Annotated in this window: 54 protein-coding genes and 3 pseudogenes (2 of these 57 only partly in view); 17 read left to right on the top strand and 40 right to left on the bottom strand. The window is 73.8% G+C overall.

Features of this window, described 5'->3' with window-relative positions:
• The 3 genes from ACZ5FU_RS07845 to ACZ5FU_RS07835 form a co-directional block, all read right to left on the bottom strand.
• A protein-coding gene (locus ACZ5FU_RS07845; RefSeq protein WP_451527303.1) for an aminotransferase class I/II-fold pyridoxal phosphate-dependent enzyme crosses the window boundary here: on the bottom strand, positions 1–765 show its 5' portion. The gene continues 483 nt to the left of window position 1, outside the view; 765 of the gene's 1,248 nt are visible here — the first part of the coding sequence; its start codon is at positions 763–765; the stop codon falls past the left edge of the window.
• 206 nt (positions 766–971) lie between these two features.
• Positions 972–1,898: a hypothetical protein gene (locus ACZ5FU_RS07840; protein ID WP_469045068.1), complete on the bottom strand. Its 927-nt coding sequence runs from the start codon at positions 1,896–1,898 to the stop codon at positions 972–974.
• 166 nt (positions 1,899–2,064) lie between these two features.
• On the bottom strand, positions 2,065–2,874 hold the full coding sequence (locus ACZ5FU_RS07835; RefSeq protein ID WP_451776741.1) for an RNA polymerase sigma factor SigF: 810 nt from the start codon (positions 2,872–2,874) through the stop codon (positions 2,065–2,067).
• Between the two features lie 520 nt (positions 2,875–3,394).
• Between ACZ5FU_RS07835 and ACZ5FU_RS07830 the strand changes: the two genes are divergently transcribed.
• Together ACZ5FU_RS07830 and ACZ5FU_RS07825 are read left to right on the top strand one after the other, a co-directional pair.
• A complete protein-coding gene (locus tag ACZ5FU_RS07830; protein WP_451776743.1) occupies positions 3,395–3,775 on the top strand; it encodes a DUF2795 domain-containing protein in 381 nt (126 codons plus the stop codon).
• 40 nt (positions 3,776–3,815) lie between these two features.
• Complete coding sequence (locus ACZ5FU_RS07825; protein ID WP_451527299.1) at positions 3,816–4,358, top strand: type 1 glutamine amidotransferase domain-containing protein; 543 nt, start codon at positions 3,816–3,818, stop codon at positions 4,356–4,358.
• Between the two features lie 49 nt (positions 4,359–4,407).
• Here ACZ5FU_RS07825 and ACZ5FU_RS07820 read toward each other — a convergent pair whose 3' ends face one another.
• The 3 genes from ACZ5FU_RS07820 to ACZ5FU_RS07810 form a co-directional block, all read right to left on the bottom strand.
• Positions 4,408–4,740 carry a DUF6158 family protein gene (locus ACZ5FU_RS07820; protein WP_451527298.1) on the bottom strand — a complete coding sequence of 111 codons (333 nt, stop codon included), beginning with the start codon at positions 4,738–4,740 and terminating at the stop codon, positions 4,408–4,410.
• A gap of 272 nt (positions 4,741–5,012) precedes the next feature.
• Entirely contained in the window at positions 5,013–6,632 is a 1,620-nt protein-coding gene (locus ACZ5FU_RS07815) for an ABC-F family ATP-binding cassette domain-containing protein (RefSeq protein WP_451527297.1), read from the bottom strand.
• A gap of 82 nt (positions 6,633–6,714) precedes the next feature.
• Positions 6,715–7,371: a histidine phosphatase family protein gene (locus ACZ5FU_RS07810; protein WP_451527296.1), complete on the bottom strand. Its 657-nt coding sequence runs from the start codon at positions 7,369–7,371 to the stop codon at positions 6,715–6,717.
• Positions 7,372–7,637: 266 nt separating this feature from the next.
• On the opposite strand from ACZ5FU_RS07810, the gene ACZ5FU_RS07805 reads away from it, so the two are divergent.
• Entirely contained in the window at positions 7,638–8,459 is an 822-nt protein-coding gene (locus ACZ5FU_RS07805; RefSeq protein WP_451776746.1) for a methyltransferase domain-containing protein, read from the top strand.
• A gap of 104 nt (positions 8,460–8,563) precedes the next feature.
• On the opposite strand, the gene ACZ5FU_RS07800 is transcribed toward ACZ5FU_RS07805, so the two are convergent.
• From ACZ5FU_RS07800 to ACZ5FU_RS07740, 13 genes are all read right to left on the bottom strand, one after another.
• On the bottom strand, positions 8,564–8,851 hold the full coding sequence (locus tag ACZ5FU_RS07800; RefSeq protein ID WP_451527294.1) for a gas vesicle protein K: 288 nt from the start codon (positions 8,849–8,851) through the stop codon (positions 8,564–8,566).
• Positions 8,848–9,036 (bottom strand): gas vesicle protein, encoded by a 189-nt coding sequence (locus tag ACZ5FU_RS07795; RefSeq protein ID WP_451527293.1) that lies wholly within the window; start codon positions 9,034–9,036, stop codon positions 8,848–8,850. Before ACZ5FU_RS07795 ends, ACZ5FU_RS07800 begins: the two co-directional genes overlap by 4 nt.
• Positions 9,033–9,890, bottom strand: a complete 858-nt coding sequence (locus tag ACZ5FU_RS07790) for a GvpL/GvpF family gas vesicle protein (RefSeq protein ID WP_451527292.1) — start codon at positions 9,888–9,890, stop codon at positions 9,033–9,035. Before ACZ5FU_RS07790 ends, ACZ5FU_RS07795 begins: the two co-directional genes overlap by 4 nt.
• The gene (locus ACZ5FU_RS07785; protein WP_451527291.1) at positions 9,887–10,222 is read right to left on the bottom strand and encodes a gas vesicle protein; all 336 of its coding nucleotides are present in this window, start codon (positions 10,220–10,222) and stop codon (positions 9,887–9,889) included. The genes ACZ5FU_RS07790 and ACZ5FU_RS07785 overlap by 4 nt, the downstream gene beginning before the upstream one ends.
• The gene (locus tag ACZ5FU_RS07780) at positions 10,219–11,388 is read right to left on the bottom strand and encodes an SRPBCC family protein (protein WP_469045067.1); all 1,170 of its coding nucleotides are present in this window, start codon (positions 11,386–11,388) and stop codon (positions 10,219–10,221) included. Before ACZ5FU_RS07780 ends, ACZ5FU_RS07785 begins: the two co-directional genes overlap by 4 nt.
• Entirely contained in the window at positions 11,388–12,071 is a 684-nt protein-coding gene (locus ACZ5FU_RS07775; protein WP_451776749.1) for a DNA primase, read from the bottom strand. The genes ACZ5FU_RS07780 and ACZ5FU_RS07775 overlap by 1 nt, the downstream gene beginning before the upstream one ends.
• Positions 12,068–12,331: a gas vesicle protein GvpG gene (locus ACZ5FU_RS07770; protein ID WP_366058051.1), complete on the bottom strand. Its 264-nt coding sequence runs from the start codon at positions 12,329–12,331 to the stop codon at positions 12,068–12,070. The genes ACZ5FU_RS07775 and ACZ5FU_RS07770 overlap by 4 nt, the downstream gene beginning before the upstream one ends.
• A gap of 27 nt (positions 12,332–12,358) precedes the next feature.
• Entirely contained in the window at positions 12,359–13,111 is a 753-nt protein-coding gene (locus ACZ5FU_RS07765; protein ID WP_451776751.1) for a GvpL/GvpF family gas vesicle protein, read from the bottom strand.
• A complete protein-coding gene (locus ACZ5FU_RS07760) occupies positions 13,108–13,533 on the bottom strand; it encodes a gas vesicle structural protein GvpA (protein ID WP_382793553.1) in 426 nt (141 codons plus the stop codon). Before ACZ5FU_RS07760 ends, ACZ5FU_RS07765 begins: the two co-directional genes overlap by 4 nt.
• A 111-nt stretch (positions 13,534–13,644) precedes the next feature.
• The gene (locus tag ACZ5FU_RS07755) at positions 13,645–14,115 is read right to left on the bottom strand and encodes a gas vesicle protein GvpO (RefSeq protein ID WP_451527287.1); all 471 of its coding nucleotides are present in this window, start codon (positions 14,113–14,115) and stop codon (positions 13,645–13,647) included.
• Positions 14,116–14,220: 105 nt separating this feature from the next.
• Complete coding sequence (gene ligD, locus ACZ5FU_RS07750; protein WP_451776991.1) at positions 14,221–15,123, bottom strand: non-homologous end-joining DNA ligase; 903 nt, start codon at positions 15,121–15,123, stop codon at positions 14,221–14,223.
• A 101-nt stretch (positions 15,124–15,224) separates the two neighbouring features.
• A complete protein-coding gene (locus ACZ5FU_RS07745; RefSeq protein WP_468644436.1) occupies positions 15,225–17,081 on the bottom strand; it encodes a transketolase in 1,857 nt (618 codons plus the stop codon).
• A 4-nt stretch (positions 17,082–17,085) separates the two neighbouring features.
• Positions 17,086–18,807, bottom strand: a complete 1,722-nt coding sequence (locus ACZ5FU_RS07740; protein WP_468834426.1) for an NAD(P)/FAD-dependent oxidoreductase — start codon at positions 18,805–18,807, stop codon at positions 17,086–17,088.
• Positions 18,808–18,990: 183 nt separating this feature from the next.
• Between ACZ5FU_RS07740 and ACZ5FU_RS07735 the strand changes: the two genes are divergently transcribed.
• Positions 18,991–19,944, top strand: a complete 954-nt coding sequence (locus ACZ5FU_RS07735; RefSeq protein WP_451527284.1) for an LLM class F420-dependent oxidoreductase — start codon at positions 18,991–18,993, stop codon at positions 19,942–19,944.
• Between the two features lie 111 nt (positions 19,945–20,055).
• Here ACZ5FU_RS07735 and ACZ5FU_RS07730 read toward each other — a convergent pair whose 3' ends face one another.
• Together ACZ5FU_RS07730 and ACZ5FU_RS07725 are read right to left on the bottom strand one after the other, a co-directional pair.
• A complete protein-coding gene (locus ACZ5FU_RS07730) occupies positions 20,056–21,090 on the bottom strand; it encodes an SDR family oxidoreductase (protein ID WP_451527283.1) in 1,035 nt (344 codons plus the stop codon).
• A gap of 6 nt (positions 21,091–21,096) precedes the next feature.
• Positions 21,097–21,576 (bottom strand): phage holin family protein, encoded by a 480-nt coding sequence (locus tag ACZ5FU_RS07725; protein ID WP_451527350.1) that lies wholly within the window; start codon positions 21,574–21,576, stop codon positions 21,097–21,099.
• A gap of 153 nt (positions 21,577–21,729) precedes the next feature.
• Between ACZ5FU_RS07725 and ACZ5FU_RS07720 the strand changes: the two genes are divergently transcribed.
• Together ACZ5FU_RS07720 and ACZ5FU_RS07715 are read left to right on the top strand one after the other, a co-directional pair.
• On the top strand, positions 21,730–22,080 hold the full coding sequence (locus tag ACZ5FU_RS07720; RefSeq protein WP_469045066.1) for a VOC family protein: 351 nt from the start codon (positions 21,730–21,732) through the stop codon (positions 22,078–22,080).
• A gap of 155 nt (positions 22,081–22,235) precedes the next feature.
• Positions 22,236–22,640, top strand: a complete 405-nt coding sequence (locus tag ACZ5FU_RS07715; RefSeq protein WP_451527281.1) for a DUF6204 family protein — start codon at positions 22,236–22,238, stop codon at positions 22,638–22,640.
• On the opposite strand, the gene ACZ5FU_RS07710 is transcribed toward ACZ5FU_RS07715, so the two are convergent.
• The 12 genes and pseudogenes from ACZ5FU_RS07710 to ACZ5FU_RS07655 form a co-directional block, all read right to left on the bottom strand.
• Positions 22,567–23,163 (bottom strand): GNAT family N-acetyltransferase, encoded by a 597-nt coding sequence (locus tag ACZ5FU_RS07710; RefSeq protein ID WP_451527280.1) that lies wholly within the window; start codon positions 23,161–23,163, stop codon positions 22,567–22,569. The two genes, ACZ5FU_RS07715 and ACZ5FU_RS07710, sit on opposite strands and share 74 nt — an antisense overlap.
• Before the next feature lie 20 nt (positions 23,164–23,183).
• Complete coding sequence (locus ACZ5FU_RS07705; RefSeq protein WP_451527279.1) at positions 23,184–23,432, bottom strand: DUF1049 domain-containing protein; 249 nt, start codon at positions 23,430–23,432, stop codon at positions 23,184–23,186.
• Between the two features lie 121 nt (positions 23,433–23,553).
• Positions 23,554–24,477 (bottom strand): S66 peptidase family protein, encoded by a 924-nt coding sequence (locus tag ACZ5FU_RS07700; RefSeq protein WP_451527278.1) that lies wholly within the window; start codon positions 24,475–24,477, stop codon positions 23,554–23,556.
• Entirely contained in the window at positions 24,474–26,426 is a 1,953-nt protein-coding gene (locus tag ACZ5FU_RS07695) for a S9 family peptidase (RefSeq protein WP_468834432.1), read from the bottom strand. Before ACZ5FU_RS07695 ends, ACZ5FU_RS07700 begins: the two co-directional genes overlap by 4 nt.
• Before the next feature lie 198 nt (positions 26,427–26,624).
• Complete coding sequence (locus tag ACZ5FU_RS07690) at positions 26,625–27,929, bottom strand: M20/M25/M40 family metallo-hydrolase (protein ID WP_451527276.1); 1,305 nt, start codon at positions 27,927–27,929, stop codon at positions 26,625–26,627.
• A complete protein-coding gene (locus ACZ5FU_RS07685) occupies positions 27,922–28,755 on the bottom strand; it encodes a M55 family metallopeptidase (protein WP_451776767.1) in 834 nt (277 codons plus the stop codon). Before ACZ5FU_RS07685 ends, ACZ5FU_RS07690 begins: the two co-directional genes overlap by 8 nt.
• Before the next feature lie 385 nt (positions 28,756–29,140).
• Positions 29,141–30,103 carry a carbohydrate kinase family protein gene (locus tag ACZ5FU_RS07680; protein ID WP_451527274.1) on the bottom strand — a complete coding sequence of 321 codons (963 nt, stop codon included), beginning with the start codon at positions 30,101–30,103 and terminating at the stop codon, positions 29,141–29,143.
• Position 30,104: 1 nt separating this feature from the next.
• Positions 30,105–30,416 (bottom strand): annotated as a pseudogene (locus ACZ5FU_RS07675) (methionine adenosyltransferase domain-containing protein); the annotation flags it as partial.
• A 123-nt stretch (positions 30,417–30,539) separates the two neighbouring features.
• Positions 30,540–30,872: an antibiotic biosynthesis monooxygenase family protein gene (locus tag ACZ5FU_RS07670; RefSeq protein WP_401468430.1), complete on the bottom strand. Its 333-nt coding sequence runs from the start codon at positions 30,870–30,872 to the stop codon at positions 30,540–30,542.
• Between the two features lie 88 nt (positions 30,873–30,960).
• On the bottom strand, positions 30,961–32,217 hold the full coding sequence (locus ACZ5FU_RS07665) for a 3-deoxy-7-phosphoheptulonate synthase (RefSeq protein WP_451527273.1): 1,257 nt from the start codon (positions 32,215–32,217) through the stop codon (positions 30,961–30,963).
• Positions 32,218–32,278: 61 nt separating this feature from the next.
• Entirely contained in the window at positions 32,279–32,971 is a 693-nt protein-coding gene (locus ACZ5FU_RS07660) for an O-methyltransferase (protein WP_451527349.1), read from the bottom strand.
• A 75-nt stretch (positions 32,972–33,046) separates the two neighbouring features.
• The gene (locus ACZ5FU_RS07655) at positions 33,047–33,814 is read right to left on the bottom strand and encodes a hypothetical protein (protein WP_451527272.1); all 768 of its coding nucleotides are present in this window, start codon (positions 33,812–33,814) and stop codon (positions 33,047–33,049) included.
• A gap of 584 nt (positions 33,815–34,398) precedes the next feature.
• On the opposite strand from ACZ5FU_RS07655, the gene ACZ5FU_RS07650 reads away from it, so the two are divergent.
• Positions 34,399–36,078 carry a class I adenylate-forming enzyme family protein gene (locus ACZ5FU_RS07650; RefSeq protein ID WP_451527271.1) on the top strand — a complete coding sequence of 560 codons (1,680 nt, stop codon included), beginning with the start codon at positions 34,399–34,401 and terminating at the stop codon, positions 36,076–36,078.
• Positions 36,079–36,131: 53 nt separating this feature from the next.
• On the opposite strand, the gene ACZ5FU_RS07645 is transcribed toward ACZ5FU_RS07650, so the two are convergent.
• Positions 36,132–37,007: a LysR family transcriptional regulator gene (locus ACZ5FU_RS07645; protein ID WP_451527270.1), complete on the bottom strand. Its 876-nt coding sequence runs from the start codon at positions 37,005–37,007 to the stop codon at positions 36,132–36,134.
• 170 nt (positions 37,008–37,177) lie between these two features.
• Here ACZ5FU_RS07645 and ACZ5FU_RS07640 point away from each other — a divergent pair, with 170 nt between their 5' ends.
• The 4 genes from ACZ5FU_RS07640 (at position 37,178) to ACZ5FU_RS07625 (ending at position 40,755) form a co-directional block, all read left to right on the top strand.
• Complete coding sequence (locus ACZ5FU_RS07640) at positions 37,178–38,587, top strand: MFS transporter (RefSeq protein ID WP_451527269.1); 1,410 nt, start codon at positions 37,178–37,180, stop codon at positions 38,585–38,587.
• A 67-nt stretch (positions 38,588–38,654) separates the two neighbouring features.
• Positions 38,655–39,266: a VOC family protein gene (locus tag ACZ5FU_RS07635; RefSeq protein ID WP_451527268.1), complete on the top strand. Its 612-nt coding sequence runs from the start codon at positions 38,655–38,657 to the stop codon at positions 39,264–39,266.
• Positions 39,263–39,517, top strand: coding sequence for a VOC family protein (locus ACZ5FU_RS07630; protein ID WP_451527267.1), 255 nt, complete (start codon positions 39,263–39,265; stop codon positions 39,515–39,517). Before ACZ5FU_RS07635 ends, ACZ5FU_RS07630 begins: the two co-directional genes overlap by 4 nt.
• Complete coding sequence (locus ACZ5FU_RS07625; RefSeq protein WP_468644281.1) at positions 39,514–40,755, top strand: FAD-dependent monooxygenase; 1,242 nt, start codon at positions 39,514–39,516, stop codon at positions 40,753–40,755. Before ACZ5FU_RS07630 ends, ACZ5FU_RS07625 begins: the two co-directional genes overlap by 4 nt.
• Before the next feature lie 97 nt (positions 40,756–40,852).
• On the opposite strand, the gene ACZ5FU_RS07620 is transcribed toward ACZ5FU_RS07625, so the two are convergent.
• The 5 genes and pseudogenes from ACZ5FU_RS07620 to ACZ5FU_RS07600 form a co-directional block, all read right to left on the bottom strand.
• Complete coding sequence (locus tag ACZ5FU_RS07620; RefSeq protein WP_468644279.1) at positions 40,853–41,725, bottom strand: LysR family transcriptional regulator; 873 nt, start codon at positions 41,723–41,725, stop codon at positions 40,853–40,855.
• A 338-nt stretch (positions 41,726–42,063) separates the two neighbouring features.
• Positions 42,064–42,492 (bottom strand): annotated as a pseudogene (locus ACZ5FU_RS07615) (PP2C family protein-serine/threonine phosphatase); the annotation flags it as partial.
• A 210-nt stretch (positions 42,493–42,702) separates the two neighbouring features.
• Positions 42,703–44,211: pseudogene (locus tag ACZ5FU_RS07610) on the bottom strand (GAF domain-containing protein); the annotation flags it as partial.
• A 140-nt stretch (positions 44,212–44,351) separates the two neighbouring features.
• The gene (locus ACZ5FU_RS07605; RefSeq protein WP_451527264.1) at positions 44,352–46,766 is read right to left on the bottom strand and encodes an MFS transporter; all 2,415 of its coding nucleotides are present in this window, start codon (positions 46,764–46,766) and stop codon (positions 44,352–44,354) included.
• 217 nt (positions 46,767–46,983) lie between these two features.
• Positions 46,984–47,427: an SRPBCC family protein gene (locus tag ACZ5FU_RS07600; RefSeq protein ID WP_451527263.1), complete on the bottom strand. Its 444-nt coding sequence runs from the start codon at positions 47,425–47,427 to the stop codon at positions 46,984–46,986.
• A 375-nt stretch (positions 47,428–47,802) separates the two neighbouring features.
• Between ACZ5FU_RS07600 and ACZ5FU_RS07595 the strand changes: the two genes are divergently transcribed.
• Genes ACZ5FU_RS07595 through ACZ5FU_RS07585 form a run of 3 tightly spaced genes read left to right on the top strand, consistent with a single transcriptional unit; the run spans position 47,803 to position 50,359 of the window.
• Positions 47,803–49,380, top strand: coding sequence for an alpha/beta hydrolase (locus tag ACZ5FU_RS07595; protein ID WP_468834438.1), 1,578 nt, complete (start codon positions 47,803–47,805; stop codon positions 49,378–49,380).
• A gap of 59 nt (positions 49,381–49,439) precedes the next feature.
• Positions 49,440–49,838 (top strand): RidA family protein, encoded by a 399-nt coding sequence (locus ACZ5FU_RS07590; protein ID WP_468834440.1) that lies wholly within the window; start codon positions 49,440–49,442, stop codon positions 49,836–49,838.
• Entirely contained in the window at positions 49,835–50,359 is a 525-nt protein-coding gene (locus ACZ5FU_RS07585; protein WP_451527260.1) for a GNAT family N-acetyltransferase, read from the top strand. The genes ACZ5FU_RS07590 and ACZ5FU_RS07585 overlap by 4 nt, the downstream gene beginning before the upstream one ends.
• A gap of 260 nt (positions 50,360–50,619) precedes the next feature.
• Here ACZ5FU_RS07585 and ACZ5FU_RS07580 read toward each other — a convergent pair whose 3' ends face one another.
• Positions 50,620–51,195, bottom strand: a complete 576-nt coding sequence (locus ACZ5FU_RS07580) for an adenylosuccinate lyase (RefSeq protein WP_451527259.1) — start codon at positions 51,193–51,195, stop codon at positions 50,620–50,622.
• A 402-nt stretch (positions 51,196–51,597) separates the two neighbouring features.
• On the opposite strand from ACZ5FU_RS07580, the gene ACZ5FU_RS07575 reads away from it, so the two are divergent.
• From ACZ5FU_RS07575 to ccrA, 3 genes are all read left to right on the top strand, one after another.
• On the top strand, positions 51,598–53,403 hold the full coding sequence (locus ACZ5FU_RS07575; protein WP_451527258.1) for a 3-hydroxyacyl-CoA dehydrogenase family protein: 1,806 nt from the start codon (positions 51,598–51,600) through the stop codon (positions 53,401–53,403).
• Between the two features lie 136 nt (positions 53,404–53,539).
• A complete protein-coding gene (locus ACZ5FU_RS07570; protein ID WP_451527257.1) occupies positions 53,540–54,352 on the top strand; it encodes a TetR family transcriptional regulator in 813 nt (270 codons plus the stop codon).
• A 495-nt stretch (positions 54,353–54,847) separates the two neighbouring features.
• Positions 54,848–54,932 carry the 5' portion of a crotonyl-CoA carboxylase/reductase gene (ccrA, locus tag ACZ5FU_RS07565; protein ID WP_451527256.1) on the top strand. 1,259 nt of this gene lie beyond the right edge of the window, so only the first 85 of its 1,344 coding nucleotides appear in the window; its start codon is at positions 54,848–54,850; its stop codon lies beyond the right edge, outside the window.

Genomic DNA, 54,932 nt, shown 5'->3' with positions numbered 1-54,932 from the left:
GACGCGCGCGTCGAGCGCGGTGAGGACGTCGAGCACGCGCGCGTGGAGGTCGTCCCCGGTGGCCGTGCCGGGGAGACGGGCGACGGCGGCGGGCCAGCCGGTGGGCAGCAGGGCACCCGCGAGGTCGCTGACGACGGTGACCCGGTCGGGCAGCATCTCGGCGGGGCCGACCAGGACGGTGTCCCGCGGGGCGTGCAGGGTGTCGCGCCAGGTCTCGTCGCTGATCAGGTGCAGACCCTCGTCGGCGGCGGCCTCCACGGCCTCGTGCAGCACCTCGGGCGGGGCGACGGTGGCGGTGGGGTCGTCGGCGACGGACAGCACCAGCAACCGCGGGTCGCCGCCCTCGGCGCGGACCCGGCGCACGGTCTCCAGGAGGGCGTAGGGGTCGGGGACGCCGCCGCACTCGGCGGGGGTGGGCACGTGGAAGACGGGCCGCCCCAGCAGCCGGGCGTACGGCGCCCACCAGGCCGCGCAGGGCCTCGGCACCAGGACGTCGCCGCCGAGGGCGGCGGTCAGCGCGACCAGCAGGACGGGGGCCCCGGGCCCCGCCACGACCCGGTCCGGCCCGGTGGGGGTGCCGCGCCGTTCCCAGTAGCCGCAGGCGGCGTCGAGAAGGGCGCGGCCGCCGCCGACGGGTTCGCCCTCGGGGCGTCCGGCGGCCGCGGCGAGGACGGCGGCCAGGTCGGGCAGGACGGGCAGGCCGTCCGCGGGCAGTTCGGGCCCGAAGCGGACAGGGCCGTGTCCTTCCGGTTCCGTGCCCCGCATGCCGTCCTCCGCGCCGTCGGTGCCTGTGCCCTGTGCCGCCGCCGGCCGCCGGCCTCCTCGTACGGCGGTGGGACGCCGTCCGTGGTCCGGGAGGTCCGGGTGGTGCGGGACGGGGTGTCCGGGGCCGGGCGGGCCCTCGGGTGCCGAGTACCCCGTGTGGCGTCGCCCCATGGCGGCGGGCCGGTCGCCCCGCGGGCCGGGCGGGCTCAGCGGCCCGCTGTACGGTCCCGGCGGCACAGCCGGTGGCCGGCCGCGCCGAGCGCGCCGGCGATGAGCAGCCCGCCGGCGACCAGGGCGGGGACGGAGTCGGTGAAGGTGCCGCCGGTGCCGGCGCGCACGCCGTGCTGGACGGCGGCGCCGGGGCAGGCCGTGCCGTGCGAGGTGGTGTCGCGGGGGGCCGCTTCCCGGGAAGCGGTGCCGTGGGAAGCGGTGCCCCAGGGGGCGGGGCGGCCGGAGGCGCACGGCTGGGGCGGCGGTGGCGTGGCGCAGGCCGCGGGGTGCGCGGGCGCGCAGCTCGGGGCGCCCGGCCCCGTCCCTCCGCCGGTACCGCCCGTGCCACCACCGCCCGTACCGCCCACGCCACCACCCGTCTCACCGGCACCCGCGCCGCCCACGCCACCACCCGTGTCACCGGCGCCCGCGCCGCCGCCCGTGCCACCGCCGCCGCCCGTGCGGGGGACGCCGTAGGTGGCGCTCCAGGGGCCGCCCTGCCCGCCGGGCGGCGCCGGGCAGGTGCCGTCGACGGTCCAGGCGGAGTCCGTGCCCGCCGCGTCCGCCGGGTCGGCGGGGTCGGCGGGGTCGGCCGGGTCGGCGGGGTCCGTCGGCACGTCGAGGTCCTCGGCCGGGGCGATCCGGGCGGTGCCGCGGTAGGCGGGGCCGGTCAGCTCGTCGCCGCCGGGCTCCAGGGTGAGCTTGACGGTGCCTTCCTCGAAGGCGTCCGAGGCGGCGTCGATGCTCGGCGGCGCGGGCGCGCCGAGGGGGTCGCAGGTGACGGTGACGGTGACGCTGTCCCCCGGAGCGGCCGTGGCCGGGCTGATCTCCGCCCCCGGGTCCGCGGACGCGGCCGGGCCGGCGCCGGCCAGTACGGCACCGGCCAGGGCGGCCACGGACAGGACACGGGCGGTGGGGCGCATGGGACGGCTCCTTCGGCCGACGGCTGCGAGGCACACGTCCGTGCCTCCCGGCCATCACAGCCCGCCCGGTCCGCCGGCGCCCGTGGCCGCGGTCCATTGGCGGGACGGCCGCACCCGATCGGGTGACGGGTGCGGAGCGCCGATGACTCCCCGCCGCGGCCCGTCGTCAGGCCGCGTCGTGCAGCACCTGTTCGCGCAGCCGGTCGCAGCACCGGCTGATCAGCCGGGACACGTGCATCTGGGAGATGCCCAGCTCCTCCGCGATCCGGCTCTGCGTCATGTCCCGGAAGAACCGCATGTAGAGGATCGCCTGCTCGCGTTCCGGCAGTGCGGCGAGCCGCAGCCTGACGGACTCCCGGTCGACGACGGTGTCGAGCGCGGGGTCGGGCGCGCCGAGGGCGTCGTTCAGCGAGTAGCCGTCCTCACCGCCCGGCAGCTCCGCGTCGAGGGACAGCGCGGTGAAGCTCTCCAGCGCCCCCAGCCCCTCGCGCACCTCGTCCTCGCTCAGCTGCGCGCGTTCGGCGATCTCGGTGACGGTGGGCCGTCGCCCGGACACCGTCTGGGCCAGCTCCTGGGAGGCGAGGCGGACGCGGTTGCGCAGTTCCTGCACGCGCCGCGGCACGTGCAGGGTCCACATGTGGTCGCGGAAGTGCCGCTTGATCTCGCCGGTGACGGTGGGGACGGCGTAGCTCTCGAAGGCGTTGCCGAGTGCGGGGTCGTAGCGGTCGACGGCCTTGACCAGGCCGAGGGCCGCGACCTGGCGCAGGTCCTCGGCGTTCTCGCCGCGGTTGCGGAAGCGTCCGGCGATGCGGTCGGCCATCGGCAGCCAGGCCTCGACGATCCGCCGGCGGAGCGCGTCGCGGCGGGGGCCCGGAGGCAGTGCGGCGAGCGTGCGGAAGGCTTCGGCGGTGTCGGGGGCGTCGTCGTGCGGGTGGCGCCTCGTACTCGAGCGGTTTCGCATGGGCGTGGTGCTCATGGGCGTAGCAACTCCCTAGGGGTGCTCGGTGTCGGCCGGTCACCGTGGGAGCGCGGAGCGGTCCGGACGGGCCGCCCGGGTCGCGTCGAAGCGGCGTCCCACGGGCGTGCCTCCGGTCCGAAGCACTGTGCTCGCCTGCCCCCTGCCCGCCCCCTCAAACTTCCCCGGCGTTTTCCGACGGCGCGCGGGGGCACCCGGCCAGGTTTTCCGCTGCCGCGCGGGGGCAGCCGAGGAGATCCGGTGGTCCGTGCCGCTCCCGCCCGGACAGCGCCCTCCACGACCGCCGAGGTCCGCGGCGGCGTCCCGCGCCGGCCTCGACGGGCCGCCGGCCGCCCGGGGCCGGGTGGGGCCGGTGTCCGGGCGGGTTTGCCGGTGCGAAGGCGCGGGAGGCCCGCCGGGCGCGGGCACGGGTGAGCGCACCCCCGATTTCGGCGGCGCGGACCCCGTGTCGGTTCCGGCCCCCCGGGTACGCGGTGGGCCTGCACCCGAGGAACCTGCACCCGAGGAAGTGGAGGGAGACATGCAGCGAGGCAGCGACCGGCTGAGTGTCCACCGGGACGACGAGATGAAGCACGAGCTGCAGGGCCTGCTGAGGTCCGGGCACCCCACGCGGTCCGAGGAGTGGCACGACCCCGAGCCGTCCGCGGAGGACGATCCGCAGGTCTGGGGCGGGCCGGTGGTGCCGGGGAACGCGCGGGCGTCGCTGGCGACGGTACGGCTGGAACTGGCCCGCATCCTGGGCCGCGGCCCGTTCCCCGCCGGCCCCCAGGAACTGGCGGGGACCCTGCGCCGCAAGAACGCGCCGGACGCGCTCGTCGAGGCGGTACGGCGGCTGCCGCACAAGCAGCGCTACGCCACCGTGCAGGAACTGGCCGAGACCCTCACCAGGGACGGGGCCTGAGGACGACACCGGAGAACACCGGAAAGGACATGGAACGATCATGCGCATCGCGTTTCTGACGGCACCCGAGGGCGTCGAGCAGGTGGAGCTGACCGAGCCCTGGCGGGCGGCGGTGGACGCGGGACACGAGCCCGTGCTGGTGTCGACCGCGCCGGGCGAGGTCCAGGCGTTCGACCATCTCGACAAGGCGGACACCTTCCCCGTCGACGAGGTGGCCGGCGAGGCCGCGGCGGACTCCTTCGGCGGGCTGGTCCTGCCGGGCGGGGTCGCGAACCCCGACTTCCTGCGCACCGACGACAAGGCGGTGGCGTTCGTCAAGGCGTTCTTCGAGCAGGGCCGGCCGGTCGCCGCGATCTGCCACGCCCCGTGGACGCTGATCGAGGCGGACGTCGTGCGCGGCCGGGTGCTGACCTCCTGGCCCAGCCTGCGGACCGACATCCGCAACGCCGGCGGCGACTGGGTCGACGAGCAGGTCAAGGTCTGCGACCACGGCCCGAACAAGCTCGTGACCAGCCGCAAGCCGGACGATCTGAAGGCGTTCTGCGAGACCTTCCTGGAGGTGTTCGCCCGGGAGGCCGCCTGAGCGTCCCCCGCGCGCCGCGGGACCGGTGGACGAGCGGCCCCGGCGGGTCTCAGACCCGGCCGGGGCCGCTCGCCGCGCCGGGACCCCACTTGCCGACGGGCGCGCCGGGGCGCTCGGTGCCGTCGGCCCGGCCGGCCCGTTCCCGGGCGCCGTCGCGAGTGCGGGCGGGCGAGACGAAGCGGCGCGGGTTGCGGCGCAGGTACTCGCCCTCCAGCTTCGCCATCCGGTCGTTGTGGGCGCGCAGGGCGTCGTTCGAGCCGTACAGCAGGGTGTCGTGGCGGGTGCGGTGGATCGTCTCCAGCTCTTTCATGAGCTGCTGGTCGTCCAGCCGGTCGGGGTCGACTCCGGTCATGGTGGTACCCCAGTCGTCGTGTGCGTCCATGGGGTCCGGGTACCCGCCCGCACGGCACGGACGTCCGGCCGGCGTCAGGGAGGGGCCATGGATCTCGCGTCTCTGAGTCCACTGTACGAACAATCCGGCTCCCGGGCCTCCGGCTGCGCCGGCGCCTCGCGGCAGGGCGGGGACCCGCCCGCGGACCGCGTCCCACCGCGGGCCGCCGCAGGACCCCGGCGCGGCCGGCGCGCGGGCCGCCCCGGCCGCCCGGCCGCGGCCGCCCTCGGCGCCGCCACCGCCGCCGCCACCTGCCGCCGTCGCTACCGCGCGCGCTCCACGCGGCGCTCGTCCCACACGGGCTCCGGGGTCTCGCGGACCCGGCCGTCGCTGCCGAAGACCAGGTAGCGGTCGAAGGAGCGGGCGAACCAGCGGTCGTGGGTGACGGCCAGGACCGTGCCCTCGAAGGCCTCCAGCCCTTCCTGGAGCGCTTCGGCGGACTCCAGGTCCAGGTTGTCGGTCGGCTCGTCGAGGAGGAGGGCGGTGACGCCCTCCAGCTCCAGCAGCAGGATCTGGAAGCGGGCCTGCTGCCCGCCGGACAGCCGCTCGAAGGCCTGCTCGGCCTGCTGGGTCAGCTCGTAGCGGCGCAGCCGGGACATGGCGGCGCCGCGGTCCTGGGAGTGCTCCTGCCACAGGATGTCCAGGAGCGTGCGGCCCATCAGTTCCGGGTGGGCGTGGGTCTGCGCGAAGTGGCCGGGGACGACCCGCGCCCCCAGTTTCCACTTCCCCGTGTGCGCCACGGTGTCGCCGGCCAGCAGGCGCAGGAAGTGCGACTTGCCGGAGCCGTTGGAGCCGAGGACGGCGACCCGCTCGCCGTAGAAGACCTCCAGGTCGAAGGGTTTCATCAGTCCGGTCAGCTCGAGGCCCTCGCAGGTGACGGCCCGCACGCCGGTGCGGCCGCCCTTGAGTCGCATGGTGATGTCCTGTTCGCGCGGCGGCTCGGGCGGCGGGCCCGCCTCCTCGAACTTGCGCAGGCGGGTCTGCGCGGCCGCGTAGCGGGAGGCCATCTCGTGGCTGACGGAGGCCGCCTGCCGCAGGTTCAGCACCAGCTTCTTCAGCTGGGCGTGCTTCTCGTCCCAGCGGCGGCGCAACTCCTCGAAGCGGGCGAAGCGTTCGCGCCGGGCCTCGTGGTAGGTGGCGAAGCCGCCGCCGTGCACCCAGGCGTCGGCGCCGGCCGGTCCCGGTTCCACGGAGACGATCTTCTCGGCGGCCCGGGAGAGGAGTTCGCGGTCGTGGGAGACGAACAGGACCGTCTTACGGGTCTCCTTCAGCCGCTCCTCCAGCCACCGCTTGCCGGGGACGTCGAGGTAGTTGTCGGGCTCGTCGAGCAGCAGCACCTCGTCGGTGCCGCGCAGCAGCGCCTCCAGCACCAGCCGCTTCTGCTCGCCGCCGGACAGGGTGCGCACCTGGCGGAACTGGGCCTTGTCGTAGGGCACGCCGAGGGCGGCCGTGGTGCAGATGTCCCACAGCGTCTCGGCCTCGTAGCCCTGGGCCTCGGCCCAGTCGGACAGGGCCTGCGCGTAGTTCATCTGCGCGGCCTCGTCGTCCACCGTCATGATCGCGTGCTCCGCCTCGTCGACGGCCTTCGCGGCCTCCCGGATGCGCGGCGAGGACACCGACACCAGCAGGTCCCGTACGGTCGTCTCGTCCCGTACGGAGCCCACGAACTGGCGCATCACACCGAGCCCGCCGCCGACGGTGACGGTGCCGCCGTGCGGTTTCAGCTCGCCGGAGACCAGCCGCAGCAGGGTCGTCTTGCCGGCGCCGTTGGGTCCGACCAGGGCCACCACGGCCCCTTCGCCCACCCGGAAGGACACGTCGCCGAGCAACGTCCTCCCGTCGGGGAGGTGGTACTCGAGGTGCGCGGCTTCCAGATGTCCCATGGGGGTGCATTGTGCTGGCCGCCCGCGGGATGCGGCAAACCCATATCGGTTCCCCGTCGGCGCCGTCCCCGCGGACCGGAGATCATCCGGCCGCGTCGAACGGCTCGCCGGCCGGTCCGCCCTCGCCCGCGGGTACCACGGCCGCGCCCGCCCAGGTCAGGGCCTCGAACCCGGCGGAGGGGGTGCCGTCGAGGACGACCACACCGGTGTTGGCGAGTCGGCGGGCGGCGGCGAACGGCACGTCCACGTTGCGGGCGCGGGCCGCCGTCCAGGCGCGGATCGCGGCGCCGTGGCTGACCAGGGCGGCGCAGCGGGCGCCGCTCGCGGCGGCCTCGGCGACCACGGCGTCGTAGCGCTCCAGGAACTCGGTGCCGCTCTCGCCGCCCGGCATGCGCAGCTCCGGCTCGTCGGCCGCCCAGGCGAACACCGTGCGCAGGTAGCGCTCGCCCTGCTCGGACTCGCCCGGCAGGAGTTCGAGGTCTCCGGCGGAGATCTCCCGGATGCCGTCGCGCTCGAGGACGTCCAGGCCGCGGGCTGCGGCCAGCGGGGCGGCGGTGAGCCGGGTCCGCACCAGGGTGGAGACGTACAGGGCGTCGATGTCCTCGTCGGCGAGGGCCTCGGGCAGGGCGGCGGCCTGCCGTTCGCCGAGCGCGGTCAGGCCGGGGCCGGGGACGGCGGTGTCCAGCAGCCGCTCGACGTTGGTGGGGGTCTCGCCGTGGCGGACCAGGAGCAGACGCATGCGCTCACCTTCCGGTGCCGTGCCGCCCCGCGCGGGAACCGGCCCCTGCAGGGTACCCGCGGGCCGGCGGCGGCACCCGTCCGCCCGGAACCCGCCCCGCGGGGCCGACCGCGGGGCCGGCGCACGTCGCTGACGGACCGTCAGTCCATTCTACGGAACGAACTGTCTCAACATGCGAGTGCGGACGTACGGTGACGCACATCGGTCCCCGGGCTCCCCGGACCCCGGGGAGCGGACCGTGAAGACCGTGAAGAAGGGGCCGAGCCATGCCGGAAACGCGGGAGACCGCCGTCTACACGCACGGACACCACGAGTCGGTACTGCGCTCGCACACCTGGCGGACCGCCGCCAACTCGGCGGCGTACCTGCTGGGTTCGCTGAAGCCGCACATGAAGATCCTGGACATCGGCTGCGGGCCGGGCACCATCACCGCCGACCTGGCCGCCCTCGTCCCCGACGGCCACGTCACCGGCGTCGACCGCGCGCCGGGCGTCCTGGAGCAGGCGCGGGCCACGGCCGCCGGGCGGGGCCTGACCAACGTCGGCTTCGAGGTCGGCGACGTGCACGCCCTCGACCACCCGGACGACACGTTCTGCGTGGTCCACGCCCATCAGGTGCTCCAGCACGTCGGCGACCCCGTGCGGGCGCTGCGCGAGATGCGGCGCGTCACCCGGCCCGGCGGACACGTCGCCGTCCGCGACGCGGACTACGCGGCGATGACCTGGTACCCGGCCTCGGCCGGGATGGACGACTGGCTGGACCTCTACCACTCGGTGGCCCGCGCCAACGGCGGGGAACCCGACGCCGGACGCCGGCTGAAGGCGTGGGCGCGGGAGGCGGGCTTCACGGACGTCACGGCCACCTCCGCCACCTGGACCTTCAGCACCGCCGAGGAGCGGGCCTGGTGGAGCGGCCTGTGGGCCGACCGCACCCTGGACTCCGCCTACGCGCGGCGGGCCGTCGAGGGCGGGCACGCCGACACCGCGCGCCTGAGGGCCGTGTCCGAGGCCTGGCGGGAATGGGGGCGGCGGGACGACGGCTGGTTCGCCGTCCTGCACGGAGAGGTCCTGTGCAGGAAGGACGCCTGACGCGCGTCGTCCCCGCGCGTCAGGCGTCCTTCCCGCAGCCGGGCCCCGTCCTTCCCCGCCCGGGTCCCCGTCGTCCCGTCACCCGGGCCTCCCGGGGCGTCGGCTCATTCCCGGGGCAGCAGCGGCCCGAGCGGCCCGAGGTCCAGATTCAGGTCCTCGGGCCGCAGGCCGTAGCGGTCGCGCAATTCCGTCATCCGCTCGTCGAGCAGCATCAGGGTGAGCCCGATCCGCTCCTCCTGCTCCTCGGACAGGTCGCCCTGGTCGAAACGGCGCAGCGCCTGCCGCTCCATCAGCTGGCGCAGCAGCTCCACGACGGTGAGGACGAGCTTGATCAGGTCCCGCTCGACCGTGTCGGGCTCCAGATCGACCTGACGCTTGGGCGGGGTGGTCACGAAAGATCCCTCCAGGGCGACGGCACGTTCTCGTTCACGGAGCTGATCAGGGCGTTCAGATCGATGCGGACGAGGTCGACGTCCGCGATCCGCAGGGTGACGTCGCCCTTGATGACGACCCCGCCGGCCAGCAGCCGGTCGAGCAGGTCGATGAGGGCGATCTCGCGGCGCTCCACGACGGTCACGGTCCCTCCTCCCCCGCGGCCCCGCCCCTGCCCGCGTCCTCCGTGCCGCTCCCGGTGCGCGCGCCCTCCGCGCCGTTCCCGTCGCCCTCCTCCGACGCGGGCTCCACGAAGGAGTACGCCGCCCAGGGTCCCGTGAGCTCGACGCGCATCCCGGGCTCCTCGTCCTTCGTGCCGTCCACGAGCTCCACGAACTCCTCGGACCGCGCACGCGGCACCAGGTAGGCGGCGTTCAGCACGTTCTGCCCGGAGGCCCGGGAGAGAGCGGGATTCTGCGGTGCGTGCAGACGGGCCGCGTCCGCGTGTTCCGAGAGCAGGGAATGCAGCCGGCCGGAGAACCGCTCCGCCCGCTGCCAGCTGTCCTCGTGCGCCCGCGCCTTCCTCCGCCGCTGCAGGAGGTAGTCGCGGCCCGAGGCGGGCTTCGCCGCCGCGGTGTCCGGACCGGAGGTCTCCTCGCCCGTGGGCTCGACGTAGATCTTCACGCCCCATTCGACGCGGCCCTCCAGCCGGTCCAGGGTGCGCCGGAAGGACTCCTCGCGCTCCTCCATCATCACGCGCACGCCGCTGTCGTCGCGGAAGACGGTCGCGAGCCGCAGCGGCAGCGGTGTCGTCACCGCGGTCAGCGCGTCGATCACCTGCTGGTGGCCGCGCGCCGTCGCGGCCAGCCAGTCGAGGTCCTCCAGGCGGGCGCGCAGCGGCTCCTCCGCGAAGTCCCGTTCGGGCACCTCGCTGACGACCGCGGTCAGGCCGTGGTGCTGCAGCAGCTTGGCCGGCGCGCCCGCCACGCCCGTCAGCTGGGCCTGCAGGGGCGCGCCGAGGGGCCGGCAGACGGCGTACACGTACCGCAGTCCGGTCATGGGGACTCCTCCCGGGTCCGGCCCGGCTCCAGCTCCTCCAGCCGAGCCAGACGTTCACGCAACTCGGCGTTCTCCTTGGCGAGTTGGTCGCGTCTGGCTCGGGTGGACAGCTCCGGGTCGTCCTCCCACCAGTCGATGCCCATCTCCTTGGCCTTGTCGACCGAGGCGACGATGAGGCGGAGCTTGATCGTGAGCAGTTCGATGTCGAGCAGGTTGATCCGGATGTCGCCGGCGATGACGATGCCCTTGTCGAGGACGCGTTCCAGGATGTCCGCGAGGTTGGCGCCGCCGCCCTGGCCGTACGGTTCCGGCATCCGGCTCGGCATGCTCATCGACGGCTCCTCCTGTCCTCGTCCTCCGCGGCCTCTTCGTCCTCGTACTCGTCCTCGTCGTACTCGTCCTCGGGCTCCGCCTCCTCCTCGTACTCGGGCTCCTCGTCCTCGTCGTACTCCTCGTCGTACTCCTCGGACTCACCCTCGGGCCGCTCGTCGTCCTCGGGCCGCTCGTCGTCCTCGTCGTACTCCGCCTCGGGCTGGTCCTCGTCGTACTCGCCCTCGGGCTCCTCCGAGTCCTCGGCCTCGTTCTCCTGCTCCTGCTCCTGCTCCTGCTCCTCGGCGAGGGCGTCCTCGTGGGAGCGGACGACCTCGCCGTCGCGGATCTCGCCGCGCCAGCCGTCCTCCGCCTCCCCCTTGAGGGAGATGAAGCGGACGAAGTTCTTCAGGTCGAGGCGGGCGCGACGGCCCTGGGCGCGCCAGATGTTGCCGGTCTTCTCGAACAGACCCGTGGGGTAGTACTCGATGACCAGCAGGACGCGGGTGAGGTTGTCCGCGAGCCGGTGGAAGGAGACCACGCCCTTGGTGGTGCCCTTGGCGCCCTCGGACGTCCAGGAGATCCGGTCGTCCGGGACCTGCTCGGTGGTCTTCGCCTTCCAGCTCCGGTTGGACCAGAAGACCTTCAGCTGCCAGTCGCTGGTGGTGTCGTCGGCGCGGCTCGCGCTCTTGACGCCCTTGGCGAAGGTGCTGAAGTCCTGGTACTGCGTCCACTGGTCGTAGGCGGTGCGCAGCGGCACGCCGACGTCGATCTGCTCGATGATGACGGTGGGCTTGGAACCCGATCCGCCCTTGCGCTTGCCCTTGCCGCCGCCCAGGTTCTTCAGCGCGCCGGTCACCTTGTCCTTGGCGCGCGAGGCGCCGAGCTCCAGCGCGGTGCGCATCGGGCCCTTGCCCTCGGCCAGCTTGCGGCCGCCGTCCAGGGCGAGCTTCCCGAAGCCGGGGCTGTTGCCGTCGGCGATGTCGTTCAGCTTCACGGTGGTCTCGCCGAGCTTGCGGCCGACCCCGGTCAGCACGCGCTGGGCCTGGGCGGCGAGGTATTCCTGCACCTCCGCCTTCAGCCGGTCGGCGGCCTCGCTCTGCGCGACCCCGGCCAGCGGGTTTCCCCCCGTGGCCTTGCCCGCCGCCTTGCCGGCCGTGGACGTGGCCGATCCGAGTGACTCGGTCATCACTCACCGTCTCCCTTCGGCCGCCGGGCCCGCGCCGGCGCCTTCGCGGCCGTCTTGCGGGCCGACGCGGCGGTCTTCTTCGCGGCCGTCCCGCGCGCGGGCGCCTTCCTGGCGGGCGCCTTCTTCGCGGGCGCCTTCTTCGCCGGTGCCTTCTTCGCCGCCGTCTTCTTGGCCGCCGCCTTCTTCCGCGGCGGCTCCTCCTCGTCGGCCTCATCGGCCTCGTCGGCCTCGGCGTCCTCGTCCGACCGGTCCTCGGCGTCCTCGTCGACGTCGGCGTCCTCGTCGTACTCGTCGCGTTCGTCGCGCTCGTCGTACTCGTCGTCGTCCGCCTCGTCCCGCGACCTCCCGCCCGGCGCGTCGGGGACGACGCCGTCGAGCTGGTCGCGGACCCGGTCGGTGCGGCTGTGCAGCCGGTCGGCGAGGGCGCTCATCTGCCGCTCGACCATCGCGCCCGAGGCGGCCTTGCCGACACCGCGCAGCTCACCGCGGAGCTGTTCGGTGATCTCCTTGAACTGCGGGTTGTCCTTCAGCTGCCGGGACACCAGGTCGGCCACACCGCTCGGGGTCAGGTTCAGCTTCTTGCCCGCGACCATCGAACCCACGGCGAGTGCGAGTTTCGCCTTCTTGGTACGTCCCAGGAGGTATCCGGCCCCTACCGCGAGGCCCAGTCCCACTCGGTTCATCGTGCCGTCCCGTCGTCGGTTCCCGTACTCCTGCGCATGGCGATGTCGAGCCGGTCGAGGAGCTCGTCCTCCATCCGGTCGAACTCCTCCTCCGTGATCGCCCCGTCTTCCAACTGCTCTTCGAGACGGGAGAGTTCGGCCCGAACCGTGGCGGGGTCGTAATAGATCCGCTCGGCCTCCTGAACCACCTGCTGGATCACCCAGCCGCTGCCGCGCACCGGGGCGAACGGCAACAGCAGCACCTCCGAGATCAGGCCCATCTCCCTGCTCCTTCGCTTCGGTGCCCGCTAGCCGGCCGCCGGCACGGCGGGCTTCGCGGGGCCGGGCTCGACGAAGCTGTACGGCGGCAGCGGGCCGTTCACCCGCACCTCCAGGTGGGGACGGCTCTCGCGCAGTCCCTCCGCCGCGTCCAGGAAGCGCGCCGCCTCGTCGCGGTCCACCAGGAACGAGACGTTGGCGAGCCAGCCGGTGGACTCGGGGCCCGGCTCGACGCTCGCGGCCAGGGGCTCCAGGACCCGCCGCACCTCCGCGGCGTCCTCGGTCTCACGGGCCTTGACCGCGGCCGCCACCATCTCGCCGAGCTGGATCTTCTGCTCGTACGAGCCGCCGCCGGCCTGCCGGTTCGCCTCGGCCATCGCGCGCAGCTCGGGGCTGTCCGCCATCACCTGGTGCAGCACGGCGTCCTCCACGTGGGAGGCCTTGACGTTGTACTCGACCTTGTTCTCGAGGGCCCGCAGCCGCTCCAGGTAGTGCTCGGCGCGTTCGGTCAGGACGCCGGCGACCGCGTCGTCGTCGGGGGCGACGCTGCCGAACCGCATGGGCAGCACGCAGCCCTCGGCTCCCGCCTCGCCCAGGACCGTCTGGTGGGCGAGGAGGTCGCGGCGCTTGGGCCGGAGGTTCTCGGGGGCGTCGCTGACGACGGCCGCGAGGTCACCCGCCCGCAGCACCCGTACCGGCAGGGGCGGCTCCCCCACCCCGTTCAGGCCCTCCGGGAGGGCGGGGTGCGAAGCGGCGGTGATGCCGTAGATGTAGGTGCTCACTCCTGCTCCTCCTTCCGGCGGGCGGACGTCGACTTGCGCGCACGCGGCCTGGACTCGGTCTCGCCTTCCTCACGGGCCTGCTTGAAGGCGCCGGAGATGGTCTCGGCGGCGCCGGACAGCGCCCCCTTGGACTTGCCTCGCGCACCGGACTCGGTGACGTCGCCGACGATCTCGGGCAGGCCGGGGCTCTTGCGCGGGCCCGCCTCGAGGTCGAGCCGGTTGCACGCCTCGGCGAACCGCAGATAGGTGTCGACACTGGCCACGACGACCCGTATGTCGATCTTCAGGATCTCGATGCCGACCAGGGAGACCCGCACGAAGGCGTCGATGACGAGCCCCCTGTCGAGGACGAGCTCCAGAACGTCGTAGAGGCCGCTGGAGCCGCCTCCGCCACCGGACTGTTGTGCCGGGACCACGGTCATGCCGACCGCACCTCCTTGTGTGTGATGACTGCCTTGTGGGTGATGCCTTGTGGGTGATGAACGGCTTGTGCGCGATGTACGGCCGGGGAGCCGGGCCGTCCGGCGGACGGCCTACCGGCCGCCGGACCGCGCGTCGGACCGCCCTCGCTCGTAGCGGCGGACGCGGCGGTAGCCGGTCAGCTGGCCCTCCGGGTCGAGTTCGACCTCGTAGCTCGCCATCAGGCTCATGGTGTCGGGCACCCGCTCCAGTTCGAGGACCTCGACCTCCAGGGACCAGCCGTCCTCGGTCTGCGAGAAGGACGAGACGCTCTCGGGGGTCATGCCGGTCAGCTCGGCGAGCTGGGCACGCGCCTCGCGCAGTACCTCCATGGGCCTCGGCCGGTTGTCCGTCACGGTGTCGTCCCTGCCCTCGTCCTGGTCGTCGGTGTGCTGGTCCTCGGTGTTCCGGCCCTCGGCCGGGGAACCGCCCTGCGGGCGTTTCCGCGAAGTGCGCGTGGCGCGCGAAGTGCCCGTACCGCTGCCGCGTGACGTGCGCGCGGTACGTGAAACTTGTGCGTCCGCCGTGTTCTTTGTGTTCGACATGGCCACCTCTCCCTTCCGTGTGGCCGGAAGGACCATGGCCAAACCTTCGGGAACGCATGCGTCTGCGCCGCCCGTCGGACGTGCTGCGCACCGGCGGTACGTGTATCAGCCACGCAGGGCGTCGAGGCGGCGCCGGGCGGGCCCCAGGGAGCGTCCGGCGCCGCTCGTCCCGGACCACGGCCGGGTCCGGGCCTGTTCCAGGGCGTCGGCGACGGTCCACCGGCGGGGTCCGAGGCCGGGGTCGTCGAGCTGGTCCCGGCGGATGGGCATGGCGACGGGGGCGCCGGGACGGGCGCGCACGGTGAAGGGGGCGACGGCGGTCTGGGCGTAGCCGTTGCGCTGCACGTCGAGGTAGAGCCGCTCGCCCCGGTCCTTCTTGCGGGCGGCGGTGGTCAGCTCCCGCGGGTGCCCGGCCGCGAGCAGCTCGGCGGCGTCCCGCGCGAAGGCGCGCACCTCGTCGAAGCCCTGCCGTCCGTCCAGGGGGACGACGACGTGCAGTCCGCGCGAGCCGGTGGTCATCAGCCTGAAGGGGAGCCGCACCTCGTCGAGCAGGTCGCCCAGCCACCGGGCCGCCTCGCGCACGGCGGTGAAGTCGTCGCCGGAGGGGTCCAGGTCGAAGATCATCAGGTCGGGGCGGTCGGCCCGGCCGGCCCGTGACAGCCAGCGGTGGAAGGTGAGGCAGGCCTGGTCGGCGAGGTACACGAGGGTGGCGGTGTCGTCGCAGACGGTGTGCAGGACGGTGCCGTCCTCCTTGCCGACCCGCGCCCGGGTGATCCACTCCGGGTAGTGCCCGGGGGTGTTCTTCTGCAGGAACCGGGGGCCGTCGACGCCGTCCGGATGCCGTTCCAGCATCAGCGGCCGCCCGCGCAGCCGCGGCAGCATGAACGGGGCCACCGAGCGGTAGTACGCCACCAGGTCGCCCTTGGTGTACCGCGTGCCGTCGGCCCCGGCCGGGACGATCACCTTGTCGGGCCGGTGGACCTCGACGGTACGGCGGCCGGCCCGCACCCGGCGGACCTCGTCGCCCGCCGGAGGACGGCCACCGCCCTCGGGGCGGCCACCGCCGCCCCCGGGACGGCCGCTCCCGCCCCGGGACCGGCCGCCGTCGCTCACGGGACGACCGCCGTCTCCACCAGCAGCCGGACGGAGGCGGCGATCGACTCGGCGTCGATGCCGGCCGCGTGCAGTTGCTCCCCGGGGCTCGCCGAACCCGGCATCGTCCGCACGGCGAGCCGCACGAGCCGGGGCACCGGGCGGCCGTCGGTGAAGGCGTCGAGGACCGCGTCGCCGAGCCCGCCCTCCTCGTGGTGGTCCTCCACGGTTACCAGGCAGCCGGTCTCCTCGGCGGCCCGCCGCAGGGTGTCCCGGTCGACGGGCTTGACGGAGTACAGGTCGATCACCCGGACCGGGATGCCCTCGGCGTCGAGGGCGTCGGCCGCCTTCAGCGCCTCGTGCACGGTCACGCCGGCCGCGACGACGGTCAGCCGGTCGCCGCCGGAGGAGCGCAGCACCTTGCTGCCGCCGACCGGGAACTCCTCGTCGGGCCCGTAGATCACCGGGCTCTCGCCGCGCGAGGTGCGCAGGTAGCGGATGCCGTCGAGCCCGGCCATGGCGGCGACCAGCCGGGCGGTCTGGTTGGCGTCGCACGGGTACAGGACGGTGGAGCCGTGCACGGCCCGGAACATCGCCAGGTCCTCCAGGCCCATCTGCGAGGGGCCGTCCTGACCGATGGCCACCCCGGCGTGCGAGCCGACCAGGTTGATCCCGGCGCCGCTGACCGCCGCCATGCGCACGAAGTCGTACGCCCTGGTCAGGAAGGCCGCGAACGTGGAGGCGAAGGGCACCCGGCCGCGGGCGGCCATGCCGACCGCGGTGGCGACGAGCTGCTGCTCGGCGATGTAGCACTCGAAGAAGCGGTCGGGGTGCTCCTTGGCGAAGGCCTCGGTGCGGGTGGAGTCGCCGACCTCCCCGTCGAGGGCGACGACGTCGCCACGGGCCGTGCCGAGGGCGGCGAGGGCCTGTCCGAAGGCGTCGCGGGTGGCGACGCCCTTCTCGGGGTCGCCCTTCTCCCAGCGGGGCAGGTCGGGACGGCCGGTGGGCACGGAGTGCAGCATGCGGGCGACGGGCGGCTCGTGCACCTGGACGCGTAGGTCGCGGACCCCGCCGAGCTCCGCGATCGCCTCGTCGGCGTCCGGCAGCGGCTTGCCGTGCAGCCCCTCCCGGTCCTCGACGGCCTCGACGCCCCGGCCCTTCAGCGTGCGGGCGAGGATCGCGGTGGGCTGGCCCTTGGTGGAGGCCGCCTCGCCGTAGGCGCGGTCGACGGCGTCCACGTCGTGTCCGTCCACCTCGACGGTGTGCCAGTCGAAGGCCTGGAAACGGCGGGCGTAGGCGTCGAGGTCGTGGCCGTGCCGGGTGGGACCGCGCTGGCCGAGCCGGTTGACGTCGACGATCACCGTGAGGTTGTCCAGGCGCTCGTGGCCCGCGTGCTCGGCGGCCTCCCACACCGAGCCCTCGGCCATCTCGCTGTCCCCGCACAGCACCCACACCCGGTGGTCGGAGTGGTCCAGCCGCTTGCCGGCGAGGGCGATGCCCACGCCCACGGGCAGCCCCTGGCCGAGGGAGCCGGTGGCCGTCTCCACCCAGGGCAGGCGCTGCGGGGTGGGGTGTCCCTCGAGGCGGCTGCCGAGCGCGCGGAAGGTGAGGAGCTCCTCGTCGTCGATGGCCCCGGCCGCCTTGTAGGCCGCGTACAGCAGCGGGGAGGCGTGTCCCTTGGAGAGGACGAAACGGTCGTTGGCCGGGTGTGCGGGGCGGTCGAAGTCGTAGCGGAGGTGGTTCGCCAGCAGGACGGCCATCAGGTCCGCGGCGGACATCGACGACGTCGGATGCCCGGACCCCGCGGCGGCGGAGGCGCGGACGCTGTCCACGCGCAACTGCTGTGCGAGCTCGCTGAGTTCGGCGGTGTCCATCGGGTTACAGCTCTCCTTCTCGAGGGAGGGGACGCGGCTGGTCACCGGCGGTCCCGGAGGCGGGCCGGCCCTTGGCGGGTTCGCCACCGGGCTGGTTCTTGGCGGGTTCACCACCGGGCTGGTTCTTCGCCGGTTCGCCACCAGGCCGGCTCTTCGCCGGCTCACCGCCGGGCCGGCCCGTCGCGGACCCACCGCCCGGTCGGTCCTTCGCCGGCCCCGGAGCCGGGCGGTTCCTGGCCGGTTCGCTCTTGACCGGGTCGGGGGTGGGTGAGGTGATCGTCCGGGAGGTGTCGTCACCGCCGCCCCCGCCCAGTGCCTTCTGCCCGCCGGTCGCGGGGACGCCGCCACCGGGGCCGGCGGCTTCGGCGACGGCGGTCGCGGGGGCACCGGCCCCGGACGCCGCGCCCGGTCGCCCTTCCCGCCCGCCCGGCGTCCGCGCCAGTTCCGGCGAAGCCGTGTCCAGGGGCACCGACCAGGACCGGACGAGCCCCAACTGGACCGCCTGGCGCGGCAGTACGGCGTCCAGCAGCCAGTCGGCCGCGACGCGCACGCGGTTGCCGGGCATGGCGGCCAGGTGGTAGCCGCGGGTGACCGCGCCGGCCACCGGTCCCGACAGCGGGACGCCCAGCGGGTTCGCGGCGGCCTTGACCCCGCCGAGGTCGACGACGAAGCCCATGTCCTTGTGCCGGTAGGGCCGCAGTTCGCGCCCGGTCAGCGAGGCGGCGATGTTGTGTCCGGCGACCTTGCCCTGCCGCCAGGCGTGCTGTGCCGTCATCGGCGTGTACGCCCCCGGCTTCTCCAGATCGGGTACGGCGGCGGCGTCCCCGCACGCGAACACCTCGGGTCTGCCCGGCACGCGCAGGGTCGGCTCGACGAGGAGCCGTCCCCGCTCCATGGGCAGCCCGAGGGACTCCGCGAGGGGGTCGGGCCGTACGCCCACGCACCACGCGAGGGTGCGGGTGTCGACGAACTCGCCGTCGGTGAGCAGGACCCCGTCCGCGGTGGCCTCCTTCACGGAGGTCCCCATCCGCACGTCGACGCCCCGCTCGCGCAGCACCCGGTCGGCGGTGGCGGAGAGCCGTTCGTCGAGTTCGGGCAGGACGCGGTCGGCGATGTCGAGAAGCAGCCAGCGCGGCCGCATGCCCTTGCGCAGGGGGTGGGCGTGCACCAGCGCGTCGGTGAACAGCTTCCCGTGGGCGGCGACTTCGGTGCCGGTGTAGCCGGCGCCGACCACCACGAACGTGCAGCGGGCGGCGCGGAGCGCGGCGTCGTCGGCGCCGGAGGCCAGCTCGACCTGCCGGGTCACGTGGTCGCGCAGGTAGAGCGCCTCGGGCAGGCCGCGGAAGCCGTGCGCGTGCTCGGCGACGCCGGGGACGGGCAACAGCTTGTTGACGCTGCCGGCGGCCAGCACCAGCCGGTCGTAGCCGAGGGTGCCCGTCCCGCCCTCGGGGCCGGTGTAGTGCACGGTGCGTCCGTCGAGGTCGACGCGGCCGGCCTCGCCGAGCACCAGCCGCGCATCCGGCAGGGTGCCGGCGAGGGAGACGGTGACCCTGCGCGGTTCGAGGATGCCGGCGGCCACCTGGGGCAGCAGGGGCAGGTAGAGGAAGTAGTCGGTCGGGTTCAGCAGGGTGATGTCGGCCCGGCCGCGGGCCGCCCGCGCGAGGGTGCGGGCCGTGCGGTATCCGGCGAAGCCGGCTCCGACGATCACGATGCGGGGTCGACTCACGTTCGCCTCCGGTGGCCCCGCGCCGTCCGGGCCGCGGGGAGATGTGTCGTACGGGGGTTTCCGCGTCCCCCCGGGCGGACCCGCCAAACGTCCGCGGGGGCCTGCGGGAGCCCGTTTCCCGCCCGCGTCCGGGGTGACCCGGACCGCGACCGCCCACCCGCCGCACCCCAGCGGAGGTACCCCATGCCCGAGTACGGCTACTTCCTGTCCTGCGAGGAGTTCGGCCCCGCGGACCTGGTCGAACAGGCGCGGATGGCCGAGCAGGCCGGCTTCACGGCGCTCTGGATCTCCGACCACTACCACCCCTGGAACGACGCGCAGGGCCAGAGCCCGTTCGTCTGGTCGGTGATCGGCGCGCTGTCGCAGGCGGTGTCGTTGCCCGTCGAGACGGCCGTCACGTGCCCGACGGTGCGGATGCACCCGGCGGTGGTGGCGCAGGCCGCCGCGACGAGCGCGGTGCTGACGCGGGGCCGCTTCCGGCTCGGCGTCGGCTCGGGCGAGGCCCTCAACGAGCACATCCTGGGCGACGCCTGGCCGCCCGCGCACGTGCGTCTGGAGATGCTGGAGGAGGCGGTCCAGATCATGCGGCGGCTGTTCACGGGCGAGGAGGTCGACCACGTCGGCACGCACTACACGGTGCAGAACGCCCGCCTCTACACGGTCCCGGACGAGCCGGTCCCGATCGACGTCTCCGGCTTCGGCCCGAAGGCCACCTCCCTCGCCTCCCGGATCGGCGACGGCTACATCACGATGATGCCGGAGGCGCCGATGGTCGAGCAGTTCCGCAAGGGCGGCGGCGGGGCCAAGCTCGTCAGCGGCGGCACGAAGGTCTGCTACGGCACCGACCGCGAGGAGGCGGTCCGCACGGTCCGCCGGCTGTGGTCCAACCAGCTGCTGCCCGGCGAGATGGGCCAGGTGCTGCCCACGCCTAGCCACTTCGAACAGCTGGAGCCGCTGGTCACGGAGGAGATGGTGGCCCGGAACACGGTGTGCGGCGACGACGTGGACGCCCACGTCACGGCGCTGAAGGCGTTCGCCGACGCGGGCTTCGACCGGATCTACGTCAACCAGATCGGCCCCGACCAGCGCGGCTTCTTCGACTTCTACCGCACGAAGGTGCTGCCGCGGCTCCCCTGAACCGTCGGCCACCCGCCGCCGGCCACCCGAGGCGCGGATCACCCGCACCGTGGCTTCCCCGCACCGCCGGGCCGGGTGGGGTCGTCTCCCCGGCCCCCGGCCCGGTCCGGTTCAGCCCCGGGCGTGTCCGCGCGCTCTCGCCGTCACCGCCGCGCCGAGACCGGCGGCCAGCAGTCCGGCCCCCACCCGGCCGCGGTTACGCGAGGCCCACTCCTGGGGGCTGGTGGCGGTGGACTCGGCGTCGAAGCGGCCGTGCGCCCCGTGGTCGCGGCCGTGCGGCCCGTCGCCGGGGCTCCACAGGTTGCCGGGACCGCCCTCGCGCCGGGACGACACCGCGTCCCGGCGGTCCTGCTGGGAGTCGAAGCCGGTGCGGGCCAGGTAGCGGTCGAGGAGGCCGGGGACCACGGCGTTGGCGATCATCGTCGCCGCCGTGGAAGCGCCCACCCAGTACTCCCGGCGCCGTCCGTGACCGGCGGCGTGCACGACGGCGCGGGCGACCACCTCGGGCTGGTACACGGGGGCCACCGGCCGCGCCCGCCCCGGCATGCGGCTCAGCACCCAGTCGAACTGCGGGGTGTTGACGGCGGGCAGCTGCACCATCGTCGTCCGCACCCCGCTGCGCGCGTGCAGCAGCTCGCAGCGCAGGGACTCGTTGAACCCCTGGATGGCGTGCTTGGCCCCGCAGTACGCCGACTGCAGCGGGACCCCCCGGTAGGCGAGCGCGGAACCCACCTGCACGACGGTGCCCCGGTCCCGCGGCAGCATGTGCCGCAGGGCGGCCCGGGTGCCGAACACGTAACCCAGGTAAGTCACTTCGGTGACCCGGCGGAACTCCTCGGGCGTGATCTCGGTGAAGGGGGCGAAGACCCCGGCGAAGGCGTTGTTGACCCACACGTCGATGCGGCCGAAGACGTCGACGACCTGCTGTGCCGCGTCCTCGACCGCCTTGGCGTCGGCCATGTCCACGCTGACCACGAGTGCCTCGCCGCCGGCCAGCCGGACGTCGTCCGCGGCCGCGGCGAGTCCGGCGCGGCCGCGGGCGAGCAGCGCGACCCGGTCGCCGCGCGCGGCGAAGGCCACCGCCGCGGCCCGGCCCACACCGGCACTGGCCCCGGTCACCACGACGGTCCTGCCGCGCGTGCGCATGGCGCGTCAGGCCCGGTGGTGGGGCGTCTCGGGGTCGACGCGGCCGGGCCGCGGCGCCTCGCCCGGCTCGGGGACACCCACGGCGGGGGCGGTGGACGGCATCGGCGGGTAGGACACGCCCGTGCCGGCGGCCGCCCCCGTGGACGGCGCGGCGGACCCCGGCCGTACGGACGCGTCCGTACCGTGGGGGGCCGGGTGCGGGCGGGCGGCGGCACGCAGCGCGTAGGCCAGCGCGCCGAGGAGGGCCGCGGTGATCAGCGCGGCGGCCCAGTCGGGCAGCCCGATGTCGAGGGCGAGACCCACGGCCAGTGCGACGGCGGCTCCCGCGTACAGGGCGAGCGCGCCGGAGGCGGCGTACAGCACGGCCTTGCGGCGCTGCTTACGGGTCTGTTCGCGCAGTTCCTCGCGGATGGTCTCGCGCGCCACCTGCGCCAGCTCGTCGACGAGGTGCTTGTCCAGATGTTCCAGATGCTCCAGGTGATCGATGCGCTCCATGACCGCCGGGTACCCGGCGGCACCGTCCGGTAACGCGGTGCGGGGCGGGCGCGCGGGCCCGGCACGGGCCGCCGGGGAGGGGGCGCCGGGGGGATCGGGTGAAGGGATCTCCGCCGGCCGTACGGCCCAACTAGGCTTTCGCGCATGAACATTCTGGAAGCCACCCTGCGTGTCTGCGTGGACGATCTGGAAGCCGCCGTCCCCTTCTACGAGCGTCTCTCGGGCGCCCCGGCGCTGCGCTTCGAACGCGGCGGCGTGCGGGTCGCCGCGGTCGGCTGCTTCCTGCTGATGAGCGGGCCCGCGGCCGAACTGGAGGTGCTGCGCAAGGTCGCCGCGACGATCGCCGTGACCGACGTCGACCAGGCGCACAGGACGCTGGACGAGCTGGGCGCGGACATCATCGCGGGCCCGGTGGCGACCCCCGCGGGCCGCAATCTGATCGTGCGGCACCCCGACGGCGCGGTGTACGAGTACGTGGACCGCGGCCCGGCCTGAGCCGGACGGGAGGTTCCGGCCGGCGGGCGACGGCCGGGGCCCGCGAGAGGCGTCGGACGTCACGAAATTCCGCGTGCCCGGCGTCCCCGCGGACGTACAGTCGGGCGGTCAACGGCTTTCCCGCGGGACAGGCGGGTCACGAAGGAGCGGACGCAGTGAGCGAGCAGGCGGTCGAGCGGCACACCTACCGGGTCATCGTCCGGGGCACCTGGGACGGTCTGACGGAGGCGGCGCGTGCCCGGCTCCTCGCCGAGGCATCCGAACACGGCCTGACGAGCATGCGGTTCACCGAGGAGGGCTCGCTGACGTACGAGCCGTCGCCGCTGAAGCACTTCTCGCTGCGTTACGTGGTGGTCTCGGACGCGGCGGACGGCGAGGAGATGGCGGGCGCGCTCGCCGAGGAGCGCGCCGAGGCGACGCTGCGGGAACGGGGCTGCGGCTTCACCGGTCTGAGGTCGACGGTCACGGACCTGGACACGATGAAGATCAACCGGAAGGGCGGGCGCTCCCGGGGGACCGCGGGGCGTGCGGAGACCGCGGGGAGCACATCTCGGCGGTGAGCGCCCAGCGTTCGTGGTCGCGCCACTCCCCGTCGATGTGGATCATCTTCGGGGAGAAGCCCTCCAGCCGGAACCCGCAGGCCTTCGCGAGGGCGATCGAGGCGGCGTTGCCGGGCTGCACGTTGATCTCCAGTCGGTGCAGCCGCATCGGCCCGAAGGCGTGGGCCACGACGAGGCCGAGACCCTCGCGCATCAGTCCGCGCCCGGCGGCGTGCGCGAAGGCGCCGTAGCCGAGCGCACCGCACTGGAAGCCGCCTCCGACGATGTTGTTGATGTTGACGAACCCGGCGACGGCCCCGTCGTCCAGGGTGCACACGAGGAACCCGGCCTTCGTCGGGTCCTCGATGAGCCGTCCCGCGTAGGCCGTGTACGCCTCGGTGGTGTCCGGCGGGAACAGCCACGGACGGTGCAGGTCCCTGCTCTCGCGGACCCGGGCCGTGAACTCGTCGGCGTCGGCGTGGGAGAAGTGGCGTATCCCCACGCGGGGGCCCTCGGCGAGGTGGCGGGACGCGGTGTGCGGCATCGGGCCAGCGTACGGGGTGGTCAGTCGCGCCGTCTGACGGCGTACGCCCCGCACAGCGCGCCGACGGCCCCGGTGGCGAGCATCGCCGTCCACAGCGGCACCGTCACCGTCACCTCGGGGATCAGGAGCCTGACCCGGGTGGCGCCGGTGTTCTCGAAGATGAAGATCAGGGCGAGGAGGGCGAGCGCCAGGACGGTGATCCGGGCGGGCGCCGGCGCTCCGCCCGTCCCGCTGGTCTTCCCGCCGCTCTCGGAGGTCTGCGGACTCATACGACCAGGGTGGGCCCGCCGGCGCCCTCACGCGCGGCGGAGGCCTGCCCCCGGGTGACGGGCCCCGGCCGGCCGCTCCGGCCCCTCGCCACGCCCGCTCCGGCCCCCGGAGGGCCGGAGGTCAGCTCAGGGCGGGTGCGGCGAGGGTGAGCGTGCCGGTGTCCGCGTCGAGTTCGGCGGCGACCCCGAGGGGCACCGTCAGGGCGCCGTCGCAGTGGCCGAAGCCGAGTTCCTCGACGACCGGCACGCCGAGGCCGCCGAGCCGGTCGGCCAGCACGGGCCGCAGTTCCTCGTAGGGGCCGCACTGCGCCCAGGAGCCCAGCGCGATCCCGGCGACGCCGTCGAGCCAGCCGGTGCGCAGGAGGTGGGTGAGCGTGCGGTCGACGCGGTACGGCCGTTCCCCCACGTCCTCCAGGAGCAGCAGTCCGCCGCGGGCGCCGGAGCGGGTGTGCGGGGTGCCGTACCCGGTGGCGAGGAGGGTGAGGCAGCCGCCGAGGGTGACGCCGCGGGCCCGGCCGGGGGCGAGGGCGGTGCCGGTGGAGGTGAGGGTGCGCACGGTCTCCGGGGCGAACAGGGTGGCCCTGAGGTGTTCCTGGGCGCGGGCGTTCTTCACGAAGTCGACGCCGGCCGCGACGGGGCCGTAGAGCGTGACCAGGCCGAGGCGGACGGCGAACGCCTCGTGCAGGGTGGTGCTGTCGCTGAAGCCGAGGAACACCTTCGGCCCGGCGGCCCGCATGGCCTCCCAGTCGAGCAGGTCGACCATGCGCTGGGCGCCGTACCCGCCGCGCGCGCAGATCACTGCGTCGACGGACGGGTCGCACCAGGCGCGCTGGAGGTCGGCGGCCCGGTCGGCGTCGGTGCCGGCCAGGTGGGGCAGCGCGCCGTGCACGTCCAGGACGTGGGGCGCGGCGAACGGTTCGAGGTCCCAGCCGCGCAGCAGGTCCAGGCCGGCCTGGAGGCGTTCCTCGGCGACGGGTCCGCTGGGGGCGACGACCGCCACCCGGGCGCCGGGGGCGAGCCGGGGCGGCCGCACGAGCTCCTTCATCCGATCAGCTCCAGAGGGGGGACGCCGGGTGTGTTCAGCCCGAACACCTGCGAGTACAAGGACAGTTCGGCCTCCAGGGCGCGCGCCACCGTCTCGGCCCGCCGGAAGCCGTGCCCCTCGCCCTCGAAGGCGAGGTAGGCGTGCGGCACTCCGCGTCCCGCGACGCGCTCGAGGAGCCGTTCGGCCTGGGCGGGCGGGCAGATCACGTCGTCGAGTCCCTGGAGCAGCAGGAACGGTACGCCGATCCGGTCGGCGTGCTCGACGGGCGAGCGTTCCGCGTAGCGGGCGGGCACCTCGTCGAGGGGGCCGACCAGGGTGTCGAGGTAGCGCGACTCGAAGTCGTGGGTCTCCCCCGTCGCCCAGGCCGTGAGGTCCAGGACGGGGTAGCTGATCGTGCCGCAGGCGTAGACGTCGGTGCCGGCCAGGGACGCGGCGGCGGTCCAGCCGCCCGCGCTGCCGCCGCGGATCGCCAGCCTGCCGCGGTCGGCGGTGCCCTCCTCGGCGAGGGCGAGGGCGACGGCGGCGCAGTCCTCGACGTCGACCACCCCCCACTGCCCGCGCAGCCGGTCCCGGTACGCGCGCCCGTACCCGGTCGACCCGCCGTAGTTCACCTCGGCGACGCCGATGCCGCGGGAGGTGAAGTAGGCGATCTCCAGGTCCAGTACGAGCGGGGAGCGGTCGGTGGGACCGCCGTGCGCCCAGATCACGTAGGGCGGCGGTCCGGCGTCGGGGGCGGCGCAGCCGGGGTTGCGCGGCGGATGGACGTGGGCGTGGATCTCGCGGCCGTCGGGGCCGGTGAAGGTGCGGCTCCGGGGTTCGGAGTAGTGGGCGGGGTCCACGGTGTCCTCGTGCCGGGCGCCGATCACCCGGGCGCGGCCGGTGCGCACGTCCAGCTCGACGACCTCGTGGGCGCTGCGCGGGCCGGCGCCGACGGCGACGACCCGCTCCCCGTGCGCGGCGAGGGTGGGCGCGAACTCGGTCCAGGGTCCGGCCGCGTCGACGATCTCACCGGTCTCGGGATCGAGGACGCCGAGCGTGGCGGCCCCGCGGCCGTGCACGACGGCGACCAGTCCGTCCGCCAGCGGGGCGAACCAGCGGTGGCCGAGCTTCCAGAGCGCTCCGCCGAACTCCTCCTCGCGCGGGCACACCGGCAGGTGGTCCCGGTACAGGTTCCACCAGCCCGTGCGGTCGCTCGTGTACAGCAGACGGCCGTCGGCCGACCAGTCGACCTGCGCGATCGACTCCCGCGGGCCGCCGGCCACCACGCGGGGTTCCCCGAACGTCCCGTCGGCGCCGACCTCGGCGACCAGCGCCTCCGTGCCGTCCCACGGCATCCGCGGATGGTCCCAGGCCAGCCAGGCGGCCCGCCGTCCGTCGGGCGACAGCCGGGCACCGGTGACGAACCGCTGCCGGGCGTCGGTGAGTTCGCGCACGGCACCGCGGTCGTGGGCAGCCGAGCCGTCGAGCGGCACGGCGGCCAGGACCCGGCGCACGTCGGTGGGCCCGTCGCCGGTGAACTCCTCCAGCACGCACCACACTTCGTCACGTCCGGGCGGGAACTGCGGTTCCGCCCAGCGCAGTCCGCCCCCCACCCGCGACACCGGGGTCAGCGGACGGGGCTCGCCGCCGGGCTCGCAGACGTACAGGCGCTGGTCGGCGAAGTGCACGAACACCACCAGGGTCCGGCCGCCCACCACCTGCCCCGCCCAGGGCTGCCCGCCGTACTCGAGGACCCTGCTGCGCACGTTCCACGGCGCGGGCAGGACCGTCTCCTCGACGCCGTCCGCCCGCCGTCGCACCAGCGTGCGCCGGCCGCCCTCGGCGGGCCGGGGGGCCGTCCACCACACCTCGTCGCCGACGAGGCCGACGTACTCGGGGCGCCCGTCGTGCGCGGCGGCGAGGCGCGCGTCGAGGGGGGAGGGCCAGGCACCGTACGGCAGGTTCTGCACGTCTTGTCTCCTCTAGGGTCTGTCGTTTGGATCACACCGCAGACGTCGGGGTCGGCACGCGCATCTGCGGCGTTGTCGTCGGTTGCCGACGCTCCGCGTCGACGCCCTCCTCCGCCTTGCAGCTGCACGCACCGACCCCCACTCACCCCGGCTGCAAGACACCGGCGATTTCCTGCGGCCTGATCCAAACGACAGACCCTAAGCCGTGCGCAGGAAGCGGTCGAGGACGTCGACGCCGAAGTGCAGCGCCTCGACGGGGACCCGTTCGTCGACACCGTGGAAGAGGGCCTGGTAGTCGAAGCCCTCCGGCAGCTTCAGCGGGGCGAAGCCGTAGCCGGTGATCCCGAGCCGCGAGAACTGCTTGGCGTCCGTACCGCCGGACATGCAGTACGGCACCACGTGTCCCTCCGGCGCGAACTCCTCGACGGCCGCGCGCATCCTGGCGTACGTCGGCGAGTCCACCGGCGCCTGGAGGGCGACCTCGCGGTGCTCGAACTCCCAGCTCACGTCAGGACCGGTCAGCGCGTCGACGGTGGCGCGGAACTCGTTCTCCCAGCCGGCGAGGAACCGCCCGTCGACGTACGCCACCGCCTCCCCCGGAATCACGTTGACCTTGTAACCGGCTTCCAGCATGGTCGGGTTGGCGCTGTTGCGGACGGTCGCCTCGACCAGCTTGGCCGCCGGGCCGAGCTTGCCCAGCAGTGCGTCCACGTCGTTCAGGTCGGGCTCGACGCCGTAGAGGGCGGCGAGTTCGGTGAGCGCGGCCGTCACCGTGGGGGTGAGCCGCAACGGCCACTCGTGCTCGCCGATGCGGGTGACGGCGGCGGCCAGCCGGGTCACCGCGTTCTCCCGGTTGACCTTGGAGCCGTGTCCGGCGCGTCCGCGCGCGGTCAGCTTCAGCCAGCCGGTGCCGCGTTCGCCGGCCGCGACGGGGTAGATCTCGCGCCCGGTGCCGTCGTGGAAGGTGAACGCGCCCGACTCGCTGACGCCCTCCGTGCAGCCCTCGAAGAGGTGGGGGTGGTGGTCCGCGAGGAACCCGGAACCGTCCTCGGCACTGGCCTCCTCGTCCGCCGTGAAGGCGACGACGACATCGCGCCGGGGCCGGACGCCCCGGCGGGCCCAGGACCGGACGACGGCGAGGATCATCGCGTCCATGTTCTTCATGTCGACGGCACCGCGTCCCCACACGACGCCGTCGCTCACCTCCCCGGAGAAGGGGTGCACGCGCCAGTCCGCGGGCTCGGCCGGCACCACGTCCAGGTGCCCGTGGACGAGCAGGGCGTCCGCGGAGGGGTCGGTGCCCTCGATGCGGGCGACCACGTTGGTGCGGCCCGGCGTGCGTTCGAGCAGCGTCGGCTCCAGGCCCGCCGCGGCGAGCTGTTCGGCCGCGTACTCGGCGGCGGGCCGCTCCCGGCAGTCCCCGCCGCCCCGGTTGGTCGTGTCGATCCGGATGAGGTCCGAGGTGAACCGCACGACCTCGTCCCTCGCCTGCCCGTCAGCCATACTGCTCCTCCACCGCGGCCGAGACGACCGTCGTGACCGCCTTGAACGTGCGAATGCCCTCGTACATGGTGCCGCTGGTGTAGGCGACCCTGCGCTCCCCGGTCCGCGCCACGCCCGGCACCACGGTCGCGGCCATCGCCAGGTGCTCGGCGTCGAACTCGACCTCGACGGTGAACGGTCCCGCGTCCACCGGCTCCCGGCGGACCGCCAGCCGGGCGGCCTCCTTCGCCGCGGCCCGGATGTCCGCGGCGGTCCTGGCCGGGGTGCGGCACACCGCCGCGTACCGCGACACGTGGTCCTTGACCGCGACCTTCAGCGCCTCCGGCGCGTACCCGAGCGCGTCCTCGCAGGCCACGTCGTCACCGGTGACGAGCACGACCGGCACCCCGTACTCGGCGACGACGCTCGCGTTGAGCAGCCCCTCGCCGGCCCGTACGCCGTTCAGCCACACCCCGGTGATGGAGTTGGCGAGGTAGGTGTGGGCGAGGACGCCCTCCGCGCCGGCGCCGGCGTGGTAGCCGACGAACGCGATGCCGTCGACGTCGCCGTGCTGGACGCCCTCCACCATCGACAGCGCCTTGTGCCGTCCGGTGAGCATCTGCGCCCGCTCGTCGAGGCGCTCCAGGAGCAGGTTGCGCATCGTCCAGTGCGCCTCGTTGATCAGGACCTCGTCGGCGCCGCCGTCGAAGAACCCGAGGACGGCCGCGTTGACGTCGGAGGTGAACAGCGCCCTGCACCGTTCCCACTGCGGTGTCCCCGGCAGCACGTCGGCCGGCCAGGTGACGCCGGTGGCGCCCTCCATGTCGGCGCTGATCAGGATTTTCATGCCCGCGTCCGTCCTCTCCCGGAAAACCCCCCGAGCTTAACGGCCCGCCTCGCGACGACCGCAGGAGCGCCCCCGCTCCCGCGCCCCCGGCTTTCGCGAACCGCGGCACCGGCGGTGCACCGGGGCGGTCCCGGCCCGCCCCGGCCGTGGCGTTCCGCCCGGAAAGACGGGCGCAGGGGCCGGCGGGCGCCGTCGGAGCAGGCTGCTGCGGCTTGGCCCGGACGCCCCTGAGCAGCCCGCACGGACGCCACGAGGCCCGCCCGCCGAGCGGCCGGGCCGGACGGACGGACGGGCCGCCACCACAGCGGCGGCCCGCCGCTCCGCATGGGCCGGCCGGACGACCGCGACCGCTCCCGGCGATCACGACCACCCGGTCGGCGGCCCGTTACCGGGACACGCCCCCGGCGGTGTCCGCGGGCCCGTAGGCCGCGGCGAGCAGGGTCGGCAGGTCGTCCGGTGTGACGTCGTAGGACTGGGTCCCGACGGTCGCCAGCGCGAGGTTCGCCAGGACCGAGCCCGTCCGCGCGCAGCGCACCGCGTCCAGTCCCGCGGCCAGACCGGAGAGGTAGCCCGCGCGAAAGGCGTCCCCGGCCCCGGTCGGGTCGGCGACGACCGTCGCCGGGGCCGCCGGGACGTCCACGGGCGGCTCGCCCGCCCGCTCGACACGGCTGCCCTTCTCGCCGAGCGTCGTCACCCAGGTGCCGACCCCGGCCAGGACGTCGGCGCCGGACCAGCCCGTCTTCTCGAGCAGCAGCCCGTGCTCGTACTCGTTGGTGAACAAGTGGTCGGCGCCCTGGACGAGTTCGCGGACATCGGCGCCGTCCAGGCGGGCCAGCTGCTGGGAGGGGTCGGCCAGGAAGCGGACACCGGTGGCCCGGCAGGCCCGGGTGTGCCGCAGCATCGCGGCCGGATCGTCGGCCCCGATCAGCACCAGGTCGACGCCCGCCGCCAGCACCTGCGTGAGGTCGATCGCGGAGGCCTCCGTCATCGCCCCCGGGTAGAACGACGCGAGCTGGTTGCCGTCCGGGTCGGTGGTGCACAGGAAGCGGGCGGTGTGGCGGCTGGCGGAGACGCGTACGGCGCCCGTGTCCACCCCCAGGCCGCCCAGCCGGGCCCCGTACGCGTCGAAGTCGGCGCCCACCGCCCCCACCAGCACCGGGCGGTGCCCGAGCCGGGCCAGCCCGTACGCGATGTTGGCGGCGACCCCGCCCTCCCGGATCTCCAGGGTGTCCACCAGGAACGACAGGGAGACCCGGTCCAGACGGTCGGCCAGCAGTTGGTCGGTGATCCGGGCGGGAAAGGTCATCAGATGGTCGGTGGCGATGGACCCGGTGACGGCGATCCTCATCTCACACCCCGGCCGCGGCCCGCAGCGCGGCCGCCCGGTCGGTGCGCTCCCGTGCGGAGCCGGGCCGCGCACGGCCGAGGCGACCGTACGCGGCGGTCCGCCCCCGGATCGGGCGGAGCAGGTCCGGATCGCGGATGATCGCGGCCGGACGCAGGCCGAGGACGTCGACGACGGCGGCCCGGACACGGTCCGCCGGCACGGTCTCGGTGCCGAAGGTCTCCGGGAACGGACCGATCGGCTCGGCCTTGCCGATCGCGTACGCCACCCGTACCCCGCGACGGGTCGCCGGTTTCGCGACGACCACGTTCTCGGCGGTCACGGACTGCGAGGTGAACGGTCGACGGGACATGAGGGGACGTCTCCTTGCCGACGGGCGGGGGCGGCACCGCACCGCGAGGCCGCGGTGCGGTGCCGGACGACTGCGGGGCGGGCGGTGTCAGCCCTCCGGGTGGTGGACGGCGAAGACCGTGTACGCGTGCGGGTCGGGCTTGGCCAGCGCGGCCGCGCGGTCGCGGTAGACCTGGACGTCCGGGTCGTCCATGGTGGCCTTGATGGCGCGCTTGCTCTCCCACTGCGCGTAGTAGACGAGGCGCTTGCCGTCGAGGCTGGTCATGATGTTCACCGAGATGCAGCCGGGACGGTGCCGGATGAACTTCTCGGCGCCCTCGCTGAGCACCTCGGCCAGCTCCGTCTGCTTCTCCGGCTCCACCTCGAAGACGTTGATCATCGCGAAGGTTCCGTCGTCGGTGCGGATGACGGTCTCGGACATGGTGTCTTTCCTCTCCAATGGACTTGCTTGCAGGGCTGTGGTCACCGGCGTCCCGAGACGGGCTCGGGGCGCCGGCGGGGTGGGGACTTCATGCGGGCCGGTCCGTCCACGCGCGGGCCACCTCCACCGCTTGGGCGGGGTTGAGGCGAGGGTCGCAGTGGGACGCCGGGCCACCGGTCCGGCCGGGTACGGTGTCGAGTTCCGCCGGGTCCTCCCAGACGCACTCGGCGACGTCGTACGGCGTGGTCTCCAGGTGCAGTCCGGCGGGCGTGCCGCCGGCCTCGGCGACCACCTCCAGGAAGGTGCGCACCTCCTCGATCACCGTGCGCACCGAGCGGACCTTGACGCCCGACGGTGACTTGACGGTGTTGCCGTGCATCGGGTCGCACAGCCACGCCACCGGGTGGCCGGCCTCGCGCACGGCGGCGACCAGCGGTGCCAGCGCGTCGCCGACGGCCCGGGTGCCCATCCGTGCGATCAGCGTGAGCCGTCCCGGCTCGCGGGCCGGGTCGAGGCGGGCGCACAGCGCGAGCAACTCCTCCGGCCGGGTCGTCGGACCGACCTTGCACGCGACCGGGTTGGTCACCTGGGCGAGCATCAGGACGTGCGGCCCGTCCGGGTGGCGGGTGCGCTCGCCGATCCAGGGCAGGTGCGTGGAGGCCAGCAGGATGTCCCCGGCCGCGGTCCGCCTCAGCAACGGCAGCTCGTAGTCGAAGACGAGCGCCTCGTGGCTGGTCCACACCGGCGCCCCCGTGGGCAGTGACCAGGCACTGGTGCGCTGCCTCAGGCAGGTCACGGCGCGGTGGGCCGCGTGATAGCCGTCCAGCAGCCGCCGGGCGTCGGGGCGTCGGGCCGCCCGGGTCGGCTCGGGGCTGTTGACCAGATGACCCCGGTAGACGGGGAGTTCCACCCCGTCCACGATCTCGGTGAGCGCGCTGCGCGGCTTGGCGAACTGGCCGGCGATCCGGCCGATGCGCACCACGGGCCTGCCGGTGCCGGCGGCCATCATCCCGGCCAGCGCGTCCAGCAGCCCCGCCTTGCGCAGGACCGCCGGCGGTTCGCACTCCGCCGGATCCTCGGCACAGTCGCCGGCCTGGATCACCAGGCAGTGTCCGGCGGCGGCCTCGGCGAGCAGGGTCCGCAGCAGGCGGACCTCCTCCGAGCCGGCCAGGCCGGGCAGTCGGGCCAGTTCGGCGCGCGCCGCCGCCACCTGGACGGGGTCGTCCCAGTGCGGCTGCTGTTCGGCGGTGCCGAGATCGCGCGGGAAGTCCTCGTCGAGGTCGTCGAGGGGGTGCTCCGCCGTGAGGGTGTGCGGCAGGTGTCCGGGACGGGGTGGCCCAGTCACGGTCGTCCTCCTGGGGGTCGGCGCGGATGGTGGGGCGGGCGCGGCGGTCCGGCGGGCGCCATCAGAACGGGGACTCTCCGGCGGGCAGCCGCCGCGCCATGGTCAGACCGTCCGCGACCGGCAGCATCACCAGCTGGACGCGCTCGTCCCGGCGGGCATGCTCGTTGAACTCACGGATGGCGGCCGCCTTCTCGCCGGGGAACTCGGCGATCACCTCGCCACTGAAGAGCGTGTTGTCGACGAGCAGGAGCGCGCCGGGCTTCATCCGGGGGACCAACTCCTCCCAGTAGGAGATGTAGCCGGGCTTGTCGGCGTCGATGAAGGCGAGGTCCAGGTGCGGTTCGGCGGGCAGGGCACGCAGCGTCTCCACGGCCGGGCCGAGCCGCAGCTCGATACGGTCGTCGACGCCCCCACGGGCCCAGAACTCCCGGGCCGACGAGGTCCATTCGGCGGAGACGTCGCAGGTGATCAGCGAACCGCCCGGCGGCAGTCCGCGGGCCAGGCAGAGCGAGGAGGTACCGGTGAAGGTGCCCACCTCGACGATGCGGCGGGCGCCGAGCAGCCGTACCAGGAAGGTCAGGAAGGCCCCTTCCTCGGGAGCGACGACCATGTGCGCCTGGTCGGGGACGGCCTCCCGGGTCCGCTCCGCCATGTCCAGCAGGAGCGGGTCGGGGGTCATCCGGCCGGCGGTGAGCAGGTAGTCGTGGAGGTCGGGGGTGAGCGCGATGTTCCTGAGCGTTTCGTTCCGCAGCACGGGTGACTCCCGGTGGTCGTAGGGACGGGTGCGCAGGGTGGGGACGGGCACGTGCGGGGACAGGACGCGCCTGTCTCAGACGGCCGGGCGGGGAAGGGCGGGCGGCCACCTGTCGTAGGCCCGGCGGACGGCGTCGTCCTGGCGGGGAAGGGCCGCGGTGACCTCGCGCAGATCACCGGCGCAGTGCAGTTCGAAGCGGCGCCGGCCCGCGGGCCGCGCGGGGTCGCGGACGAAGTACAGGACGGTCGAGCCGTCGGGTGTGCCCTCGTGCGGGTTGTAGCCACCGCCCTCCCACAGCAGCCCGGCCTCGGTGCGCCAGGCGCCGACGAGCCGCCGCAGCAGCGGCCCCTGCGGATGGCGGACCACGAACGCCGTGTGGTCCTCGAAGCGGTGCGCGACCTCCGACTCCTCGATCCGCCGGTCGAACGCCCGGCTGTCGCGGGGGAAGAGGAAGACCTCGACCGCGGGGTGCCTCCGTCCGTCCGGCAGATCCAGGCGCAGCCGCGTGATGTGGACCTCGCACCGGGCCGGGTCGAGGCCGTGACGTTCGCTCAGCCGTCCCCGGACCACCGTGCTCGGCACGGTCGGCAGGGGAGCCAGCCCGGCCTGCTCCAGGTCGTGCAGTCCGGCTGCGAGAGTGGTCGGGAACAGCAGCACCGCGCAGTGGTCGAACACGCAGTCACGTTCCGCGAGTGACACCGCCGCGCCCCGCGGCCGGACCGGCGCGAGGAGGGCGGACACCGGTGCCGTGGAAGCGGAGCGGGCATCCCGGATGGTCTCGTCCAGCCGGCGCAGATCAGCGCCGGAGAATGCGCCGCCCTCGCGCCGTCCAACGGGTGCCAACGCTATTTCCTCGGTTTTTCCAGAAGGACGAACGAAGGTCATCGATACCTCCTGCATCAGGGCCGACGGAATTCTGTGTCGATCTCCGGCCGCCGAGCAAGAGCAACTTTGCGAGGCGCGGGTCACCGAGGAGGGAAAAGAGCGTACGAAGATCCCGAGCACGCCTCTGAACAGGGAGAACATGGAGCTTTCGGCCTTCTCGATAGCTCTCATCGGACCAGCCGATCAACCACGCCGGCCCCCGCTCCAGCACCTACCGGAAGCGGAATTCATGATTTCTGTATTGAGATTCCTTACCGCCCGGGAAACCGTGGGTTCCCCGCACGAAGAGAATCCCGCCAGGAGACTGCGTTCGGTCCCGCCGATGGACCTCATCGGCGGGACCGAACGATGAGGACGGGCAGCCCGAAAACAGTTCCCGCGCCCGACCGGAACCGCTTCGATAAGGCTTTTTTATCCGGACGGGGCGCCGAATGGCTATCAGGATTCCTTATCGGCTGCCGCTGGACGGTCCCTGCCGCTGCCGCACAGAATCCGTGTCGCAAGGCAGTGACCGTTTCTCTGCCGCAGACGGAGGTTTCCGCGTGAACGCTCCCGCACTTCCCATGGAATCCCCGACGGCGTTCCCCACGTTCTCCGACGCGCTGGGACGTGCCGCCGCCCGCCGCACCGGGCCCGCCCTGTGGGAGGGCGGCCGATGGCGGACCTGGCAGGACTGCCTGCGCCAGGCCGAACGGACCGCCGGCGCCCTGCACCGTCGCGGGTTCACGGCCGGGGACGTACTGGCGGCCCAACTCCCCAACTCGTGGGAGCTGGTGGTGCTCCATGCCGCCACGGCCCGCCTCGGCGTCCTGCTGCTGCCGCTGCACTGCGCCTACGGCTCCCGCGAGGCACGGACCCTCATCGACCAGTCCGGCGCGATCGGCCTGGTCACCGACTCCTTCCGCCGTGGCCACGACCGCGTCGGCGAGATCCTGACCCTGCGCGAGCGGTGCGCCTCGCTGCGGCACGTGTGGGTGCGCACGACGGGGGCGCCCTTGACCGGCGTCGCGCTCCGCGCCCACACCGAGCTGTTCGACGAGGCCCCGGAGCCGTCCTCGGGGCTACCGCCGGCGCCCCGGGACCCGCACGCCCCCCTGGTGCTGCTCGCCTCCTCCGGGACGACCTCGCAGCGGCCGAAACTGTGCGTCCACAGCCACGGCGGACTGCTCGGCAACGCCGCGGCCGTCGCGGCGGACGGCGGGCTCGGCGCCGCCGACACCGTGGTCTCCGCGAGCCCTCTCAGCCACGCCTTCGGCCTGCTGTCGGTGCACCTCGCCCTGGTGACCGGTGGTGCCGTCGGACTGTTCGGCGAATGGGACGCCCGGCGTTTCACGGACACCCTGGCCGCCACGTCGGCGACCGCGGCGTTCGCGGTCCCCGCCCAGCTACGCGATCTGCTGGGCCTGCTGGCCGACGATGCCGTCGACGCCCCCGCCGGCCCGGTCCTCCCCGCCCTGCGGGAGGTTCGCACCGGCGGCGCCCCCGTGCCCCGCGAACTGGCCGACGGCGTACGGCGGACGCTGGGCGCGCGGCTCGTGGTGCAGTGGGGGATGACGGAAGTCGGCGCCGGCACCTACACCCGGCCCGACGACCCGCCCGAGGCCGCGTTCACCGTCGGCCGCCCGGCGTCCGGCGCCCAGGTCCGGGTGGTGGACGGAGACGGGGGGCCGGCTGCTCCCGGCGAGACCGGCGAACTCCAGTACCGCAGCCCCTACATGTTCAGCGCCTACTTCCGCGCCCCGGAACGGACCGCCGCGGCACTCACCCCCGACGGCTGGCTGCGCTCCGGGGACCTCGCCGCGCTCGGCCCGGACGGGTCGGTCAGCTACCGGGGCCGCTCGGACGAGCTGATCAACCGCGGCGGACTGAAGTTCAGCGCGCTGGAGGTGGAGGAGCTCCTCGACGATCTGCCGCAGCTGGCGCAGCACGCCGTGGTGGGCCGGCCCGATCCACGGCTCGGCCAGCGCTCCTGCCTGCTCGCCGCTCTCCGCGAGGGCGCGCAGCTGACCTTGGACGACGTCACCGAGCACCTCTCCCGCAAAGGGCTCGCCACCTACAAGCTTCCGGAACAGCTGGTCCTCGTCGACGGCCTCCCGACCACGGTCACCGGCAAGATCGCCCGCGCCCGCCTGAAGACGATTCCGCTGCCCCCGCTCGCCCCGCGTCCGCCCCGTCGCGCGGCGGAGCCGGTGACCGCACCGGCTGCCGGAGGGGCGACGTGATGACCGGGAGACCTGCCCCGTCGACCCGGCCGTCCGCCTCCCGGGCCCGGCCCTCAGGCCGCCAACTGCTTGCGCAGGACCGTCTGCAGTCCGACGAGGTTGGGGTTGGCGGAGTTGCGGTCCAGCCAGGTCATCGTGACCGGCGTGCGCAGATCGGCGTCGTCGACCTGGACGACCGCGACCTCGCCCCTCTCGGCCTGGGCCCGTACCGCGAGCGACGGCAGCAGCGCGCAGCCCATGCCGGCCGCCACGCAGGCCCCGAGCGTGCCGATGCTGGACACCTCCGCGACCGGCTCCTTCGCGGCGGCCCCCGTGAAGGCGTTGTCGTACATCTCCCTGAACCCGCAGCCCCGTTCGGTGGCCAGGAAGGGCTCCGCGGACAGCTCCACGAGGCCGGCCCTGCCACGGCCGGCCAGCGGATGCTCCGGCGGCACGATGACCACCAGCGGTTCCTCCGCCAGCGTCTCCGCCCGCAGACCGGCGTCCGGCGGCGGAGCGCCGAAGGTCAGGCAGACGTCCAGGTCGCCCCGGCGCACCGCCTTGTACAGCTCGCCGCGGTTGTCCTGGGTCACCCGCACACGCGCCTCCGGATACAGCGAGCGGTAGCGCGAGAGCACCCCGGGCAGCAGGTTCAGCCCCACCGTCTCCAGTGCTCCGACCGCGACCTCCGAGCCGGGCCGGGCGACCGCCCAGCGCGCCTCCTCCAGCAGTTTCAGGATGCGCTCGGTGTACTCCGACAGCGCCACTCCCTGCGGTGTCAGCCGTACCTGCCGCTGCGAGCGGTCCAGCAGCTCCACCCCCAGGTCGCGCTCCAGCGCCTGGATCTGGTCGCTGACGCTGGACTGCGCGTAGTGCAGTTCCTTCGCCGCCCGGGTGACGCTGAGCGTCCTGGCGACGGTTTCGAACGTCCGAAGATGACGTAACTCCACGACTGCGGGTCCCCCTTGGCTGAACGATCGGCTGAGCCGATGTTACCCATAGGGCATTCCCGCCGTCAGCAGCGGCAATTCGCCTTTCCGGTCGGCTTGAATGGTTTGTGCCGCCCCCCACTCCCCCTTGTGTGGAGGCGGTTTATCGAAACGGAAACGAAGGAGAAAACATGTCGACGCAGGCGGAACCACAACGGGCTTCCGTCGCACCGGCACGAACCGACAAGCCCTCCCGGACCTTGCTGATCGGCCTCTCGCTCGGCTACTTCATGGTCCTGCTGGACATGACGATCGTTTCGGTGGCGCTGCCCGCCATCTCCACTGACCTGCACGTAGGGCTCAGCGGTCTGCAGTGGGTCACCAACGGCTACACCATCACCTTCGCCGCCCTGCTGCTCACCGCCGGCTGGCTGTCCGACCGCTACGGCGGCCGCCGCGTCTTCCTGTGGGGTCTCGTGACGTTCGGGGTGCTCTCGGGCGTCTCGGCCGCCGCGACGACCCTGGAAGCCCTGGTCGTGCTGCGGCTCGCGCTCGGCGTCGCCGGCGCGTTGCTGCTGCCTGCCTCCCTCGCCGTGATCACCAACGCCTACTCCGACCCCGCCGACCGCGCCCGCGCCGTCGGCAACTGGGCGGCCATCACCGGCGCGGCGCTCGCGGCGGGCCCGCTGGTCGGCGGCGCGCTCACCGACACCGTCGGCTGGCGCGCCATCTTCCTGATCAACGTTCCGCTGGCGGTGGTCAGCCTCGTCATCACCGTCCGCCTGGCCCCGGAGACCGCGCGCAAGCAGCGCAGCGGCCTCGACGTCACCGGCCAGCTGAGCGCCGTGGTCGCCCTGGGTGCCCTGGTGTACGCCCTGATCGAGGGCCCGGACAAGGGCTGGGGCACCGGCCCGGTGGTGGGCGCCTTCGTGGTGGCGGCGCTCGCGGCCGTCGTGTTCGTCACCGCCGAGGCACGAGGCGGCGACGCGGCGATGCTGCCGCTGCGCATGTTCCGCAGCAAGGGCTTCTCCGCGGCGCTGGGCGCCGGTCTGCTCGCCAACTTCGGCCTGTCGGGCCTGCTGTTCGTGCTGTCGCTGTACTTCCAGGAGAGCCGCGGCTACTCCTCCTTCAGTGCCGGCCTGGCCTTCCTGCCGCTGACCCTGCCCACCGCCTTCAACCCCATCTACACCGGACGCCTGGTCGGCCGGATCGGCCCGCGCCGTCCCGCCACCACCGGCTTCCTCCTCATGGGCGTCGGCGCCCTGCTCCAGGCGCCGTTCACCGACGATTCCGCCCTCGCGCTGGCGGCCACCGTGGTGGGTCTGCTCGCCTTCGGCTTCGGCGTCTCCTTCGCCCTGCCCGCCCTGGTGGCCGGCATGGCGAGCTCCGTCCCGACCGAGCTGGCCGGCATCGGCGCCGGCGCGCTCAACTCCGCCCGCCAGGTCGGCGCCTCCCTCGGGGTCGCCGTCCTCGGCGTGGTCCTCGACCTGTCCTCGACCAACGCCGACGGCACGCGCTGGGCGTTGATCGTCGGCGGAGCGACCCTGCTGCTCGGGGCGCTCGTCGCCGGCACGGGACTGCGGGGGCGTTCCGCGAACTGAACGCACCCGGACCGACCCCGTCGACGTGCAGCGTCCTGCTGTCCTGCCACCATCCCAGGAGGAAGCATTGGCTACCGCATCACCGTCCGCCCGTCCCCGGGCCGGCCAGCCGGACCTGCGCGTCGACGGGGTCGACCACCTCGCCTTCGTCACGTGGAAACCACGCGCGACCGTCGAGTTCTACACGCAGGCCCTCGGCATGCCCCTGGTGCACGCGATCACCGCGACCGGCTGGGTCACCGACGACTACCCGGACTTCGTCCACTTCTTCTTCGACATGGGCGCGGGCAACCGCATCGCGTTCTTCTACTACTTCGGCCTGCCGGAGGAGGACGGCCCCAGCGACCTCATGCACCGCTCACGGCACCTCGCCTTCCACGTCGACACCGAGGAGGAGCTCCTCGCCTGGCGTGAACGTCTCAAGGCGCACGGAGTCCGGGTCACCCGCCCGCTGGCCCACGAACTCATCGAGTCGATCTACTTCGACGACCCCAACGGGATCCAGCTCGAGATCACCCGCCCGCTGCGCGAGATGTCCGGCATCGACTCGCGGGACGCGGAACTCACGGTCCGCGCGCTCGCCGACGTCGCCGAGTCCCCACGACCCACGGTCCAGGCGCTGTGGCAGCGCAAGGCGGAACTCGTGCAGAAGGACGCCCGGACGGAGGTGGCCCGGTGACCCTCGCCCTCTACGTGCTCGACGTCCCGGAGTTCGAACCCGTGGTCCGCACCGCCGAGGCCGCCGGCATGACTGTCCGCCGCACCGGTGACTACCTCGAACTGAGCACCGCCGAGGACGAGATCGTGCTGCACCGCGACCCGGACGCGATTCGCACGGCGCTGTGGCACGCCTTCCTCACCGGCGGCCTCGACGGCCGCATCGTCTCCTTCACCTCCGACACGCTCCACCTCGCCAAGGAGTCGGCATGAGCGCACGGCCCCGTTCCGGTACGACGCCCCGCCACCCGGTCCTGGTGGCGGGCGCGGGCCCGGCCGGCCTGAGCGCCGCCCTGGCCCTGCGCGCCGCCGGACTGCCCGCCGTGGTGCTGGAGCGCCGTACGGAGGAGTCGGTACGGCCCGGCAGCCGGGCCGCCTATCTGCACGGTGCCTCGCTGCGCGAGCTGGAACGGCTGAGCCCCGGCCTCGGTCACGAGATCGCCGGCCGCGGCACGATGTGGGCCACCAAGCGGTCGTACTGGGCCGGTCAGGAGGTGTACACCCGCACCTATGCGGTGCCGGCACGCGACGGGCTCCCGCCGTTCACGAGCCTGCCGCAGGTGATCACCGAAGACCTGATGGCCGCCGCGTGCCGCAAGGCCGGGGTGGAGTTCCACTGGGGCGTGGAGGTGGCGTCCGCCGAGTCCACGCCCGACGGGGTGCGGCTCACGGACTCAGGGGGCGGCGAGTGGCTCGCGGACTACGTGATAGCGGCCGACGGCTCGCGCTCGGTCCTGCGGTCCGCCATCGGCAGCCCGCTGGAGGGGCCGCGCTCGCGGAACACCTTCGTGGTGGTCGATCTCGAGGACGATCCCGACCATCCGATGCCCCACGAGCGGGTCTTCCACTACCGCCACCCCCGGGCCGGCGGACGCAACGTGCTGACCGTGCCCTTCGCGGGCGGCTGGCGGCTCGACCTGAACCTCCTGGCCCACGACGACCCGGAACGGTACGTCTCCCCGGAGGGCCTGCGCCGTTGGATCCCCCGCATCCTGCCGGAGGCGTACGGCGAGCGGGTGCGGTGGGTGTCGACGTACCGGTTCGCCCAGCAGGTCGCCGCCCGGTTCACCGACGCCCACCACCGGGTGCTGCTGACCGGTGAGGCGTCCCACCTGTTCGCGCCGTTCGGGGCCCGCGGCATGAACTCCAGCGTCCCGGACGCCGTCCGGGCGGTGGACGCGGTGGTGGAGGCCCTGCGGGCCGGCGGGGCGTCCGCCGCCGAGGCGGCGGTCGCCCGGTTCGCCGGGGAACGCAAGGAGGCGGCGGACTACAACCGCGCCTGCGCCAGTGCCGCCCTGGACCACATGCTCGCGCACCGTCCCTCGCTGTGGCTGCGTCAGCGGGCCGCGGCGGCGGTGGCCACCGCGGGGCGCCGGGCGGGCGCGTGGCTGGATTCCGCGCCCTACGGGCCGAAGCTGGCGGCGCGCGGCGCCGCCCGAAACTCGTACTGACCCGTTGCCCCCGCACCCCCTGGAACCGCCCTCGACGGCGGCGCACCGGACCGGTTCTCCCCCGGGCGGTCCGCGGACGTCGCCGTCGAGGGCCCGCTCAGGGCGGGGACAGGGGGGCGCCCTCGAGCACGGCGCGGGCCGCGGAGCGGGCGGCGTCGACGACGACGGACGGGCGCACGGTGGGCGAGAGCGCCAGGTAGACGGGCAGGGGAGCCGGCGCCGGACCGAGCGCTCCGGGCGGGGCCGGACGCAGTTCGGGGTGGTTGTGGTGGGCGTTCTCGTCCAGCGCGGTGTAGGCGAGCCCCGCCTGTACGGCCGCCCGAATCGCCAGCGGGTCGGTGCTCCAGGGAACGGAGCGCCACGTGATCCCGTGTTCGGCGAGCGTCTCGACGATCCGGATGCTCAGCGCCGATCGGTCGCCGGTCAACGCGATCGGGACACGCTCCCCGGAGGCGACGGGAGCATGACCGTACCAACCCAGGCGCAGGCGCCCCAGCATTTCGCAGCGGTCGGTCACCGTGCCCAGCAGCAGGGCCGCCTCCAGCTCTCCTCCGGCGACCTGGTCGGCGAGCGTGGCGCTGACGCCGGTGACCGTGCAGCATCGCACGTTCGGTCTTTCCGTCGCGAGTCGGGCGAGCATGGCGCGTAATCCCTCGGCGAAGTGGATCGAACAGCCCATGCGAAAGGACTCGTGGCTGCTGATCGCCGACAGTTTGTTGAGCACCTCGTTGTTGAGCAGGATGACCCTGCGCGCATGCGCCACGAGTTCACGGCCGGCCGGGGTCAGCCGTAAAGGACGCTTGGTGCGTTGAAACAAAGGCGCCTGGATGATGGATTCCAGCCGCTGCATCTGCTGGCTCACGGTCGGCTGGGTCACGTGGAGCGTCTGCGCGGCACGAGAGAAGCCGTCTTCGTTGACCACGGCCAGAAGGGTGCGCAGGAGCTTCACCTCTATGTCTCGCTGTAACACCGCATCACACCTGTTCCGAGGGGAGCGGTACCGGAGCCCCCGACAGGGCGACGTTTCCGGTGGAAAGGTTTCCGGACGTGCGGCAACACCACATGGAACCCCCGTAGCTCGCATATCCAAAAAGCATGTGGAAGCATTGATACCCGATCGCTTGGATGTTCGACGAGGGTCGGTTCGCGAAAATGGCGATAAATGCCCGCCTTGTCTGCCAAATTTTACCGGTTCTTCGACTTCGGGCACCTGGCGAAAGCGGGGATCCTGGGCAGTACCCGGCTCCTTGCCTTCGAAACGCACATATTCGGTGCGTCATTTCCGGCCACCTGGGTTTTCGCGACCCCGCCGGGAAATACCGGGAACCGGGAGCAGGGGAATATGTGGGGCCCATTACGGAGAGCCCCGGTGGGCAGGTCGAGCAGTTCGCTGCGGCCGTCGGCGTGCACCAGCGTGGGCGGGACGTGGCCCGCGTCGGCGAGGTGCGGCTCGCTCGCGATCGGGTCGTAGACGGCGTACAGGCAGGTGGTGAGGTAGGTGTCGTCGAGGCACCGGGCCAGGTCGTCGAGGGCGCGCAGGAGGCGCGCGGGCGGCAGGTCGAGGCTGCCATGGTCCGTACGGCGGTGCGCAACTGGCCATCAGGGCGGCGGAGTCGAGACCGTGGCCCATCACGTCGCCGACGACGATCGCGGTGCGGGCGCCGGGGAGTCTCACGGAGTCGAGCCAGTCACCGCCGACCCGCCCCAGCAGCGTTCCGGGCAGCTAGGGCGTGTTGCGAAAGTCCCTCCCCCAGAGGGGGTGCCCCCCAGCCCGGCGACGCCTGGCACGCTCCCCCGGAGGGGACACCCCCAGCCGCGTCGTCGGGGTCGCCCCGACACCACCAGTATCGGGGCGACCCTCCGCCTTGCGATCGCACGCACCGGACGCCGCCGGGCCCGCCCTTCGAGCCGACGACGCCACTTTCGCAACACGCCCTAGCAGGTGGCGATGTCGCAGCCCGCCATCCGCGGGGGTATGTGCGGCAGCATGCTCTCCTGGAGGGTCTCGGCGACGCTCTCCTGGTGGGTGTACATGCGCGCGTTGTCCAGCACCAGGCCCGCGCGGGCGGCGAGTTCGGCGCCGGTGACCCGGTCCATGTCGTCGAACTCGGCACGCTCGGGGTGGCGCAGCAGGACCATGAAGCCGAGGACGGCGTGGCGGGCCTTCAGCGGGACGACGAGCATCGAACGGCCCGTGATCAGGGGCCGGAGGTCGCGCTTGTCGAACTGCGAGGCGACGGCGTGGCCCATCCGTTCGCCGATGCGCGGGACGAGGACGGGTTCGCCGCTGGTCATGCACTGGAAGAACGGGGTGTGCTCCGGGAAGGGCATGGCCTCGCCGACGGGCACCACGTCGTCCCAGCGTCCGGGTTCGTCGGTGTGCTCCAGGGCGACCCGGTGCCACATGGTCGTGGCGTCCGGCACGCCGTCGGGGAACTCCTCTCCGGCGAGGACCTGTTCGCGCAGATAGGTGCAGGCCACGTCACTGAAGCGCGGTACGACGGCCCTGCTGACCTCGCCGATGGTGCGGGACAGGTCGAGGGAGGTGCCGATCCTGCCGCTGACCTCGTTGAGGAACTCCAGGCGCTCGCGGACGGCGGCGTGCTCGATGTCCTCGCCCTCGTCGTCCGGGTCCTCGGGCACGGGCCGGCCGGCGGCCGCGGCGCGGGCGGCCCGCTCGCGGCGGGCCCTGCGCTCGACACGCCGCGCGACCCCCCAGTCGGGGGTGACGGGCACCCGGTCGTTCTGGCTGAACTCCAGGATCGGATAGCCCAGTTCGAGGACCTGGGCGACGATGCGGTCGCTGTCCTCGACGCTCATGTTCGGCAGGATCTCGGGGAGCCCGCGGGCGAGGTCCTCGGCGCCGGGGAAGTCGGTGTGCAGGGCGAAGCCGGGCGCGATGCGCTCGACGCGCGGGCCGTCGTCCCGGCCGGGCCGGCGCAGGCCCTCGGCGTCGGCGGCCAGCACCAGCAGCCGCTCGCCGCCCGGCCCGACGAGGGGGTACGCCCACCACAGCACGTCGACGCGCTTCCTCTCCCACCCCGCGGGCCGGGGTTCCGCCCCGGGCCGCTCGGGCACGGTCAGCCGGGCCCGCCCGGCGGCGGGGTGGGCCGGCCCGCGGTCGAGGGAGTCCCCGGGCCCGGGTCCGAAGCCGTCGTGGGGCGCGTGGTCGTCGTACGGCGGGTGGTCGTCGATGTCGGGGAGGGCGCCCGAGACGGGCAGCAGGTCGATGGCGGGCTCGCCGACCGCCTCTTCCCTGGGGACGCCGAACAGCCGGCGGGCGCCGCTGCTCCAGTGCGAGACGAGGCCGGCGCCGTCGACGACGACCACGGCGAGCGGGACGCGCCCGGTCTCCGTGAGCCCGGTGTCCGCGGACTCGGTCTCCGCGGGCCCGGGTGGCGCACCGTCGCCCGTCCCGCGGCGGGGAGGTGCGTCCCTCTCGGTGCCACGGTCCATGGCCCAGAACCTCTCTCCCCAGAGCTGCACATGATCTCCCCGCAGCGCCCACCGTACGGCGCGCGCCGTACGGGATGTGCGGCAATTCTGGAATTGGTTTCACCGGGGAAGCGCTGGGTAACGGGCTTCCCCGGATCCGCTCAGTCCTCGTGGCCCAGTTGCAGATCACGCTCCGTGCGGCCGCCGCCGGCCACCTGCAGCACGGTGGCGACCGGCGGGTAACCCGCGGCGATGACGGTGTACTCGCCGGAGGACAGGTCGACGAAGCGGAAGGTGCCGTCCGGGCCCGTGGTGAGGGTGTCCACCACGTTGCCCGCGGCGTCCAGGAGCGTCACGCGCGCGTCCTCGACCGGCCGCCCGGCGGTGGCCCGGACCGTGCCGCGCAACACGGCGCCGCCGGCGAGTTCGACGTCCTGACGGGTCTCCCGCGAGGCCTGCACGGTGACCGGCAGCGCGGCGGGGCGGAAGGCGGGGGCACTGGCGGCGAGGGTGTACTCGCCGGCCACCAGCTCGGTGATGACGTACCCGCCCTCGCGCCCGCTGCGGGTGCTTGCGACGACCTCGCCGTGGACGTTGGTGAGGGTGACGGCGGCGTCCCGCACGGGCGTGCCGTCGGCGGTGACGACGGCGCCGGCGAGGCGTCCGGCCCCGCCGAGGACGACGTCCAGCTCGACGGGGCGCTCACCGACGGTCACGGAGACCGCCTGCGGCTGGTGTCCGCCGGCGGCGGCGATCAGGACGTACGACCCTGCGCCGGGCGTGGCCAGCGCGTACCGTCCGTCCTCACCGCTGGCGCCGCGCCCGATCTGCTGTCCGGCCACGTCGATGAGGGTGAGGGCGGCGCGCGGCACGGCGGTTCCGTCGGGGTGCTGCACCGTGCCGCAGACGGGGACTCCCGCGGTGTACGCGGCACGGGCCTGCGGGACGGTGACGGTCACGGGCTCGGGTCCCGTTTCGGTGGCGTGGTGGGACACCAGCGGTTTCTCCTTGAGGAAGAAGGCGAGGACGAGGCCGAGGACGAGCACCGGTACCAGGTACAGGAAGATCCTCGGCATGGCGTCGGCGTAGGCGCCGGTGTAGGCGTCGCGCAGCGCCGGGGGCAGGGTGCGGACGAGCTGCGGGGTGATCGACTCGGGGTCGGGGAGGTCCGCGCCGGCGTCCGCGCCGGCGGGGAGGCGCTCGCGCAGGGAGTCGGCGAGCCGGTCCGCGAAGAGGGTGCCGAAGACGGCGGCGCCGACGCTGCCGCCGATCTGGCGGAAGTAGTTGTGGGCGCTGGTGGCGGCGCCCAGGTCGGCGGGGCGCACGGAGTTCTGCACGGCGAGGACGAGGACGGGCATCACCAGCCCGATGCCGGCGCCGAGGACCGCCATCCAGAGGCTGTAGTGCGGCCGGGGCGTGTCGGCTTCCAGCCGGGACAGCAGCCACATGCCGAGCACGGCGAGGGCGCCGCCGAGGACGGGGTACGTCCGGTAGCGGCCGGTGTGGGTGATGAGCTGCCCGGAGACCACCGAGGTGACGACGATGCCGCCCATCATGGGCAGCATGAGCAGCCCGGACTCGGTGGCGGAGGCGCCGTCGACCATCTGGAGGAAGGTCGGCAGATAGCTGGCGGCGCCGAACAGGGCGACGCCGGTCACCAGTCCCACGAGGCTGGTCAGCGTGAAGACGGAGTCGCGGAACAGCCGCAGCGGGATGAGGGGTTCGGCGGCGAAGCGCTCGGCGACCAGGAAGAGGACGGTGGCCAGGACCGCGCCCGCGCCGAGGGAGACGATGGTGCGCGAGTCCCAGGCGTGCTCGGTGCCGCCCCAGCTGGTCAGCAGGACCAGGCAGGTGGAGGCGGCGGCGAGCAGCAGGGTGCCGAGCACGTCGAAGCGGGGCCTGGTGCGCGGCTTGGGCAGCTTGAGGACGACGGTGACGACGGCGAGGGTGAGCAGCCCGAAGGGGACGTTGACGTAGAAGCACCAGCGCCAGGACAGGTGGTCGGTGAAGTAGCCCCCGAGCAGCGGTCCCGCGACGGAGGCGAGGCCGAAGGCGGCGCCGATGAGGCCCATGAAGCGGGCGCGCTGCCGGGGCGGCACGATGTCCGCGATGATCGCCTGCACACCGATCATGAGGCCGCCGGCGCCGACGCCCTGCACGGCGCGGAAGGCGATGAGCTGGTCCATGGTCCGCGCCCGTCCGGCCAGCGCGGAGCCGACGACGAAGACGACGATCGCGAACTGGAAGACGCCCTTGCGGCCGAGGAGGTCGCCGAGCTTGCCGTAGACCGGCAGCCCGACGGTGGCGGTGAGCAGGTAGGCGGTGATCGCCCAGGACATCTTGTCCAGGCCGTGCAGTTCGCCGACGATCTTCGGGAGCGCGGTGGCGACGATCATCTGCTCCAGCGCCGCGAGGAGCAGCGCGAGCATGAGCGCGAGGAAGACCAGCCGCACCTGACGGGGGCTCGGTCCGGCGGGCCGGGCGGCCGCGGGGGCGGCGGGCGGCGGGGGTGCCGTCGCCGGCGCGCTCCGCGCTCCGTCGTGCAGGTCCTCCTGCACCAGAGTGGTCCCGCCCACCTGCCGCTCCCCTCGTCGCACCTGCCGCACCAGTCCCGCGCGAAGCGACAACTCCGAGCAGGTGCGACGAGTCACGGCACCGACCCGGTCCGAAGGGAGAACCACCCGAACCGGTGAGGTGGGGCGACGGTCAGGGGCCGCCGGGCCCTCGGCCTCCGCCGGGCCCTCGACCTCCGGCGAGCCGCCCGTCGACGACGAGCCGCCCGCCGGCCGTGTGCTACTTCTCGACCTCGACGGCGAGGTTGGCGAGGATCGCGTCGTAGATCCGGCCGAGGCCCTTGGGGGCGAAGGTCCTCTCGAAGAAGCCGCCGACGCCGCCCGCGCCGGTCCAGGTCGTGGTCACGACGACGCGGGACCTGCCCTCCCCGGCCGGGGTGACCCGCCAGACGGTGACCATGGAGGAGTTGCGGTCCTTCTCGACCAGCTCGCCGTCGGTGGGTTCGGTGACCTCCAGGAGGCAGTCGCGGACGCGCTTGCTGGTGGCCTGGAGCTTCCAGTGGACGAGGGTGCCCTCCCCGTCGCCGCCCTCGCGCACCTCGTACTCGCTGAACTGCCCGGGCAGCAGCTTCGCGCGCGTGCCGCTGTAGTCGGCGATCGCGTCGAACACCGTGTCCGGGGCCGCCGCGACGACCCGCTCGGTGGTGGCCTCGACCTGCGCCATGGGGTTCCTCCAGGTCCTTGTTGCTCGGTGGTTCCTCGGATCGGGGCAAGCCAACCACCCCGGTCCCCGGCCACCCAAATCGGGGTTGCGGAAGCGGTCGCGGGCCGGTCGGAAAGCACTCTCGCACGATCACGGGAACAAGTGTTCCATTGTGGGCCCAGTGCTACCGAGGAGGCCTCACGCGCCGGGAGAACCTCACCGTGCGACCCGCCGCGGAACCCGCCGGACGGCCCGCTCCGAGCGCGTTCGTGGGCAACCGGCGGCCCAATCGGGTCAAGTATCGGCGGAACAGGTTCTTCCGGGCCCCGACGCCGGGACGATCCGCCGGGGACCGTGATCCACGCGGTCCGTCGACCTCCGTCCCGGAAGGACCCCATGAGGAAACGCGCAGCAGCGTTGTGCGGTGCCGCCGCCGTCGTGGCCGGGGCGTTGACCGCCGCGCCCGCCGCCGCCGGTCCGTCGTCCGCCGCGAAGGCCGCGCCGGCGGCCGGACCCGCCTGGAAGGAGTGCGGCACCACCGACCACCCGACGCTCCAGTGCGCGTCCCTGAAGGTGCCGCTCGACCACGCCGACCCGGGCGGGGAGCGGATCACGCTCGCGCTGTCCCGGGTGCCGCACACCGCCGGGACGTACCAGGGACCGCTGCTCGTCAACCCGGGCGGCCCCGGGGGCAGCGGGCTGACGCTCGCCGGATTCGTCGCGTCGTCGCTGCCGAAGAAGGTGGCCGCGCAGTACGACGTCATCGGCTTCGACCCGCGCGGGGTGGGCAGGAGCACGCCGGCCCTGAACTGCCGGCCGGACCACTTCGCCCCGGTGCGCCCCGACTCCGTCCCCTCCGGCGCGGGGATCGAACGCGCCAACCTCGCGCGGGTGAGGGCCTTCGCCGAGGACTGCGGGAAGAAGTACGCGCGCGTGCTGCCGCACATCGACACCCTGAGCGCGGCCCGGGACATGGACGCGATCCGCCGGGCCCTCGGCGCGCCGCGGCTGAACTACTTCGGTTACTCGTACGGCACCTACCTCGGGGCGGTCTACGCCAAGCTGTACCCGCAGCGGGTGCGGCGCCTGGTCCTCGACTCGGTCGTCGACCCCGCCGGCGTCTGGTACGACAACAACCTCGCTCAGGACCAGGCCTTCGACGACCGCCACCGCGCCCTGATGGCGTGGATCGCGCGGCACGACGCCGCCTACCGGCTCGGCACCGACCCGGAGCGCGTCGAGGCGAAGTGGTACGCCGTGCGGGCCGCGCTGGCACGGAAGCCGGCGGGCGGCAAGGTGGGGGCCTCCGAGCTGGAGGACACCTTCCTACCGGGCGGCTACTACAACGGATACTGGCCGTACCTGGCCGACGCGTTCGCCGCGTACGTCAACGACCGCGACGCCGAACCGCTGGTCGAGGCGTACGAGGACTTCGGCGCGGTCGACGCCGCCGGGGGCAACGGCTACAGCGTCTACACGGCGGTGCAGTGCCGCGACGCGCGCTGGCCGCGCGACTGGGACCGGTGGCGCTCCGACAACTGGGCGGTCCACCGGAAGGCGCCGTTCATGACCTGGAGCAACGCCTGGTACAACGCGCCGTGCGCGTTCTGGCCGACCCGCTCGCGGGGCCCGGTGGACGTCGCGAACGGCAGGCTGTCGCCGGCGCTGCTGTTCCAGGCGACGGACGACGCGGCCACCCCTTACCGGGGCGGCGTGGTGATGCACGACCTGCTCGGCGGCTCCAGCCTCGTCGTCGAGGAGGGCGGCGGCAACCACGGCATCACGCTGAGCGGGAACACCTGCCTGGACGAGCACCTGGCGGCCTACCTGGCCGACGGCACGGTGCCGCGCGGGGCCGGCCGGGCCGACGCGGTGTGCGAGGCGCTGCCCGACCCCGAGCCGCTGAGCGCGAAGGTCGGCTCGGGCACGGCGCACGGTACGACGCTGCACAGGCTGCTGGGCTTCCGCGGCTGACGCCCCGTCGGCCGGACCCCGTCGGGGGCGTCGTCACACCCGTGGTCCACCATGGACGCATGAGTGGACCGACCAGGATTCCCGCCCCCGACGGCGTCGCCCCCGCCTCGCAGTACACGCACGTCGTGCTGGGCACCGGGCGTTTCGTGGCCGTCTCCGGTCAGCTCCCCCTGGACGAGGACGGCCGTCCGGTCGGCGAGGGCGACCCGCGCGCCCAGGCCGGCCAGGTCTTCGAGAACCTGCGGCGCTGCCTGGCCGCCGCCGGGGCGACCTTCGACGACGTCGTCAAACTCACCTACTTCGTCACGGACATGGCGTACATGCCGGCGATCCGCGAGGCCCGCGCCGCGCACATGTCCGACGACCGGCTGCCGGCCGCCTCGGCCGTGCAGGTGGCCGCGCTGGTCCGGCCGGAGTTCCTGATGGAGATCGAGGCGTTCGCGGTGATCGACGCGTGACGGCGCCGCGGGTGCGCGAGATGACCCTCGCCGACTGCGACCGCGTCGCGGAGATCCGCGTCCGCGGCTGGCAGAGCGCCTACCGGGGCCTGATGCCGCAGTCCCACCTCGACGCCCTCAGCGTGCGCGAGGACGCCGAGCGGCGCCGCGACCGGTTCACCCGCGGCGACGGCGGCGTGGTGAACCTGGTCGCGGAGCGGGCCGGCGAGGTGGTGGGCTGGGCCGCGTACGGCCCCTACCGCGAGGGCGAAGCGCGCACCGGGGAGGCCGAGTTGTACGCGATCTACGTCGACCCGGCCCGCGTCGGCGGCGGCATCGGCGGGGCGCTCCTGGCCGAGTCGGTACGGCGGAGCACGGCCGCCGGCCGGCGCCGCATGCACCTGTGGGTGCTCAGGGACAACACCCCGGCCCGCCGCTTCTACGAGCGGGCGGGCTTTTGGGCGGACGGCGCGGAGGAACCCTTCGAGGTCGCCGGCGCGCGGGTACCGGAGGTCCGCTACACCCGCCTCCTGACGGCCTGACGGTTCGACAGACCTCCGGGCCGACAGACCTCCGGGTCGACGAACCGGCGGGCCTGACGGGCCTGACGGGCCGACAGACCGCCGGCCGCGCCGCCCGCGCCGCCCCACCGGCCGCGCCGCCCCGCCGGCCGGCAGCCTCACCGACCGGCGCCCCGTCCGGCTCCGCCCCACCCCGTCCCGCCGCCCCGGTGAGCTGCCGGACCGCCTCCGCGCCCCCGCCCCGCGCCCGGTGCCCCGGCACCCGGCCGGCACCCCTGCGCTCACCGCTGCCGGGGGATACGGGCCAGCGCGCGCACCGCCGCCTCCGCGAGGAGGGGGTGGGCGAGGGCGTCGTCGAGCACGGGACGGGCGCGGGCGTCGCCCAGAGCGCCGAGGCCGTCCACGCAGGCGAGGGCGACCCGCCGGTACGGGTCGTGCGGGTGCAGCCGCCGCCGCAGCGTGGTGATCAGCGCGGGCACCGCCTCGGGCGCGCGCAGTTCCACCAGGAGCCGGACGGGATGCAGCGCGTAGGCGACGCGCAGTTCGTTGGTCGCCAGGGCGGCCGCCGCCCGCGCCGTCCGCGGGTCGCCCAGGCGCGCCAGGGCGTGGGCGGCGGAGGCGCAGCGGGGCGGGTCGCGGTGGTTCAGGAGGAGGACGAGGGTCTCGAAGGCGCGCCGGTCCCCGGCCAGTCCGAGGCGGAAGGCGGCCAGCTCCCTCGCCCACAGGGGCCGCCCGGCGGCGGTGAGCACGTCCGCGAGCGCGTCGTGGTCCCCGGTCGCCGCCAGCTCCTCGAAGGCGGCGGTCCCTCCCGACTCCTGCCGTAAGCGCTCCGTGAGCGATCGCAACTCCTCGTCCATGGGGGCGAGCCTAGAACGGTGGCGCCGACGCCGGGACGCACATCACAAACACCGGGGGCTGGCGCGCTCGTTACCCACCGGTTAAGCTCATACGAGCGAGTTACCCACTCGCACCCCCGTTCGCGACGGCCTGGTGACGCAGTCGCCGCGACGGAGTCGGTTCGGTACGTCAGGTACCGCTTCGCACGACCCGGCCACGGGACAGGGCCGGTCGGTCATCACCGTTCCCCGGACGTGTGCACGTCCGCTGCGACGGCCCCGGGCGTGTGCGCTCGCAGCCCGGCGACACCCGCACCCAGCAGTCCTCTTCACGCACCCCGGTGCGTCCGGACCCGTCCCTCGGGACCGCCGGACGCACCCGGGGCGGCTTCCAGTCGTCACCCTCATTCCTGGAGTCCCTCCATGGCCACTCCCCTGTCCCCCGCCCCTCTCTCCGACCTGCGGACGATCGCCGTCGTCGGTCTCGGCACCATGGGCACCGGCATCGCCGAGGTCCTGGCCAAGGCCGGCCGCACGGTGATCGGCATCGACGTCAGCGAGGCCCAGGCCGCGCGGTCGCTCGCCGCCCTCGAGGCCGCCACCGCCCGCGCCGTGGAGCGCGGCCGGCTCACCGGCCGGGAGCGCACCGACGTCCTCGCCCGGGTCAGCGTCTCCACCGACCTCACGGCGGCGGCCGACGCCGACCTGGTCATCGAGGTGGCGCCGGAGTCGTACGAGATCAAGCAGCAGATCTTCCGGGAACTGGACGCCGTCGTGCGGCCCGGGACGATCCTGGCGACCGGCACCAACGCGCTGTCCGTCACCCGGCTCGCCGCCGAGTCGGCGCGCCCCGAGCGGGTGCTCGGCCTGCACTTCTTCAACCCGGCGCCCGCGATGAAGCTGGTCGAGGTCGTCTCCTCGGTGCTGACCGCCCCCGCCGCCGTCGCCGCGGTCACCGACCTCGCCCTGGACCTGGGCAAGGAGCCGGTGGCGGTCGGCGACCGCCCCGGTTTCGTCGCGGACGGGCTGCTGTTCGGCTACCTCAACCAGGCCGCCGCGATGTACGAGGCGAAGTACGCCTCCCGCGAGGACATCGACGCCGCGATGCGGCTCGGCTGCGGTCTGCCGATGGGTCCGCTCGCGCTGCTCGACCTGATCGGCGTCGACACCGCGCGGACGGTGCTGGAGGCCATGTACGCCGAGTCCCGCGACCGGCTGCACGCCCCCGCGCCGATCCTCAAGCAGCTCGGTGAGGCGGGCCTGACCGGCCGCAAGTCGGGCCGCGGCTTCTACACCTACGACGCCCCCGGCGGCGCGACCGTCGTGCCGGACGCCCTGACGCCCGTCGCCGACGGGTCGGGCACCCCCGGCCGCGCGGTGCGCGCCGTCGGTGTCGCCGGCTCGGGCACGATGGCCTCCGGCATCGCCGAGGTGTTCGCGAAGGCGGGCTACGACGTCGTCCTGGCCGCCCGCAGCGAGGAGAAGGCACGGACGGCGAAGGCCCGGATCGGCACGTCCCTGGCGCGTTCGGTGGACAAGGGCCGGCTCACCGCCGAGGCCGCCGCGCAGACGCTGGAGCGGATCACCCCGGCCGGCTCCTACGACGCCTTCGCCGACGTCGACCTGGCCGTCGAGGCGGTCGCCGAGGACCTGGACGTCAAGCGGCAGCTGTTCGCCGCGCTGGACAAGGTGTGCAGGCCGGGCGCGGTGCTGGCCACGACCACCTCCTCGCTGCCGGTCGTCGCGCTGGCCCGCGCCACCTCGCGTCCGCAGGACGTGATCGGCATGCACTTCTTCAACCCGGCGCCCGCGATGAAGCTGGTCGAGGTCGTCCGCACGGTGCTGACGGCCGAGGACGTGCACGCGACGGTCCACGAGGTCTGCGGCAGGATCAGGAAGCACGCCGTGGACTGCGGCGACCGGGCGGGCTTCATCGTGAACGCCCTGCTGTTCCCGTACCTCAACAACGCGATCAAGATGGTGCAGGAGCACTACGCCTCGCTCGACGACATCGACGCGGCGATGAAGCTGGGCGGCGGCTACCCGATGGGCCCCTTCGAGCTGCTGGACGTCGTCGGACTGGACGTCTCGCTGGCGATCGAGAAGGTCCTGCACCGCGAGTTCCGCGACCCGGGACTGGCCCCGGCGCCGCTCCTGGAGCACCTGGTGGCCGCGGGCTGCCTCGGCCGCAAGACGGGCCGTGGCTTCCGCGAACATGCCCGCCGCTGACGGCGTCGGCGACCCGTTCAGGGCCGGTGAGGACTGGGGCGGACTGCTCGGACCTGCGGCCCCTCCCCCGCCCGCGTGGGGCGGGGGAAGGGCCGGACGGGCGCACCGAGCTGCGCACATGCAGTACGTTCAGGGCATGTCCCAGTCCGCCAGGTCCTCACGTACACCAGTCACGCCCGACGCGCCGGAGAGCACCGCCGGCTCCCGCGCGGCGGCCCAGCGGCTCAAGATGCGCCGCGAACTGGCGGCTGCCGCGATGGAGCTGTTCGCGACCAAGGGGTACGAGGCCACCACCGTCGACGAGATCGCGGCCGCGGCCGGGGTCGCCCGCCGGACGTTCTTCCGTCACTTCCGCTCCAAGGAAGAGGCGATCTTCCCCGATCACGACGACACCCTGATCCGCGCCGAGGCGGTGCTGAACGCGGCTCCCGCGCACGAGCACCCGCTCGACACGGTGTGCCGCGGCATCAAGGAAGTGATGAGGATGTACGCGGCCCGGCCGGAGATCTCGGTCGCCCGCTACAAGCTCACCCGCGAGGTGCCCACCCTGCGCGAGGCGGAGATCGCCTCGGTGGCGCGCTACGAGCGTCTCTTCACCCGTTACCTGCTGGGCCACTTCGACGAGCACGCCCACGACGACGACGCCAACGACGACCCGCTGCTGGCCGAGGTCGCCGCCTCCGCGGTGGTCACCGCCCACAACCACGTCCTGCGGCGCTGGCTGCGGGCCGGCGGCCAGGGCGACGTGGAGGCCCAGCTCGACCACGCCTTCGGGATCGTGCGGAAGACGTTCGGCACCGGCATCGGCGCCGGGCGCGGCACCGCCGGGACGCGTCCGGCCGCCGCGGCGGTCTCCGGGCAGGGCGAGGTCCTGGTGACGGTCGCCCGCACCGACGCCCCGCTGCACGAGGTCATGCGGACCATCGAGCAGGCCCTCAAGGAGCGCTGAGCCACCCCTCACACGCCCCGTACCGGCTCCTCGGGAGTCCTCGACAAGTCGCCGAAGAGCCCCTGACGCTGTGACGACGGCCACCCCACCGGGTGGCCGTTTTGGCATGTCAGAGCCCCTTTTCCCGCGGATTTCCGCGCCCGTTCGATCGATCATCGCTCATTTGTCACGTAAAGATTTCATCTGAGACGAAGTTCTGGCACTCAGTGCCTTGCGGGGTGGCACACCGTGTCATACGTTGAAGGTGTCCGGGCGGCCGGCGTGCAGAGACCTTTCGTACGTCGGCTGTCCCCGCAAGCTCCTCCCCAGGCGTCCCAAAGGCGCAGGGGAACCCGGCTCGCGCGCCCGGACGCCTGCGTCACAGGCAACCTCCCGCGCCACAAAGCGCCGCCGCACCACCCGCCGAACCGACGGCACACCCCCACCCACCCTCAGCAGCACCGACGTAACCATCGGCGCCCCTCCCTCAGGGCGCTCACCGCCGGAGGCAACACCGTGACCGTGAAGGACATCCTGGACGCGATCCAGTCGCCGGACTCCACCCCGGACGACTTCGCCGCCCTGCCGCTCCCCGAGTCGT

The organism is Streptomyces sp. NPDC031554, from assembly GCF_055580685.1.
This window is presented reverse-complemented; position numbering and strand designations above follow the sequence as displayed.

Excerpts from the sequence above, each read along its gene's own strand:
- ACZ5FU_RS07590 (WP_468834440.1), top strand. The coding sequence starts at position 49,440 with ATGAGTGGACCGACCAGGATTCCCGCCCCCGACGGCGTCGCCCCCGCC.
- ACZ5FU_RS07700 (WP_451527278.1), bottom strand. The coding sequence starts at position 24,477 with ATGAAGGAGCTCGTGCGGCCGCCCCGGCTCGCCCCCGGCGCCCGGGTG.
- ACZ5FU_RS07685 (WP_451776767.1), bottom strand. The coding sequence starts at position 28,755 with ATGAAAATCCTGATCAGCGCCGACATGGAGGGCGCCACCGGCGTCACC.
- ACZ5FU_RS07720 (WP_469045066.1), top strand. The coding sequence starts at position 21,730 with ATGAACATTCTGGAAGCCACCCTGCGTGTCTGCGTGGACGATCTGGAA.
- ACZ5FU_RS07805 (WP_451776746.1), top strand. The coding sequence starts at position 7,638 with ATGCCGGAAACGCGGGAGACCGCCGTCTACACGCACGGACACCACGAG.
- ACZ5FU_RS07790 (WP_451527292.1), bottom strand. The coding sequence starts at position 9,890 with ATGACCGGACTGCGGTACGTGTACGCCGTCTGCCGGCCCCTCGGCGCG.
- ACZ5FU_RS07670 (WP_401468430.1), bottom strand. The coding sequence starts at position 30,872 with ATGTCCGAGACCGTCATCCGCACCGACGACGGAACCTTCGCGATGATC.
- ACZ5FU_RS07580 (WP_451527259.1), bottom strand. The coding sequence starts at position 51,195 with ATGGACGAGGAGTTGCGATCGCTCACGGAGCGCTTACGGCAGGAGTCG.
- ACZ5FU_RS07810 (WP_451527296.1), bottom strand. The coding sequence starts at position 7,371 with ATGCGTCTGCTCCTGGTCCGCCACGGCGAGACCCCCACCAACGTCGAG.
- ACZ5FU_RS07830 (WP_451776743.1), top strand. The coding sequence starts at position 3,395 with ATGCAGCGAGGCAGCGACCGGCTGAGTGTCCACCGGGACGACGAGATG.
- ACZ5FU_RS07815 (WP_451527297.1), bottom strand. The coding sequence starts at position 6,632 with ATGGGACATCTGGAAGCCGCGCACCTCGAGTACCACCTCCCCGACGGG.
- ACZ5FU_RS07755 (WP_451527287.1), bottom strand. The coding sequence starts at position 14,115 with ATGTCGAACACAAAGAACACGGCGGACGCACAAGTTTCACGTACCGCG.
- ACZ5FU_RS07690 (WP_451527276.1), bottom strand. The coding sequence starts at position 27,929 with ATGGCTGACGGGCAGGCGAGGGACGAGGTCGTGCGGTTCACCTCGGAC.
- ACZ5FU_RS07735 (WP_451527284.1), top strand. The coding sequence starts at position 18,991 with ATGCCCGAGTACGGCTACTTCCTGTCCTGCGAGGAGTTCGGCCCCGCG.
- ACZ5FU_RS07770 (WP_366058051.1), bottom strand. The coding sequence starts at position 12,331 with ATGGGCCTGATCTCGGAGGTGCTGCTGTTGCCGTTCGCCCCGGTGCGC.
- ACZ5FU_RS07570 (WP_451527257.1), top strand. The coding sequence starts at position 53,540 with ATGTCCCAGTCCGCCAGGTCCTCACGTACACCAGTCACGCCCGACGCG.
- ACZ5FU_RS07820 (WP_451527298.1), bottom strand. The coding sequence starts at position 4,740 with ATGGACGCACACGACGACTGGGGTACCACCATGACCGGAGTCGACCCC.
- ACZ5FU_RS07600 (WP_451527263.1), bottom strand. The coding sequence starts at position 47,427 with ATGGCGCAGGTCGAGGCCACCACCGAGCGGGTCGTCGCGGCGGCCCCG.
- ACZ5FU_RS07625 (WP_468644281.1), top strand. The coding sequence starts at position 39,514 with ATGAGCGCACGGCCCCGTTCCGGTACGACGCCCCGCCACCCGGTCCTG.
- ACZ5FU_RS07575 (WP_451527258.1), top strand. The coding sequence starts at position 51,598 with ATGGCCACTCCCCTGTCCCCCGCCCCTCTCTCCGACCTGCGGACGATC.
- ACZ5FU_RS07785 (WP_451527291.1), bottom strand. The coding sequence starts at position 10,222 with ATGAGCATGCCGAGCCGGATGCCGGAACCGTACGGCCAGGGCGGCGGC.
- ACZ5FU_RS07640 (WP_451527269.1), top strand. The coding sequence starts at position 37,178 with ATGTCGACGCAGGCGGAACCACAACGGGCTTCCGTCGCACCGGCACGA.
- ACZ5FU_RS07705 (WP_451527279.1), bottom strand. The coding sequence starts at position 23,432 with ATGAGTCCGCAGACCTCCGAGAGCGGCGGGAAGACCAGCGGGACGGGC.
- ACZ5FU_RS07760 (WP_382793553.1), bottom strand. The coding sequence starts at position 13,533 with ATGACCGTGGTCCCGGCACAACAGTCCGGTGGCGGAGGCGGCTCCAGC.
- ACZ5FU_RS07595 (WP_468834438.1), top strand. The coding sequence starts at position 47,803 with ATGAGGAAACGCGCAGCAGCGTTGTGCGGTGCCGCCGCCGTCGTGGCC.
- ACZ5FU_RS07710 (WP_451527280.1), bottom strand. The coding sequence starts at position 23,163 with ATGCCGCACACCGCGTCCCGCCACCTCGCCGAGGGCCCCCGCGTGGGG.
- ACZ5FU_RS07825 (WP_451527299.1), top strand. The coding sequence starts at position 3,816 with ATGCGCATCGCGTTTCTGACGGCACCCGAGGGCGTCGAGCAGGTGGAG.
- ACZ5FU_RS07680 (WP_451527274.1), bottom strand. The coding sequence starts at position 30,103 with ATGAGGATCGCCGTCACCGGGTCCATCGCCACCGACCATCTGATGACC.
- ACZ5FU_RS07745 (WP_468644436.1), bottom strand. The coding sequence starts at position 17,081 with ATGGACACCGCCGAACTCAGCGAGCTCGCACAGCAGTTGCGCGTGGAC.
- ACZ5FU_RS07780 (WP_469045067.1), bottom strand. The coding sequence starts at position 11,388 with ATGACCGAGTCACTCGGATCGGCCACGTCCACGGCCGGCAAGGCGGCG.
- ACZ5FU_RS07730 (WP_451527283.1), bottom strand. The coding sequence starts at position 21,090 with ATGCGCACGCGCGGCAGGACCGTCGTGGTGACCGGGGCCAGTGCCGGT.
- ACZ5FU_RS07775 (WP_451776749.1), bottom strand. The coding sequence starts at position 12,071 with ATGAACCGAGTGGGACTGGGCCTCGCGGTAGGGGCCGGATACCTCCTG.
- ACZ5FU_RS07840 (WP_469045068.1), bottom strand. The coding sequence starts at position 1,898 with ATGCGCCCCACCGCCCGTGTCCTGTCCGTGGCCGCCCTGGCCGGTGCC.
- ACZ5FU_RS07835 (WP_451776741.1), bottom strand. The coding sequence starts at position 2,874 with ATGAGCACCACGCCCATGCGAAACCGCTCGAGTACGAGGCGCCACCCG.